53 protein-coding genes and 1 pseudogene (1 of these 54 running past the window's edge) are annotated in these 57671 nt (G+C 51.1%); 24 read left to right on the forward strand and 30 right to left on the reverse strand.

Annotation, left to right across the window (positions count from 1 at the left end; genetic code table 11):
• The 5 genes in view from SK53_RS19510 to acpT are tightly spaced (at most 2 nt apart) and all read left to right on the forward strand, a layout consistent with a single transcriptional unit that may run on beyond the window.
• On the forward strand, window positions 1-847 hold the 3' portion of the coding sequence (locus SK53_RS19510) for a beta-ketoacyl-[acyl-carrier-protein] synthase family protein (RefSeq protein WP_048209907.1). The gene continues 320 nt to the left of window position 1, outside the view; 847 of the gene's 1167 nt are visible here — the last part of the coding sequence; its start codon lies beyond the left edge, outside the window; it ends in the stop codon at window positions 845-847.
• Window positions 844-1320 carry a hotdog family protein gene (locus SK53_RS19515; RefSeq protein WP_080316483.1) on the forward strand — a complete coding sequence of 159 codons (477 nt, stop codon included), beginning with the start codon at window positions 844-846 and terminating at the stop codon, window positions 1318-1320. Before SK53_RS19510 ends, SK53_RS19515 begins: the two co-directional genes overlap by 4 nt.
• Window positions 1314-2045: a 3-ketoacyl-ACP reductase FabG2 gene (locus SK53_RS19520; protein ID WP_026094333.1), complete on the forward strand. Its 732-nt coding sequence runs from the start codon at window positions 1314-1316 to the stop codon at window positions 2043-2045. Before SK53_RS19515 ends, SK53_RS19520 begins: the two co-directional genes overlap by 7 nt.
• Window positions 2042-3271 (forward strand): beta-ketoacyl-ACP synthase, encoded by a 1230-nt coding sequence (locus SK53_RS19525; RefSeq protein WP_023314986.1) that lies wholly within the window; start codon window positions 2042-2044, stop codon window positions 3269-3271. Before SK53_RS19520 ends, SK53_RS19525 begins: the two co-directional genes overlap by 4 nt.
• A gap of 2 nt (window positions 3272-3273) precedes the next feature.
• Window positions 3274-3867 carry a 4'-phosphopantetheinyl transferase AcpT gene (gene acpT, locus SK53_RS19530; protein ID WP_003861235.1) on the forward strand — a complete coding sequence of 198 codons (594 nt, stop codon included), beginning with the start codon at window positions 3274-3276 and terminating at the stop codon, window positions 3865-3867.
• A 60-nt stretch (window positions 3868-3927) separates the two neighbouring features.
• Here the strand turns inward: acpT and SK53_RS19535 are convergent, their stop codons facing one another.
• Window positions 3928-4434, reverse strand: coding sequence for a phenolic acid decarboxylase (locus tag SK53_RS19535; RefSeq protein WP_003861232.1), 507 nt, complete (start codon window positions 4432-4434; stop codon window positions 3928-3930).
• A gap of 99 nt (window positions 4435-4533) precedes the next feature.
• Here SK53_RS19535 and SK53_RS19540 point away from each other — a divergent pair, with 99 nt between their 5' ends.
• The 4 genes and pseudogenes from SK53_RS19540 to SK53_RS24090 all read left to right on the forward strand — a co-directional run bounded on the left by SK53_RS19540 (window position 4534) and on the right by SK53_RS24090 (window position 7004).
• On the forward strand, window positions 4534-5415 hold the full coding sequence (locus SK53_RS19540) for a LysR family transcriptional regulator (RefSeq protein WP_047654397.1): 882 nt from the start codon (window positions 4534-4536) through the stop codon (window positions 5413-5415).
• A gap of 32 nt (window positions 5416-5447) precedes the next feature.
• Entirely contained in the window at window positions 5448-6242 is a 795-nt protein-coding gene (locus SK53_RS19545; protein ID WP_022651983.1) for an SDR family NAD(P)-dependent oxidoreductase, read from the forward strand.
• A gap of 115 nt (window positions 6243-6357) precedes the next feature.
• Window positions 6358-6957: pseudogene (locus SK53_RS19550) on the forward strand (HAD family hydrolase); the annotation flags it as partial.
• A complete protein-coding gene (locus SK53_RS24090) occupies window positions 6957-7004 on the forward strand; it encodes a hypothetical protein (RefSeq protein WP_223831791.1) in 48 nt (15 codons plus the stop codon). The pseudogene SK53_RS19550 and the gene SK53_RS24090, both read left to right, overlap by 1 nt.
• Window positions 7005-7071: 67 nt before the next feature.
• On the opposite strand, the gene SK53_RS19555 is transcribed toward SK53_RS24090, so the two are convergent.
• The 8 genes from SK53_RS19555 to pcoA all read right to left on the reverse strand — a co-directional run bounded on the left by SK53_RS19555 (window position 7072) and on the right by pcoA (window position 15376).
• Window positions 7072-8097 (reverse strand): TerC/Alx family metal homeostasis membrane protein, encoded by a 1026-nt coding sequence (locus tag SK53_RS19555; protein WP_015571505.1) that lies wholly within the window; start codon window positions 8095-8097, stop codon window positions 7072-7074.
• Window positions 8098-8524: 427 nt separating this feature from the next.
• Complete coding sequence (gene pcoE, locus SK53_RS19565; protein WP_000723069.1) at window positions 8525-8959, reverse strand: copper resistance system metallochaperone PcoE; 435 nt, start codon at window positions 8957-8959, stop codon at window positions 8525-8527.
• Between the two features lie 217 nt (window positions 8960-9176).
• Complete coding sequence (pcoS, locus tag SK53_RS19570) at window positions 9177-10577, reverse strand: copper resistance membrane spanning protein PcoS (protein ID WP_001211180.1); 1401 nt, start codon at window positions 10575-10577, stop codon at window positions 9177-9179.
• Window positions 10574-11254, reverse strand: a complete 681-nt coding sequence (gene pcoR / locus SK53_RS19575) for a copper response regulator transcription factor PcoR (RefSeq protein WP_001188930.1) — start codon at window positions 11252-11254, stop codon at window positions 10574-10576. Before pcoR ends, pcoS begins: the two co-directional genes overlap by 4 nt.
• 54 nt (window positions 11255-11308) lie before the next feature.
• Window positions 11309-12187 (reverse strand): copper resistance inner membrane protein PcoD, encoded by an 879-nt coding sequence (gene pcoD, locus SK53_RS19580; RefSeq protein WP_229692861.1) that lies wholly within the window; start codon window positions 12185-12187, stop codon window positions 11309-11311.
• Window positions 12188-12242: 55 nt separating this feature from the next.
• Window positions 12243-12623: a copper resistance system metallochaperone PcoC gene (pcoC, locus tag SK53_RS19585; protein ID WP_000025662.1), complete on the reverse strand. Its 381-nt coding sequence runs from the start codon at window positions 12621-12623 to the stop codon at window positions 12243-12245.
• Between the two features lie 39 nt (window positions 12624-12662).
• Window positions 12663-13553, reverse strand: coding sequence for a copper resistance outer membrane transporter PcoB (gene pcoB, locus SK53_RS19590; protein WP_001378118.1), 891 nt, complete (start codon window positions 13551-13553; stop codon window positions 12663-12665).
• Window positions 13554-13558: 5 nt separating this feature from the next.
• Window positions 13559-15376, reverse strand: a complete 1818-nt coding sequence (pcoA, locus tag SK53_RS19595; protein ID WP_000925240.1) for a multicopper oxidase PcoA — start codon at window positions 15374-15376, stop codon at window positions 13559-13561.
• 234 nt (window positions 15377-15610) lie between these two features.
• On the opposite strand from pcoA, the gene SK53_RS19600 reads away from it, so the two are divergent.
• Entirely contained in the window at window positions 15611-16060 is a 450-nt protein-coding gene (locus SK53_RS19600) for a copper resistance protein (protein WP_001023257.1), read from the forward strand.
• 288 nt (window positions 16061-16348) lie between these two features.
• Entirely contained in the window at window positions 16349-17086 is a 738-nt protein-coding gene (locus SK53_RS19605) for a peptidoglycan DD-metalloendopeptidase family protein (protein WP_023314989.1), read from the forward strand.
• A 33-nt stretch (window positions 17087-17119) separates the two neighbouring features.
• Here SK53_RS19605 and SK53_RS19610 read toward each other — a convergent pair whose 3' ends face one another.
• From SK53_RS19610 to silC, 7 genes are all read right to left on the reverse strand, one after another.
• Entirely contained in the window at window positions 17120-17317 is a 198-nt protein-coding gene (locus tag SK53_RS19610; RefSeq protein ID WP_000843494.1) for a DUF2933 domain-containing protein, read from the reverse strand.
• 40 nt (window positions 17318-17357) lie between these two features.
• On the reverse strand, window positions 17358-19805 hold the full coding sequence (silP, locus tag SK53_RS19615; protein WP_023314990.1) for an Ag(+)-translocating P-type ATPase SilP: 2448 nt from the start codon (window positions 19803-19805) through the stop codon (window positions 17358-17360).
• A gap of 126 nt (window positions 19806-19931) precedes the next feature.
• Window positions 19932-20372, reverse strand: coding sequence for a DUF411 domain-containing protein (locus SK53_RS19620; protein WP_000758225.1), 441 nt, complete (start codon window positions 20370-20372; stop codon window positions 19932-19934).
• An 86-nt stretch (window positions 20373-20458) separates the two neighbouring features.
• A complete protein-coding gene (silA, locus tag SK53_RS19625; RefSeq protein ID WP_000574029.1) occupies window positions 20459-23605 on the reverse strand; it encodes a Cu(+)/Ag(+) efflux RND transporter permease subunit SilA in 3147 nt (1048 codons plus the stop codon).
• Between the two features lie 10 nt (window positions 23606-23615).
• Window positions 23616-24908, reverse strand: a complete 1293-nt coding sequence (gene silB / locus SK53_RS19630) for a Cu(+)/Ag(+) efflux RND transporter periplasmic adaptor subunit SilB (RefSeq protein WP_000157620.1) — start codon at window positions 24906-24908, stop codon at window positions 23616-23618.
• Window positions 24909-25021: 113 nt separating this feature from the next.
• Window positions 25022-25375, reverse strand: coding sequence for a cation efflux system protein CusF (gene cusF, locus SK53_RS19635; RefSeq protein ID WP_001246155.1), 354 nt, complete (start codon window positions 25373-25375; stop codon window positions 25022-25024).
• Between the two features lie 27 nt (window positions 25376-25402).
• A complete protein-coding gene (gene silC, locus SK53_RS19640) occupies window positions 25403-26788 on the reverse strand; it encodes a Cu(+)/Ag(+) efflux RND transporter outer membrane channel SilC (RefSeq protein ID WP_048209908.1) in 1386 nt (461 codons plus the stop codon).
• Between the two features lie 189 nt (window positions 26789-26977).
• Here silC and silR point away from each other — a divergent pair, with 189 nt between their 5' ends.
• The 4 genes from silR to SK53_RS19665 all read left to right on the forward strand — a co-directional run bounded on the left by silR (window position 26978) and on the right by SK53_RS19665 (window position 30306).
• Window positions 26978-27658, forward strand: a complete 681-nt coding sequence (silR, locus tag SK53_RS19650; protein ID WP_000697968.1) for a copper/silver response regulator transcription factor SilR — start codon at window positions 26978-26980, stop codon at window positions 27656-27658.
• Complete coding sequence (gene silS, locus SK53_RS19655) at window positions 27651-29132, forward strand: copper/silver sensor histidine kinase SilS (RefSeq protein ID WP_000555736.1); 1482 nt, start codon at window positions 27651-27653, stop codon at window positions 29130-29132. Before silR ends, silS begins: the two co-directional genes overlap by 8 nt.
• 244 nt (window positions 29133-29376) lie before the next feature.
• Window positions 29377-29808 carry a silver-binding protein SilE gene (gene silE, locus SK53_RS19660; protein ID WP_000790485.1) on the forward strand — a complete coding sequence of 144 codons (432 nt, stop codon included), beginning with the start codon at window positions 29377-29379 and terminating at the stop codon, window positions 29806-29808.
• Window positions 29809-29955: 147 nt separating this feature from the next.
• The gene (locus tag SK53_RS19665; RefSeq protein WP_000647571.1) at window positions 29956-30306 is read left to right on the forward strand and encodes a CopM family metallochaperone; all 351 of its coding nucleotides are present in this window, start codon (window positions 29956-29958) and stop codon (window positions 30304-30306) included.
• A 168-nt stretch (window positions 30307-30474) separates the two neighbouring features.
• Here the strand turns inward: SK53_RS19665 and SK53_RS19670 are convergent, their stop codons facing one another.
• The 8 genes from SK53_RS19670 to SK53_RS19710 all read right to left on the reverse strand — a co-directional run bounded on the left by SK53_RS19670 (window position 30475) and on the right by SK53_RS19710 (window position 41797).
• Complete coding sequence (locus SK53_RS19670) at window positions 30475-32301, reverse strand: AAA family ATPase (RefSeq protein ID WP_001239419.1); 1827 nt, start codon at window positions 32299-32301, stop codon at window positions 30475-30477.
• A 563-nt stretch (window positions 32302-32864) separates the two neighbouring features.
• Window positions 32865-33164, reverse strand: coding sequence for a helix-turn-helix domain-containing protein (locus SK53_RS19680; protein WP_001097216.1), 300 nt, complete (start codon window positions 33162-33164; stop codon window positions 32865-32867).
• Between the two features lie 352 nt (window positions 33165-33516).
• Entirely contained in the window at window positions 33517-34443 is a 927-nt protein-coding gene (locus SK53_RS19685; RefSeq protein WP_000262423.1) for a hypothetical protein, read from the reverse strand.
• Between the two features lie 11 nt (window positions 34444-34454).
• Window positions 34455-36011 carry a TnsD family Tn7-like transposition protein gene (locus tag SK53_RS19690; RefSeq protein WP_001324699.1) on the reverse strand — a complete coding sequence of 519 codons (1557 nt, stop codon included), beginning with the start codon at window positions 36009-36011 and terminating at the stop codon, window positions 34455-34457.
• A gap of 40 nt (window positions 36012-36051) precedes the next feature.
• On the reverse strand, window positions 36052-37500 hold the full coding sequence (locus tag SK53_RS19695) for an ATP-binding protein (RefSeq protein ID WP_001049180.1): 1449 nt from the start codon (window positions 37498-37500) through the stop codon (window positions 36052-36054).
• Window positions 37500-39623, reverse strand: a complete 2124-nt coding sequence (locus tag SK53_RS19700; protein ID WP_048209909.1) for a Tn7 transposition protein B — start codon at window positions 39621-39623, stop codon at window positions 37500-37502. The genes SK53_RS19695 and SK53_RS19700 overlap by 1 nt, the downstream gene beginning before the upstream one ends.
• Window positions 39610-40452 (reverse strand): TnsA endonuclease N-terminal domain-containing protein, encoded by an 843-nt coding sequence (locus SK53_RS19705; protein ID WP_000090707.1) that lies wholly within the window; start codon window positions 40450-40452, stop codon window positions 39610-39612. Before SK53_RS19705 ends, SK53_RS19700 begins: the two co-directional genes overlap by 14 nt.
• Before the next feature lie 142 nt (window positions 40453-40594).
• Window positions 40595-41797, reverse strand: a complete 1203-nt coding sequence (locus SK53_RS19710; RefSeq protein WP_023304587.1) for a BaiN/RdsA family NAD(P)/FAD-dependent oxidoreductase — start codon at window positions 41795-41797, stop codon at window positions 40595-40597.
• 228 nt (window positions 41798-42025) lie between these two features.
• On the opposite strand from SK53_RS19710, the gene pitA reads away from it, so the two are divergent.
• On the forward strand, window positions 42026-43525 hold the full coding sequence (pitA, locus tag SK53_RS19715; RefSeq protein ID WP_003861225.1) for an inorganic phosphate transporter PitA: 1500 nt from the start codon (window positions 42026-42028) through the stop codon (window positions 43523-43525).
• Between the two features lie 54 nt (window positions 43526-43579).
• On the opposite strand, the gene uspB is transcribed toward pitA, so the two are convergent.
• The gene (gene uspB, locus SK53_RS19720; protein WP_003861224.1) at window positions 43580-43915 is read right to left on the reverse strand and encodes a universal stress protein UspB; all 336 of its coding nucleotides are present in this window, start codon (window positions 43913-43915) and stop codon (window positions 43580-43582) included.
• 283 nt (window positions 43916-44198) lie between these two features.
• On the opposite strand from uspB, the gene uspA reads away from it, so the two are divergent.
• Window positions 44199-44636: a universal stress protein UspA gene (gene uspA / locus SK53_RS19725; protein WP_003861223.1), complete on the forward strand. Its 438-nt coding sequence runs from the start codon at window positions 44199-44201 to the stop codon at window positions 44634-44636.
• Window positions 44637-44733: 97 nt separating this feature from the next.
• On the opposite strand, the gene rsmJ is transcribed toward uspA, so the two are convergent.
• Complete coding sequence (gene rsmJ, locus SK53_RS19730; RefSeq protein ID WP_045894754.1) at window positions 44734-45486, reverse strand: 16S rRNA (guanine(1516)-N(2))-methyltransferase RsmJ; 753 nt, start codon at window positions 45484-45486, stop codon at window positions 44734-44736.
• A 7-nt stretch (window positions 45487-45493) separates the two neighbouring features.
• Window positions 45494-47536: an oligopeptidase A gene (prlC, locus tag SK53_RS19735; RefSeq protein WP_045332580.1), complete on the reverse strand. Its 2043-nt coding sequence runs from the start codon at window positions 47534-47536 to the stop codon at window positions 45494-45496.
• 206 nt (window positions 47537-47742) lie between these two features.
• Here prlC and SK53_RS19740 point away from each other — a divergent pair, with 206 nt between their 5' ends.
• The 4 genes from SK53_RS19740 (at window position 47743) to SK53_RS19755 (ending at window position 52358) form a co-directional block, all read left to right on the forward strand.
• A complete protein-coding gene (locus SK53_RS19740; protein ID WP_047654401.1) occupies window positions 47743-48585 on the forward strand; it encodes a 23S rRNA (adenine(2030)-N(6))-methyltransferase RlmJ in 843 nt (280 codons plus the stop codon).
• Window positions 48586-48655: 70 nt separating this feature from the next.
• The gene (gorA, locus tag SK53_RS19745) at window positions 48656-50008 is read left to right on the forward strand and encodes a glutathione-disulfide reductase (RefSeq protein WP_003861215.1); all 1353 of its coding nucleotides are present in this window, start codon (window positions 48656-48658) and stop codon (window positions 50006-50008) included.
• Between the two features lie 171 nt (window positions 50009-50179).
• Complete coding sequence (locus SK53_RS19750; protein ID WP_003861213.1) at window positions 50180-50467, forward strand: hypothetical protein; 288 nt, start codon at window positions 50180-50182, stop codon at window positions 50465-50467.
• A 241-nt stretch (window positions 50468-50708) separates the two neighbouring features.
• Window positions 50709-52358, forward strand: coding sequence for an alpha,alpha-trehalase (locus SK53_RS19755; RefSeq protein WP_048209910.1), 1650 nt, complete (start codon window positions 50709-50711; stop codon window positions 52356-52358).
• Between the two features lie 47 nt (window positions 52359-52405).
• On the opposite strand, the gene SK53_RS19760 is transcribed toward SK53_RS19755, so the two are convergent.
• Window positions 52406-53992: an STY4199 family HEPN domain-containing protein gene (locus SK53_RS19760; RefSeq protein WP_048209911.1), complete on the reverse strand. Its 1587-nt coding sequence runs from the start codon at window positions 53990-53992 to the stop codon at window positions 52406-52408.
• A gap of 146 nt (window positions 53993-54138) precedes the next feature.
• On the opposite strand from SK53_RS19760, the gene SK53_RS19765 reads away from it, so the two are divergent.
• Both SK53_RS19765 and SK53_RS19770 read left to right on the forward strand, forming a co-directional pair.
• A complete protein-coding gene (locus tag SK53_RS19765) occupies window positions 54139-54672 on the forward strand; it encodes a GNAT family N-acetyltransferase (protein ID WP_048209912.1) in 534 nt (177 codons plus the stop codon).
• Window positions 54673-54749: 77 nt separating this feature from the next.
• A complete protein-coding gene (locus tag SK53_RS19770) occupies window positions 54750-55088 on the forward strand; it encodes a lysozyme (protein ID WP_003861206.1) in 339 nt (112 codons plus the stop codon).
• On the opposite strand, the gene SK53_RS19775 is transcribed toward SK53_RS19770, so the two are convergent.
• Together SK53_RS19775 and SK53_RS19780 are read right to left on the reverse strand one after the other, a co-directional pair.
• Window positions 55067-55669 carry a helix-turn-helix transcriptional regulator gene (locus SK53_RS19775; protein ID WP_003861204.1) on the reverse strand — a complete coding sequence of 201 codons (603 nt, stop codon included), beginning with the start codon at window positions 55667-55669 and terminating at the stop codon, window positions 55067-55069. The two genes, SK53_RS19770 and SK53_RS19775, sit on opposite strands and share 22 nt — an antisense overlap.
• Before the next feature lie 174 nt (window positions 55670-55843).
• Window positions 55844-56602: an SDR family NAD(P)-dependent oxidoreductase gene (locus tag SK53_RS19780; RefSeq protein WP_045332577.1), complete on the reverse strand. Its 759-nt coding sequence runs from the start codon at window positions 56600-56602 to the stop codon at window positions 55844-55846.
• A gap of 119 nt (window positions 56603-56721) precedes the next feature.
• Here SK53_RS19780 and SK53_RS19785 point away from each other — a divergent pair, with 119 nt between their 5' ends.
• Entirely contained in the window at window positions 56722-57621 is a 900-nt protein-coding gene (locus SK53_RS19785) for a LysR family transcriptional regulator (protein WP_048209913.1), read from the forward strand.
• Window positions 57622-57671: the final 50 nt, after the last annotated feature.

The following is a 57671-nucleotide window of genomic DNA, read 5'->3' on the forward strand; positions in this document are numbered from 1 at the left end:
CGAGGGTGATGAGTACGTGCGCCGCGCGCAGAACGGCGAGCGCAGCCCGCAGTGGCAATATCCGCAGCAGGAGCTGGGCGATCCGTCGCGCTTTCTCGCCAGCTGGCTTGCGCTGGACGGCCCGGCGTATACCATTTCGACCGCCTGCTCCTCCAGCGCGCGGGCGATCATCAGCGGTCGTCGCCTGATCGACGCCGGGCTGGTGGACGTCGCCATCGTCGGCGGGGCCGACAGCCTGAGCCGCATGCCGGTCAACGGCTTCAACAGCCTGGAGTCCTTCTCCCCGACCCTGTGCGAACCGTTTGGCCGCAACCGTCGGGGGATCACCATTGGCGAAGCGGCGGCACTGATGGTGCTGACCCGCGAGCCGGGCGAGGTTGCGCTGCTGGGCGCGGGGGAATCCAGCGATGCGTACCATATTTCCGCCCCACATCCGCAGGGCGAAGGGGCGATCCGCGCCATCAACCAGGCGCTGAACGAGGCGGGCATAACGGCGGCGGACGTCGGCTATATCAACCTGCACGGCACCGCCACGCCGCTGAACGATCGCATTGAGGCGCAGGTTATCCACGATCTCTTTGGCGACCGCGTGCCGTGCAGCTCCACGAAACATCTTACCGGCCACACGCTGGGCGCCGCGGGGATCACCGAGGCCGCCCTGAGCTGGCTGATCCTGACCCGAAGCCTGCCGCTGCCGCCGCAGGATTTTTCCCGCTACGCGCCGGACGACACCCTGCCCGCCTTCGGCCTACTGCACCAGAGCGCACCGCTGAATAAACCGGTGATCCTGTCAAACTCCTTCGCGTTTGGCGGCAACAACGCCAGCCTTCTGCTGGGGAGAGTATGATGCACTACTTACCTCCCGGGGATTATCTTCCTCACGACACGCCGATGCTGCTGCTTGAGAGCGTGGAAAGCGTCACCAATGACCGCGCCGTTTGCAGCGTGACGGTGAACGAACGGGGCGTTCTGGCCCCGTTCCTGGACGCGGACGGCAACCTGCCTGGCTGGTTTGCGCTGGAGCTGATGGCCCAGACCGTGGGCGTCTGGTCTGAATGGCACCGGATGCAAAAAGGGCTGCCGCACTGTGCGCTGGGCATGGTGCTGGGCGCGCGCGAGCTGGTGTGCGACGCAGGGCATTTTGCCGCAGGCAGCACGCTGACCATCACCATCGAACGTCTGATGCAGGATGAACGCTTTGGCAGCTTCGAGTGCACCATTCATGCGGATAGTGTCTCCCTCGCCACGGGCCGCGTGAACACCTTCCAGCCGAGCGAGGAAGAATTAACCACACTTTTCAACCAGGGAACACCATCATGAGATCCGTACTGGTCACTGGCGCCAGCAAAGGCATTGGCCGCGCTATCGCCCTTCAGCTTGCGGCGGACGGTTTCACCGTCGGCGTGCATTACCATCGTGATGAAGCGGGCGCGCAGGAGACGCTGGAAGCGATTGTCCAGGCAGGCGGCGCGGGCCGTTTACTCACCTTCGACGTGGGCAACCGCGAGCAGTGCCGCACGGTGCTGGAACAGGAGATCGCTGACCACGGCGCGTGGTATGGCGTGGTCAGTAACGCCGGTATTACCCGCGACGGCGCATTTCCTGCGCTCAGCGACGATGACTGGGACAGCGTGATCCACACCAATCTCGACAGTTTTTATAACGTCATTCATCCCTGCATTATGCCGATGATCGGCACCCGCAAGGGCGGGCGGATCATCACCCTGTCGTCGGTGTCAGGCATTATGGGCAACCGTGGGCAGGTGAACTACAGCGCGGCGAAAGCCGGGATCATCGGCGCCACCAAAGCGCTCGCCACCGAGCTGGCAAAACGCAAAATCACCGTCAACTGCATCGCGCCGGGGCTGATCGATACCGGCATGATCGAGATGGACGAAGCCGCACTGCACGCGGCGATGTCGATGATCCCGATGCAGCGTATGGGCCAGGCCGAGGAGGTCGCGGGGCTGGCGAGTTACCTGATGTCGGATAAAGCAGGCTATGTGACGCGTCAGGTGATTTCGATTAACGGAGGCATGCTATGACCCGCCGGGTAGTGATTACGGGCATGGGCGGCGTCACCGCGTTCGGCGAGGACTGGCCGACCATCTCGCGCCGTCTGCGCAAGTATGAAAATGCGGTGCGTACCATGACGGAGTGGCAGGCGTATGACGGCCTGCAAACCCTGCTCGCCGCGCCGATTGAAGACTTCACTCTCCCCGCTCACTATACCCGTAAGCGCATTCGCGCCATGGGCCGCGTGTCGCTGCTCTCTACCCGCGCCACCGAGCTGGCGCTGGAGCAGGCGGGACTAATCGACGACGCGGTGCTGACCAACGGTCAGACCGGCATCGCCTACGGCTCGTCGACCGGCAGCACCGGGCCGGTCAGCGAGTTTGCCTCTATGCTCACCGAAAAGCACACCCACAACATCACCGGCACCACTTATGTGCAGATGATGCCGCACACCACGGCGGTGAATACCGGGCTGTTCTTTGGCCTGCGCGGACGGGTGATCCCCACCTCGAGCGCCTGTACCTCTGGCAGCCAGGCGATTGGCTACGCCTGGGAAGCGATTCGTCACGGCTACCAGACGGTGATGGTGGCAGGCGGCGCGGAAGAGCTGTGCCCGTCGGAAGCGGCGGTTTTCGATACCCTGTTTGCCACCAGCCAGCGTAACGACGCGCCAAAAACCACGCCGTCGCCGTTTGACGTTCAGCGCGATGGCCTGGTGATTGGCGAAGGGGCGGGTACGCTGGTGCTGGAAGCGCTGGATCACGCCAGAGCGCGCGGAGCGACAATTTATGGCGAGATCGTGGGCTTTGCCACCAACTGCGATGCGGCGCACATCACCCAGCCCCAGCGTGAAACCATGCAGGTGTGTATGGAGCAGTCGCTGGCGATGGCGGGTCTTGGCCCTCAGGACATTGGCTACATTTCTGCCCACGGCACGGCAACCGATCGCGGGGATATCGCCGAGAGTCAGGCGACCGCCGCCATTTTCGGCGACAGCGTGCCCATCTCATCCTTAAAGAGTTATTTCGGTCATACCCTGGGTGCCTGCGGCGCGCTGGAAGCCTTGCTGAGTCTGCATATGATGCGGGAGGGCTGGTTCACGCCGACGCTCAATTTAAGACAACCGGATGAGCAATGCGGCGCTTTAGATTATATTATGGGGGAAACCCGCCCGATTGATTGCGAATTTATTCAGAGCAATAACTTTGCCTTTGGCGGCATCAATACCTCGATAATCATTAAACGCTGGGCGTAACTATGTACCAGTTTGTACTGGGAAAGATCTCCACCCTTAGCGCGGACCCGCTGGCGTCAACGCTCGCAGACATGGCACCTCAGGGTGCACGACACGCTTCCTGGCTTGCAGGCCGGACGCTGCTCGCCAGAACCTTATCCCCCTCGCCCCTTCCCGAGATAATTTACGGCGAGCAGGGAAAACCGGCCTTCGCTAACGGCCATCCGCTGTGGTTTAACCTGAGCCACAGCGGGGACGATATTGCCCTGCTGATGAGCGATGAAGGTGAAGTGGGCTGCGATATCGAAGTGATCCGCCCGCGGGAGAACTGGCAGGCGCTGGCAAATGCCGTTTTCAGCCTCACCGAACATGACGAGCTGGAACGTGAAGCGCCGGAAGAGCAGCTTTCCGCATTCTGGCGCATCTGGACACGCAAAGAGGCAATCGTCAAACAGCGTGGCGGCAGCGCGTGGCAGATAGTCAGCATTGACAGCACCGCCCAGTCGCTCCCGGTCAGTCAGCTACGCTTCGGCTCGCTGAGCCTGGCGGTCTGTACCCCTACGCCTTTCACCTTAACGGCGGAAGCGGTTACTTACTCCGGTATTCCTGCGGCATAAAAAACGGCCATGCCGGTTAAAACCAACATGGCCAATGTCCCGTTCACGTTGTTCTCGATCTTATTTTAAATTTTCCGGGAAGTTTGCAGGCAGCTCGCTGGCCGCGCAATTGATCACGCTATCGTCATTCGCACCGCAGTCACGCACGAAGGTGATGGTGGCAAATTCATCAATCACTTCGGTTGGATACGCTGGTCCGGCATCACGGTAGCTATTCATCAGCGGAATGTGATCGTTCTGGAAGCAGACGGTTTTTTCCGGATTATTCATGACCCAGCGCGGGAAGAAGATGGTGCCGTGGAACAGGCGGTCGCCCAGGTTCACGATCAAGCTCACGTCAGTACCGGTTGGCTCCGTCCAGGAAATTTTATAGATGCTCTCCCCAACACGGACGATGTAGGCCTGCTGATCTTTCACCCAACGGTTGCCAACCAGACCACTGTGAATACGGTAGTCCAGGGTGTTTTCGTTTTTAACGTAAATTTCGTAATTCCAGCCATTATCGTAGGTATATACAAGATGTTTGCCGACGAAGCCGCTTAAATCATGTTTATCGAAGGTGCTCATACGATGTCTCCTTTGTTTTGATGAGACGATCGTACCCCTTCAAAAAATGAATGAATAACGCTATGTTTGAATCAAATTCATCCAAAATTTAGATTAATTATGCACAAGACGACGCTCGAACAGTGGGCCTTGCTGGAGAGAGTCATCGAGGCTGGCAGCTTCGCTAAGGCGGCGGAAGAGACCTACCGCAGCCAGTCCTCGGTCAGCTATAACCTGTCGCTTTTGCAGGAGCGGCTGGGCGTGGCGCTCCTGATGACAGAGGGACGGCGTGCCGTGCTAACCCCGGCGGGTGAGCTGTTGCTGAATCAGGTTAAACCGCTGCTGAAAGCCTTCGCCTATGTTGAAACGCGCGCTGCGACCCTGCGCTGCGGGATGCGAACCCGTATCGACCTGATGGTAGACAGTATTTTTCCGCGTAGCCGGCTGTTCGCGATTTTGCGCCAGTTTCAGCAGCTGTACCCGCAAACGCAGGTGCGGCTTACCGAGGTTCTGGAAAACAGCCGCGCAGATGCGCTCAATGATGAAGCCGACGTGATGGTCTTAACCCGCCGCCAGGACATTACCGGCCTGGGCGAATGGCTGATGAATATCGATTTTGTTGCCGTCGCGCATCACGCGCACCCGCTGTTTTCGCTGGATACGCCGCTTAATGACGAGATGCTACGGCCGTGGCCGCGCATTCAGATCGCAGACAGCCAGCCCACCACTCACCCCACCGGGGAGTCGTGGACATTCTCCACTATCGATGCCGCGATCGAAGCGGTGATGTATCAGGTTGGATACGGCTGGTTACCGGAAGAACGCATTCAGACCCCGCTCCAGCAGGGCATCCTTAAAACGCTGCCGCTCAGCCACGGCGTACGTCGCGCCACGCCGCTGCACCTCATCGTCAAACGCTCCCTCAGCCCGCTGGACGAGCAGGTTGAGACGCTGTTGCGCCTTTTTAAGCAGGAGCCGTCATCGTCAACTGCTACGCTTTAAGTTTTGAACCATAAAACGACAAGGAGTGAACGATGAAAATCGATTTAACGGGGAAAGTAGCGCTGGTGACCGCGTCCACCGGCGGTATTGGGTTTGCCATCGCCCGCGGGCTGGCGGAGAGCGGTGCGGAAGTGATCGTAAACGGACGCAGCGTCGACTCGGTGAATAAAGGCATTCAGGCGCTACAGCAGGTGGTGCCTGGCGTACAGGTCCGTGCCGCCATCGCCGACCTGAGCTCGCAGGAGGGCGTTGACGAACTGCTCAGGGTCGCCACGCACGTCGATATTCTGGTGAATAACGCCGGGATCTATGGCCAGCAGGATTTTTATTCCACCGACGACGAGACCTGGGAACGCTACTGGCAAACCAACGTGATGTCCGGCGTGCGCCTCTCCCGTGCCCTATTGCCCGGCATGGTACAAAAGGGCTGGGGTCGGGTAGTGTTTATCTCGTCAGAATCGGCCTGCAATATTCCTGCGGATATGATCCACTATGGCGTGACAAAAACCGCCCAGCTCTCGCTGGCGCGCGGTCTGGCGAAGTTCGTGGCAGGCAGCGGCGTGACGGTGAACAGCGTACTGCCGGGCCCGACAATGTCGGACGGTTTTGCCGCGATGATGAAAGACGAAATCGAAAGAACCGGTAAATCGCTGGAGCAGCTGGCGAAAGCGTTCGTGATGGAGAATCGTCCCAGCTCGGTTATTCAGCGCGCCGCAACGGTAGAAGAAGTGGCGAATATGGTGGTGTATGTCTGTTCCATGCAGGCCTCCGCGACTTCCGGCGCGGCGCTGCGCGTTGACGGTGGCGTGGTGGATGACATAGTTTGACCCGTCAGGCCACAGGTTCAGGAAAAAATGCGGCCTGATATAAGGACTATGAAGGTAAAGCAGGTAAACTAGTGAACAGAATGTGTATTTCAGCTAAGACGTATTTATGACCAATATGATTGCCGACGAAGCCGTGGCGAAGTCCAGCGTGCTCTCTGTCTTTGACTTTGATGGTACGTTGACGCACCACGACAGTTTTATCCCGTTCCTGCGCTTTGCCTTTGGCAAGCGCTACTTTGCTGGCCGACTGGTGCGCATGGCCCTGCCTACGCTGCACTGTGTGCGCCGCAAGCTGACGCGAGATGAGCTGAAAGAGGTGTTGATCAAAACCTTCCTGACGGGGGTGGATGAACACTGGTTACGTCAGCAGGCGGAAGCCTTCTGTGAAAAATACTGGAACAAGCTGATGCGCCCGGAAGGTGTGCTGGCCGTCGCCAACGAGGTCAATTCCGGTGCGGAAGTGACGATTTGCTCTGCTTCCCCGGCGCTGGTATTGCAGCCGTGGGCCGATAAGCTCGGTATTAAGCTGATTGGCACGCAGCTGGAAGTGAAAGACGGCAAGCTGACCGGGCGGATCACCGGCCACAACTGCCGGTGTGCCCAGAAGGTGGCGAGGCTGGAGAAGGTGTATGGGGATTTGAACGCGTATCACCTGCGCGCCTGGGGCGACACGCGTGGCGACCACGAGTTGCTGGCGGCGGCGCAGGATCCACACTGGCGGCATTTTCATCATCCGAGCAAGCGCCGAAATTCACCAATTAAGGGTTAGGTGCGGCCCGGTGCCCTCACCCCGGCCCTCTCCCACAGGGAGAGGGAGAAAAGCGGTACATCAGGCCTCACGTTTTCCCGGGAACATCACGCTCGCAATAATCCCCAGCGCCAGTACCCCCAGCACCACAAACAGGCTTGCCGTGGCGCCGATGTTATAACCGTGATGCCAGAAGTGGTCGGTCGCATTCAGCCCCAGCTTGAACGCCACGAAGAACAGCAGTAACACCACCGCTTTCTCCAGATGCACCAGATACTGCTTCAGCGCTTCCAGCACAAAGTAGAGGGTACGCAGGCCGAGGATCGCGAACATCATTGCGCTGTAGATAATCAGCGGCTCACGGCTGACGGCAATGATTGCGGGTACGGAATCGAAGGCGAACATCACGTCGGACAGCTCCACCACCGCAACACAGAGCAGCAGCGGCGTCGCGTAGCGCTTCGCCTTCTTCACGCGGCCTACCATTACATCCTTGTTTTCAGGCTTCTCCAGTTCGGCATCCACCTCTTTCTGGGTCAGGATAAACGCATGGCTGCTGATTTTTGGCCACACCGGGTAGAAGCGTTTCACCAGGCGGTACGCCAGATGGTTGGAATAATCTTCTACTTCATCGCTCTCTTCATTGCGTTTCAGCATCATCACCGCCGTCCAGCCGACGACCAGCGCAAAAATGACCTCAACATACGGCCCCAGGCTCAGCAGGCTGGTGCCGATGGCAACAAAAATACCGCGGAACACAATCGCCCCGAGCACGCCCCAGTAGAGCACGCGGTGACGATATCTATCCGGCACGCCGAACCAGGCGAAGATCGCCATCATCACAAACAGGTTGTCGACGGAGAGCACCTCTTCCAGCGCATAGCCGGTCAGGAACAGACTGGCCATCTCCGCGCCGTGGTGCACGTATAAGAATCCGGCGAAGGCCATCGCCATCATGACCCAGAAGATGGACCACATAACCGCGCTTTTCAGCGAGATCGGTTTATCGTGACGGTGCATGAAGAGGTCGATAAACATCGCCCCAACGGCCATCACCACGAAGACAACAACGGTTTCCGTCGGGAAACCGAGATGAGCAGCAGACATAGACAACCCTTTTAAGAAGACAAAACACCATGCACACAATAAAAAGCGTGGGCCCGTTAAGGAGGCATCACGCTAAAAAATAAATATTAACCGTTCTTTTCAGCTGTGTAGAGACATTAAAGTTGTATCCTTTAACCTGAAAAAGACTTTAAAGTTGTAAAGTTTTAAAAAAACACATACAAAACATGATGCTAAGTGTGTATCACACGCTGTTCCAACATTATGCCTTGATGTTCTTGCAGGAACTGCAATTTACAGGAGGAAAAAGGTGTTTTTGTAGTTATCTGGCGTTACGTGACAGTGTTGGTCAGATACTTCCACCTCTTCAGAGTTAAAGTTTGATATATGGGAAAAAAAACGCTCCCGGACGGGAGCGTAAGCCAGTGACTTCGGCGTCAAATGAGGGTCTAACAAGTGGAGCTGCGGGTTAATTCTGGGTGATCTGACTGCGATGCTTATCAGCCTGCTGCTGGTGAACAACGGAAGACTGACCATTATTCGCCTTCTCATGTACAGCTGCGGCCTTCTCATGCTCGCTCATTTCAGAAAATGACTTTGCTGTTTCGTTGGTAGCTCCGGGTTTAGCTTTCATCATTTTTTTATGCATTTCAGCCATGTCCTGGTGGGCAGCAGAATTGCTGTTTTGCATCATGTCATGGGACATTGCGGCCTGATCGTGACTGCTCATATCCATCATTGTCATGCTGTCTCCCTGAATTGCACTTTTTTCAGCAGATGACTGCATCTGGTGGGCAGGTGCCTGTGCATTATTTACCTGGTCATGCATGTTCATTGTCTCTGCAGCCATGGCAGATGAAGCGGCAGCCATAATGGCAACAAATGATACGAGAATCTTTTTCATGGTTGGGTCTCCGGTGTTTACATACCCAAACAATCAATGGCTTATAACAGAGAAAGCAGTTGATCTCAGGGCGGGTTAATCATCACTCCAGGAACCAGGTGATTGTGTTATCACGCTGCTCCTGATTTATGAATAATTATAAAAAACCGCCTCTGTTTATCGCGTGACTGAATGATGACAATTTTGTCACCTTCCAGGTTTCTCCTGAACAACGGGATTAATCCATTAACAGGCGCACTTTGAACACAATTTCACGCCCCTGCTGTTCTGCTGACAGCTCGCCGCCGTGAGCATGAATGATCGACCTTGTAATTGATAATCCCAGCCCCGCGCCTTCCGTGTTGTAGAACCTTGATGAGTCTGCGCGATAGAACCGGTCAAACAAACGTTCCAGATTAGCGGGAACCTGGCCGGACATCGTATTCGTAATCATCACGTTCACACAGTCACTGTCACGCTCAAGGTGTATCGCTGTACAGGTGTTATCGGGAGAATACTTGATTGCATTGGAAAGCAGGTTACTGAAAGCACGTCGGAGCATATCGCTGTCTCCGGCAACAACGCCCTCTCCTTCAACCGTGATTGTCTTTCCTGTTTCGTCTGCCAGGGGCTCGAACAACTCACGTAATTCATTCAGTTCGGCTGCCAGATCCACATCATGTTTATCCAGCCGCAGCAGACCATGCTCTGAACGTGCCAGAAAAAGCATGTCACTGGTCATTCGTGACAACCTTTTCAGTTCTTCCAGGTTAGCGAATAAAATTTCGCGGTAATGCGAAACATCCCTTTCCTTAGCCAGTGCAAACTGCGTCTGCATCATCAGATTACTGACTGGTGTGCGCAGCTCATGCGCGATGTCAGACGAGAAATCTGACAGTTTCCGGAATGCCCCCTCCAGGCGATCAAACATATTATTGAACTCCTGCATGGTCTCAGAGATTTCCGGCGGAGCCAGATCGGGATTTAGACGCTGATCCAGGCTGTGTACGGTCATGGAGGAAGCCAGACTGGTCATTTCCCGTAGCGGTTTCAGACCAATACGTGTGGTCAGCCAGCCCAGAAAAACAGAAATAAAGACCAGACCGATATTGAACCAGAACAGCCAGGTACTGAGTTTGTCCATAAACAGGGTGTGATACCCAGTATCCGTGGCAACCGTAATGATGACATGTTTGCTTTTACCCTGTTCCGGCGTCACGGCAACCCGCCGCGAGATACTGCGGTACACGGTGTTATTTTCTTCCGTCTGGATCATATAGTCGAGAATATCACCCGACTTATTAAGCAGGACCGCTGGAACAACAGAATTTTTGGCATAGAGTTCAACAATTTTTTCATTTTCCATGTTTTTTATAGAAATGAATAAGCCATTGTGCCCCACCATCGCATCGTTTATTTTTTCTGATAATGACTTAATATCCGTTTTGTTCCTGAACGTCTCTGTTTTAAGAAACTCTTCGGTGAGCTGAAGTTTACCTGTCAGAAAATCGCGGTCCTGATTATCGAAATAGCCATTAAGGGTGCTAATCAGGATAAAACTTGATAACCACCATACCGTAAGCATCACCGCAGAAAAAATCAGGCTCAGGCGTGTGGTCAGGGAAATTTTGAACCTCACTCTTCTCTGATCTCCAGGACATATCCGGCACCGCGAACGGTATGGATCAGTTTTGGCTCAAAGTCATCATCAATTTTACTTCTCAGACGTCTCACGGCGACATCAATCACATTCGTATCACTGTCAAAATTCATGTTCCAGACCAGGGACGAGATAAGACTCCTGGGTAACACTTCTCCGGTGCGTTGCAGCAGCAACTCAAGCAGAACGTATTCTTTACCGGTGAGATGGATCTTCTTCCCCGAACGGATCACGGTCCGGCGCACCATATCAACGGTCATATCGGCGATGGTGCAGACTGTTGCGGCCTGCGAGCGTGCCCGGCGCAGTAGGGTTCTTACACGTGCAACCAGCTCCGTAAAATCAAAGGGCTTAATCAGGTAGTCATCTGCGCCAAGCTCCAGTCCTTTCACTTTGTCCCGCACGTTGTCCTTTGCGGTTAAAAACAGGACCGGTTCTTCGTGCCCGGACTCCCTCAGTGCGCTGATGATTTGCCACCCGTCGAGGAAAGGCAGCATCACGTCCAGTATTATCAAATCATACTGTCCCTTCGACGCGGCCCCGAGACCATCGCGGCCATTATTAAAGAGATCGGCCTGATAGCCTTCCTCAACCAGTCCCTGCTGCAGGTAACGACCTGTTTTTTGTTCGTCTTCAACGATTAAAATACGCTGCATGGTCAACTCGCTGATATGAAAGTAAAAATCTCACGCATGAGCTTTGGCTGTCCCCTAGCTGACCTGAGACGGAGCAAGCATTCCGAGCCACGCTACGGCGCCCAGAATGATAATCGCAACAACGAATTCTGTCAGGATGCTGTTTCGCATCAGGGCAACGCTGCGATCATAATTCCCTTCCCTGACCATAACTTCAAGCCGGGGACCCAGGTGAAACCGGTTTGCTGCAGCCAGAAGAAGCATCAGAACAAACAGAGCCGTCTTGGCAAGCAATATCCTCCCCCAGGAACTGTTGAATAAGGGAGTTAAGTTACCCTCAGCAATATACAGATAGTTGACCAGCGCACTCAGGATCAGGGCTACAACAATCACCGTTCCTGCCGTGGCAAATTTTGCCAGGGAGTCAGATATCACAATGACGCTCTGTGCATTATGCTCGTTTCTGCGCATCAGCAGGATAGCAAATGCAACCAGAGCACCTGTCCAGGCACCTGCAGCGCCGAGATGGGTCAGATCGCTCAGTAAATGGAGATAGTAATGCAGACCGTCATGCATAACGGCGTGTCCTCCCCAGGCAAGTGTAGCCAGCGCCACGCCCCCACTCATCGTCATCAGCAGGCAGGACAATACTCTCTTATTAGTGTAAAGGAACAAAGCACCGAGTGTGGTAAACAGGGCACAGAGCCTGACAATCCAGCTAATACCCACATCAGTTTCTTCTATCACCATCTCGATAACATGGATGGATAATTCTCTGAGGTCAGTTACTCCACTCATGGCATTAGATACCAGGAGCATATTAATGCCAGTAAGAATGATGCCTGTAACAACAGCAAAAGTTATAAACGACCTGAAATTAGTCAGGTTATAGGTTTCATGTCTGACACCGCTTATTCCATATATCTGAAAAAATGGCAATCCAAATATTACCATCAAATCCAGATAAAGAAGAAAACGAATAACAATCATAATCAGGTCGTTCATAATATTACTTCACTGTAAAGGTGTAATTACCGGTAATAGGGTGCGTATCTGAAGAAACCGCGCGCCAGTCAACACGATAAGTGCCAGCGGGTAAAGGCTCTCGCGGAATAATGACCATCGATTTAGGGTCAGCGCCTGGCGCCACTTTTGCCGCGACCGGCATCGGAGAATGTGATGACATGCCTTTCATACCCGTCATCGTTAATTTTGCACCTGAGAATTTCACGGTCAGATTTTCCGAGAAATTAAGCTGAATCTTTTCCGGGGCCGCTACGGCTGAATCAGCCTGTGGCACAGAGCTTTTTAATTCCGGATGGGCCATAGCAGAGAAAGCAACGCCCATAACGAGGCCACCTGTAAGAATGGCTTTATTTAAAATCGACATTTTATTTACCTGTTTAGTTGAGTGTTTTATATCAGTGCGTTAAAACCAGATTCTGGCTCCCGCCAGGAATACTACCTGATGGTCTTTCTCACCTTCTCTTTTCGCCATATCGGATGTTTTCCCGTAAAGTTGATTCCAGGAAACGCCTATATAGGGTGCAAACTCACGGCGTATTTCATAGCGCAGCCGGAGCCCCAGCTCTGTGTCAGTCAGTCCCCTGCCGCGACCCCGCGATTCATCATCCTGACTGTAGAAATTCACCTCATAGGATGGCTGGAGTATGAGCCGGTTAGTCAGTAAAACGTCGTATTCTCCTCCCAGACGAAGGGCTGCTTTTCCGCCATTACTGACAAAACCCGTAATTTCAGACTCAAAATTATAGAGTGCCAGCCCCTGAAAACCGACAGCAGCCCAGGTCCGGGCAGAAGCAGGTCTGAAATCCTGCCTGACACCCGCAACCAAATCCCACCATGGGCCAACCGCATGTCCCCAGAGTAACTGCGCTTCAGCCGCCTCCGTTTCCCCATTGCTTCGTTCACCTTCACTCTTTAGCCAAATCCGATCTGTGTCGCCTCCAATCCAGCTGTTAACACTCCAGCTGAAATTGTTGGTGTTATCCGACCGTTGCCATTCCAGTTGATCCAGCAGAACCAGATAATTAATCGCACTGTCGTGAATCGCATGCCCCTGTAAATTGCCGAATGCAGCCTTCCGGTCGGCATCGGTAACAGGCGGAATTGGCGTTCTGCTCTCAGTTACAATGGGCTCCATTGACGTCATCTCAGTGAAATTCTCATCTGCTGGCATCTGCATGGCAGACATGTCGTGCCCGGCGTGGGGATCTGCAGAGACGGAGCCCGCCGCAATAGAAAGCTGTGAGGTAAACAAACCGGCGACCAGAACAGGTATGGCCTTCAAATTTCTCTTCATTCGCATCATTCCTCCACCCGGACTTCACGAAACATTCCCATTTCCATGTGATAGAGCAAATGGCAGTGATACGCCCAGCGGCCAAGCGCATCTGCTGTCACTCTGTAACTGCGTTTTGTACCAGGGGGAACATCTATTGTGTGTTTACGAACCATGAAATTACCGTTTTCATCTTCCAGATCGCTCCACATACCATGCAGGTGAATGGGGTGAGTCATCATGGTATCGTTGATCAGCGTGATCCTGAGCCGCTCACCGTATTTCAGCAGCACCGGTGCGGCATCTGAAAACTTGATTCCGTTAAATGACCAGGCAAACTTTTCCATGTGGCCGGTTAAATGCAGTTCTATGGTACGGCCAGGTTCACGTCCGTCAGGATCCTCAAAGCGGCTTTTCAAATCCGCGTACGTGAGAACCTTTCTTCCGTTATTTCGAAGACCAATACCCGGATCATTTAACTTCGGAGAGACGCTCATCGCCTGCATATCAACCAGTGGGTTATCCGTTTCTGACGCAGGATGACTTTGCATACCCGGCATTCCGGCCATCCGGGAATGATCCATACCGGCCATGCTGCTGTGATCCATGGGCGCGGAGGATGTCCCGCTATCCGGAAGGTCAGCACCATCCATAGACATCATCTCTCCGCTGTTATCCATGCCTCCCATCTGGCTGTGGTCCATTCCTGCCATATCATGTCCCATTCCCCCCATACCCATATCTTCCATGGTCAACAGAGGACGGGGATCGAGGGGGGGAACGGCAGCACTTAACCCCTCTCTCGTGGCCAGTGTCCCTCGAGCGTAACCGGTCCTGTCCATGGATTGTGCGAAGATGGTATAGGCCTCACCCTGAGGCTCCACAATGACATCATAGGTTTCGGCAACGGCAATCCTGAATTCGTCAACGGTAACCGGGTTTACATACTGGCCATCTGCAGCCACGACCGTCATTTTCAGCCCGGGGATACGGATATCGAAATAGGTCATTGCCGAGCCGTTGATAAACCGTAAGCGTATCTTTTCACCGGGACGGAACAGTCCGGTCCAGTTTTTCAGCGGGGCCTGCCCGTTCATGAGATAGGTGTAGGTGTAGCCACTGACATCCGCGAGGTCAGTCGGATTCATTTTCATTTCAGCCCACATTTTCCGATCGGCAATGGTGGCTGACAGCCCCCTGGTATTCACGTCGCGGAAAAAAGAGCCAACGGTTGGTTTATTGAAATTGTAGTAATCCGACTGTTTTTTTAATTTTTTCAGCAGGCTGTGAGGATTTTCATCGGTCCAGTCAGACAACATGACCACATGCTCACGATCGTAAGTAAACGGTTCTGGCTCCCCGGCATCGATGATAATGGCACCGTATACCCCCTCCTGTTCCTGCAGACCGGAATGGCTGTGGTACCAGTAAGTCCCGTTCTGCTTAACCTTAAAGGTGTAAACGTAGGTATCATCAGGCTCTATGCCCATAAAACTCAGCCCCGGAACACCATCCATATTGGCCGGAAGAATAATGCCGTGCCAGTGAATGGACGTCTGTTCATTAAGACGGTTTTTGACCTTCAGGGTAATGGTGTCACCTTCTTTCCAGCGAAGAACGGGCCCCGGCAGGCCTCCATTGATTGTTTTGGCCTGACGCTCACTGCCCGTGATATTGACGGCCGTTTCACCAATGGTCAGGTCAAACTGAGTACCCTGCAGGGATGCGGCAACTGGCAGGCTCAGACTGGAACGCGCATTGAAACTCCATACGCCAAGACTTCCGGCTACGCCAGAGAGGGTTAACCCCTTCAGGAAAGTTCGTCGAGACGTTTTCAACAGCATGCGCATTCCCTTATTTAAAGTATGGTTACTGACAGAATTCGAGAACCGATTTAAATTAAATTACTGGTTCATCCACTTACAATGAAATGAATCTAGCACACCTTAAGAAACAAATTCATTACAATCGTGTAATGTACATAGCTGTATTACATTTACGTCATCTTCCCCACAGGTTGATTATTTTTATATATGATCATAAGGACATCTTTTATGTACCTCAGAAGGTAATTACACATGAATATATTAATCACGACCACTGCGTTTACAGCTTTATTTTGTGGGGCAGCTTTTGCTCAGTCCAGTGATATTGCCCATGAAGCACATCGATTTGTTAATAATGCCTCAGCCGTCAGTCATGTGAATTCCTCGACGCATGAAAACTTACCGGACAGGGTTAATAAAAACAACACGCCCTCATTCTCTGAAATGAATGAACATGAAAGGGCCATTGTTGCTCATTCATTTATGAACAACAGCGCGTCCTATGCGCATCAGAAAATGATTGAGGAACATAAAAAAATGCTGTCCGGCAGTGATGCAAATTCAAAGACCTCGTCTTCTTCTTTTAACGAACTGAATGCCGGAGAAAAAGCCGCTCTCGTGCATGAGCAGGTCAATAATGCCGGTGCGGAAGCACATCAGACGCAGGCAAGAAAGCTTCGCGGGCTGTATTCGACCAGGTAACTGCAGGCGGGTTAGTGCTTAGCGTCAGGTGCGCAGCAGGGCTTTACTGACGGGTTACGTAGCAGGACATGAGCCCCATATTGCTCTGCCGTAACCTGTTTCAGTCCCGTTAATCATCACCGTCGGGCTGGTCATACAGTTCCCAGAGCTTCAGGAGCAAACGGGAAACAAGATATGTTACAAAAATGACGACCATCAACGGTGCTCCCGATTAACTGACAGATGACACGCCTCCTGAAAACCCCTAGCATACGCCGCAGTGTTCATGCTAACGGCGAATTCCAGTAAATGTATTCTACCGATGTCGTAAAAGAAAATGCCTACCTTTCAGCCACCCGCTCGGGGCTGGAATCGAACGAGATCGCTACTCTTCAGCGCTCCTTGCCTTCCCGGTTTAATCTGCGGCATTTGAAAAAAAATGAATCATTAAAACTCGTACTGCAAAAGAAAGCGGGAAAATCACGTGTCGTGGCCTATAAATTTACGTCCGGTTCATTTAATTACACGGCGTATCGTATATCAGATAAAAAGTTCTATAACCTTTCCGATACTTCCGGGAAAGGCAGTCTCGATTATCCGTTACCGGCCACAGCAAGACTCAGTTCGCCTTTCAATCCTGCAAGACTTAACCCGGTATCGGGAAAAGTGAGTCCCCATAATGGCATTGATTATTCCATGCCCATGAACACGAAAATAGTCAGCGTCATCGACGGAAAAATCACCCGGGCCGAACACAACAGTACCATGGGATATTTTGTTGAAGTAACGGGAAAAGCCGGTGTTAAAACTCGCTATCTCCACCTCAATAAAATACTCGTTACTAAAGGGGCCAGGGTTACACGGGGAGGTGCTATTGCGTTATCCGGTAACAGCGGACGTTCATCCGGTCCTCATCTGCATTACGAGCTGGTCATCAATAACAACCCTGTTAACTCTCTGGCGTTCCGGGCAGCGGCACCCGCTGATAACAAACTCGAACAGCATGCCTTTGCGCATGCCAGAGACTACGAACGATACCTGGACTGATAACGGGACCGCGACGCGGCCCCGTCTGCCGGATTAATTTTTTTTATCGTTTTCACTTCCGTGATGTTGATGATCTCCATGCCCTCCGTGGCCGTGGAAAAGATGCATTAGCGGGCAGACCAGCAATAACAGATATGGCCAGTAACCTGCCACATGTGACCAGTGTTCGCGCAGGAGGGCAAATGCCGCGATCGCGGCGACAGCAATAAGCGCATAGGTGGTACTTTTCATACTGGACTCCTTCTGTTCGTAACTGACCCTTCACTCAGTGTTATTTCCCGAGCCTGACACTTTTCAGACGCAACGCATTCACAATGACGCTGACGGAGGAAAGAGCCATGGCCGCCGCCGCAATAACTGGCGACAGCAGTATTCCATACACAGGATAAAGCAGACCTGCAGCCACAGGCACGCCAAGTGCGTTGTAGATAAATGCAAAAAACAGATTCTGACGGATATTTTTCATGGTGATCTCTGACAGATGACGGGCCCTGTTCAGTATCATCAAGTCGCCTTTGAGAAGGGTGACTCCGGCACTTTCAATTGCCACATCTGTACCCGTTCCCATGGCTATACCCACGTCAGCCGCTGCCAGCGCCGGGGCATCATTCACACCGTCTCCGGCCATCGCAACCACATGGCCAGACTCTTTCAGTCGGGTTATCACTGCTTTTTTGCCATCCGGCAGAATTCCGGCTTCAACCTCATCTATTCCCAGTTTCCGTGCGACTGCTTCAGCAGTAAGCTGGTTATCCCCGGTGAGCATAACGATGCGGATCCCCGCCTGACGCAAAGCTTTAAGCGCATCCGGCGTGGTTGTTTTCACGGGATCCGAGATAGCTATCAGGCCTGCAAGGTCCCCGTCTGTGGCCACATAGATAACGGTAGCGCCTTCCATCCGCAACGTATCCGCAACGGCCTTTTGATTATCAATAACTATACTGTTTTCCTGCATAGCCAGTTCATTACCAATAACAACCCGTTGACCTTCGACATCGCCTGAGACACCTTTACCCGACGGTGCATCGAAATGAGTGACTGCGGGTATTGCGATCCCCTTTTCCTGTGCTGCTTTAACTACTGCCATACCCAGCGGATGCTGCGAGCCTTTTTCCACTGCGGCTGTTACACGCAAAAGAGATGTTTCCCCACCCGGATTGAGACTGATAATCCCTGTCACCGTAGGCGAACCTTCCGTGAGCGTGCCTGTTTTGTCGACAACCAGCGTGTCCACTTTTTCAAGACGCTCAAGGGCTTCGGCATTCCTGATTAACACCCCGGCCTGGGCTCCTTTGCCCACCCCCACCATTATCGACATCGGCGTGGCCAGCCCCAGCGCGCAGGGACAGGCAATAATCAGGACCGACACAGCCGCAATGAGACCGTGCGCCATCCTGGGCTCGGGCCCCCAGACAGACCAGATCACGAAAGCAACAACCGCGATAAGTATCACCAGAGGAACAAACCAGCCTGAAACGCTGTCAGCCATTCTCTGGATGGGGGCACGCGAACGCTGTGCATCAGCGACCATCTGAACAATTCGTGAGAGCATTGTTTCATCACCGACTTTCTCTGCACGGATGATGAGACTCCCTGTCTGATTAATGGTCCCCCCGATGACAGGGTCACCCTCCGTTTTGGTAACCGGCATAGATTCCCCGGTCACCATCGATTCATCAACGGTTGTTTTGCCTTCGATCACGATACCGTCGACCGGAATACTCTCTCCAGATCTGATGCGGAGCTTATCGCCAGGCAGGACATCTTCCGCATTAATATCCGTTTCATGACCGTCATGATCCAGCCGTCTGGCGGTTTTGGGGGCAAGGTTCAGAAGCGCAGTAATGGCGCCTGAGGTTTGTTCCCGTGCCCGCAGCTCAAGAACCTGTCCCAGCAGAACAAGCACCGTAATAACTGCTGCGGCTTCAAAATAAACGGCCACCAGGCCATCCATGTTTCTGAACGATGCAGGAAACCAGGAGGGGAAGACGGTTGCAATGACGCTGTAAACCCAGGCTACGCCGGTCCCCATTGCAACAAGGGTAAACATATTCAGGGAGCGGTTACGTAACGACATTCCGGCCCGGGCGAAGAATGGCCAGCCACACCACAACACGACAGGGGAGGCCAGAAGCAGCTGCAGCCATGTGTTGTACTGTGGCGGTACTGTATTCCTCAACTCGGGAAACAGATGAGATCCCATTTCGAGTACCAGAACCGGAAACGCCAGCAACAACCCCAGCCAGAAGCGTCTTGTCATGTCGTGAAGTTCATCACTCGGCCCCGTGGATGCCGTAGCTACGAGCGGCTCCAGTGCCATTCCACAGACAGGACAGCTTCCGGGACCACTGCGGCGTATCTCCGGGTGCATCGGACATGTCCACACACCTTCAGAATTCTCTTTTTCCGCCTGGTGGTGAGGCTGTTTTATCTGATCAGGGCTGACTTCGTGATGATCGTGGTGATGGTGATGGGAATGTTCACTGGCATCTTCGGTAAGATAACGATCGGGATGGGCTTTAAATTTACTCTCACAGCTGGCGGAGCAGAAATAAAGTTGATGGTCCTGGTATCGAATGCTGCTGTGCGCCCTGTCGGGCAGGATGGCCATCCCGCACACGGGATCTCTCACCTTATGCAATACGTGGCCCTCGTCCGGGGATAATGTCTGCTCAGAAGCAGTCTGGTTGTTGTGTTGCACTGCATTGTCATTTTTCACAGTAACTCTCCTTATGCATACCGAAGCATCTTCTGTCTTCAGGGTATGTCATGGATGCGATTACCACGAATATCGCCGGCACAGGAGTGCCTGCTACCGGCGTCCCGTTATCAGCCGTTCCGCTGACTATTCGATTCGCTGGAAGACTTTTTTACTTCCATCCGGTGAGAATGCGATAACATCGTAAGCCTCTTTTCGGGCTCCCATCTCCATTCCAGGACTTCCTGCTGGCATACCGGGGGTGGCGAGACCGTATATACCTGAACCAGACTGCATTGCCTTATGTATCGTTGTCGCAGGCACATGGCCTTCAATGATCAAATTACCGGCAACCGCGGAATGACAACTTCGCAGTCCTGCAGGAATAGCATGCTTTTCTTTCAGGGCTGACAGCGCCTGATCATTCATGACGTGAGTTCGTACTTCAAACCCGTCTTTTTCCATCGCCTTGCCCCACAGGGAACAACAGCCACAGTTTTCAGATTTGTACATATCAATCACTTTTTCACTCGCCATCGCGGGCAGTGAAAGGCCGAGAGCCAGCGCCATCAGAACCACTTTTTTCATACTCACCTCTGTATATTATCGATTTAAACCCTGACGTCAGGGTGAATCAGTAAAGAAGGACACCCACAGGGGGTGCCCTTTCAGGTTCAGGACACGCTTTTTTTATGTCTGCGCAGCCAGATTAATTTGTAGGCGGCAGGAATAATGAACAGGGACAGCAGCGGAGCCGTGATCATCCCACCAATCATGGGTGCCGCGATACGGCTCATGACTTCTGAACCTGCACCGGTTCCCCAGAGTATTGGCAGCAGACCCGCAATGATCACCGCCACGGTCATGGCTTTCGGCCGGACACGCAGTACGGCACCATGATAGAGGGCTTCATCAAGGCCTTCCGGTGTGAACGTCTCTTTACGGGACAATTCCGGGTGCGCTTCAATGGCATGACGCAGATACATCAGCATGACCACGCCAAACTCTGCTGCCACCCCGGCCAGAGCGATAAACCCCGTTCCGGTTGCGACAGACATATGGAAGCCCTGCCAGTACAGGAACCATATCCCGCCAACCAGGGCGAACGGCAGGCTCATCAGGATCAGCAGGGCTTCATCAACCCGGCGGAATGCCAGATACAACAGGATGAAGATGATCATCACCGTCATCGGCACCATCAGCTTCAGTTTCTTGTTGGCATGCTCAAGCAGTTCAAACTGTCCGGAGAATGACACGCTGGTACCCGGTCTCAGTTTCACTTTCTGACTGATCGCCGTTTTAATGTCATTAACCACCGACACCATATCCCTGCCGCGCGCGTCAATGTAAATCCAGCTGGCTGGACGGGCATTTTCCGTTTTCAGCATAGTCGGCCCGGAAACGACCTTAATATCCGCAACATCGCCCAGCGTGATCTGCTGCTTCATCGGGGTCAGGATCGGCATCTGTTTCAGGGCCTGCGGGCTGTTCCGGTAATCCTGCGGATAGCGGATATTAATCGGGTACCGGGCCACGCCTTCAACCGTTTCCCCTACCGTCGCGCCGCCGATGGCTGATGAGATGAACAGCTGCACATCGCCCACCGTCATTCCGTAGCGGGAGGCTTTTTCCCGGTTGATATCCACATCAATGTAGCGCCCGCCTTCCAGTCGCTCTGCGAGAGCAGACACTACGCCGGGTACGGTTTTGGCGACCGCTTCGATACTCTGCGCCGTTGCATCGATATCGGACAGAACCGTTCCGGACACCTTGATACCTATCGGGCTTTTGATCCCGGTTGAGAGCATATCAATACGGTTACGGATTGGCGGCACCCAGAGGTTTGCCAGCCCCGGTAAACGGACGGTCCTGTCGAGTTCTTCAATAATCTTGTCAATCGTCATGCCTGGACGCCACTGATCCTCAGGTTTGAGCTGGATCGTGGTTTCAACCATTTCGAGCGGTGCGGAATCCGTGGCGGTCTCTGCTTTACCGGTCTTGCCAAATACAGAGGCCACTTCAGGAACGCTTTTGATTAACTTGTCCGTCGTCTGCAGGAGCGCTGCAGCTTCAGCCGGAGAGACACCCGGCAGGGTCGACGGCATATACAACAGGTCGCCCTCGTTAATCTTCGGCAGAAACTCACCGCCCACCTGGCTCAGCGGCCAGATAACGGTGAAAATGGACAAGGCCGCAACCAGCAGGGTTGTTTTTGGCCAGTGGAGAACCCGCAACAGCAATGGATGATACGCTTTGATCAGTACCCGGTTCAGGGGGTTACTGGTCTCTGCAGGAATTTTCCCCCGGATCCAGAATCCCATCAGAATCGGAATGACGATGATGGCCAGCGCGGCCGCGCCCGCCATGGAGTACGTTTTCGTGAATGCCAGCGGGCCAAACAGACGTCCTTCCTGACCTTCCAGGGTAAAGATAGGAATAAAGGACAGGGTGATGATCAGCAGGCTGATAAACAGTGCGGGTCCCACTTCAACGGAGGCATCGGTAATCACCTTCCAGCGGGTGGCGTTGTCAATCTGCTCACCCGGATGCTGATGATCCCACTCCTCAAGCCGCTTATGCGCATTCTCAATCATCACAATGGCGGCATCCACCATCGCACCGACGGCAATCGCTATCCCTCCCAGCGACATGATATTGGCGTTCAGTCCCTGGAAGTGCATGACGATAAAGGCGATACACAGACCAAGCGGCAGAGAGATAATCGCCACCAGGGCAGAACGTACGTGCCACAGGAACAGGGCACAGACGATGGCCACCACGATAAACTCTTCCAGAAGTTTGGAACTGAGGTTATCAATCGCCCGGTCGATGAGCTGGCTGCGATCGTAGGTGGTCACGATTTCAACGCCTTCCGGCAGGCTGGCCTTCAGCGTCTCAAGTTTATCCCTCACTGCCGTGATAACGTCGCGTGCATTTTTACCCGACCGCAGGATCACCACGCCGCCAGCGACTTCGCCCTGGCCGTTCAGCTCGGCAATACCACGCCGCATTTCAGGCCCGGTCTGCACGCGGGCAACATCCCGCAGATAAACCGGCACGCCGTTCTCGCCTGTTTTCAGGACGATGTTATTAAAATCATCAATGCTCTGAAGATAACCGCTGGCACGGACCATATACTCAGCTTCGGCCATTTCAACGGATGAGCCACCGGCCTCCTGGTTAGACGATTCAAGGGCCTGTTTCACTTCGGGCAGGCTGATACCATACTGAGACAATTTTACCGGATTGACCTGAATCTGGTACTGTTTCACCACGCCGCCAACCGAAGCGACCTCAGCCACGTTCGGGATGGTTTTCAGCTCAAATTTCAGGAACCAGTCCTGCAGAGAACGCAGTTCTGAAAGGTCGTGTTTTCCGCTGCGATCGACAAGGGCATATTCAAATATCCAGCCCACCCCCGTGGCGTCCGGACCGATTTCAGAACTCACACCGGCGGGCAGTTTTCCCTGTACCTGGTTCAGGTACTCCAGCACGCGGGAACGGGCCCAGTACAGATCGGTGCCGTCTTCAAAAATGACATACACATACGAATCACCGAACTGTGAAAAACCACGCACGGTTTTTGCGCCAGGCACGGACAGCATGGTGGTGGTAAGTGGATAGGTGACCTGGTTTTCTACAATCTGCGGGGCCTGGCCGGGATAGCTGGTTTTGATAATGACCTGCACATCTGACAGGTCAGGCAAGGCATCGACAGGCGTGTTAATAATCGTCCATGTGCCCCAGATGCTGAGAAACAGGGCCCCCATCATGACCAGGAAACGGTTGGCGACAGAGCGCCGGATAATCCATTCAATCATCGTCGTCTCCTCAGTGCCCTGAATGCATATTTACAGGCTGGTCAGACATTGCTGGCATACTGCTTTCTGTTTTTTCAGGGTGGCGCATACGTTCCAGTGCGCCCGTAATATTGGCTTCAGAGTCAATGAGGAACAGGCCACTGACCACCACGGTATCGCCTTCATTCAGGCCGGAGCCGATGCCGGACTGTTGCTGTGACTCATGCAGAACGTGGATCTGTTTCGGCACAAACTTGCCTTCATCATCAACAGTAATCACGCGCTGTTCTTTGCCGGTATCGATAACGGCCTGGCTTGGTATCAGCAGCATCTCCTGGCTTCTGGTATTCAGTTTCAGATAGGCATTCATGCCCGGCTTGAGAAACTCATCCTTATTAGAAACCTGGAGACGGACCTGAAGCGTACGGGTTGTCTGATCCACGCTGGGAAGAATATTCCATTTTTCGACATGGAATGTTTTATCCGGATAAGCCGGTACCGAAATTTCAAACTGCGACGTATCTTTCAGCAGATAGGCGATAGATTCTGGCACTGCAGCGCTGATCCAGACCGGGTCCATTCCCTGAATCTGAGCCACCACCTTATCTTTCGAAATATTCATGCCGGTGCGCAGGTCAAATGCAGTAATGACACCATCAATAGGTGCTTTAATGGTAAAACGGGTCTGAATGCTCCGGGTAGAACGCAGTCTCTGAATATCCTCTTCCGGCATACCTGCCAGGCGAAGCCGTTCCAGAACGCCTTTAATTTGCGTGGAAGTACCACCGGTGCTGGATAACAGAAGGAATTCACTCTGTGCTTCCACCCAGTCCGGAATGGTAATATCGATAAGTGGCGTCCCCTTCTTCACATGATCGCCAATCGTCATGGGGTAGACTTTTTCGACAAACCCGTCAGAACGCGCCTGCACAATAACAAACTGATACTCGTTATAGCTGACATTAGCCGGGATTGTCTGAGAATAATTCAGCATTCCTCGCGTGACTTTTTGCGTTTTTAATCCCAGATTCTGAACCTGGGTTGGGTCGATACGGATCCCGCCACTGCTTTTATCGCCACTGTCATCAGCATATTTTGGCACCAGGTCCATATCCATAAAGGGCGATTTTCCGGGTTTATCAAATTTGGTATCCGGTTTCATTGGGTCATACCAGAAAAGCACCTTTCGTTCCGGTGCCTTTTGTTCTGTTTTTTCTGTCTTTTGTGCTGAGTTTACATACTGCCAGGCAGTAACCGATATCAGCCCCCCTGCTATGAGGCTGCTGATAATTATTGCAGCATATTTTATCTTTAAAGAAGCCATACAATTTTCCGCTAAAAAATCAAAACACCTGGCATATGCGCCTGACGGTTAACTCACACATATACCTATGTGAATGTACAGGCGCACAGGATGTAATCGCTCCGGACAGCCAATCAGGACTGCGTCACGTTAATGCTTTTGAGTAAGGAGATATTGCCCTGCTGAATAAACGAGAAATCGACATGGTTGCCTGTTTTCAGGGCATTAATAGCATCGTCTGCATTAACAAAAGTAAAGCGCATGGTCATTGCAGGCCAGCCCACCGCTGGAATTGCTTCATGCGAAATGGTGATTTTCTTAGTATTCATATCAATGTCTTTAACGACACCGGTGCCCTTGATAACTTGCTGTACCGAAGCATCACTGGCAGTATTCATATCGCCATGCTGATGTGTTTCAGCATGAAGACCGGCAGAAAACATGACAGAGAAGGCACCAAATAAAACGGCTTTAAGTGAATTACGCATTTTAATTTCCTGATTAATTAAATAAATTTACTCTACCCAACCGCCACCCAGCGCGGTAAACAGATTAATTTCGTTAACCTGCCGGGAATAGGTAAGATCGAGAATGGTTTGCTGGGTAGCGAAGAGGGAACGTTCTGCATCCAGCACTTCGATGTAACTGACAGCACCACTTGCATACAATCCTCTGGCACGCTGGAGAGTTATCTGAAGTGAATCAAGATAACGCTGCTGTGACTCAAGTTGCTGGCTAAGGCTGTCGCGCAGCGCAAGCGTGTCGGAAACATCCTTAAAGGCTGACTGAATTTTTTGTTCGTAATTAACCACCGACTGTTGCTGGCGAATTTCAGCCAGCTTCAGATTGGCTTTATTCCTGCCAGCATTAAATATAGGAATTTCAATTTTAGGGATAAAATTCCACATTCCACTTCCTGACGTAAACAGGCTGGACAGCTCCGTACTGCTTGCGGAAAGACCACTGGTCAGGGTAATTGAGGGGAAAAAGGCCGCTCGCGCTGCGCCAATATTGGCTTCAGCCGCTTTCAGCTGATATTCCGCTTCCATAATATCCGGTCGCTGCAGCAAAATTTGTGAAGACAGATTTGGTGGCAATTTTACTGGGGCTATCTCCCCGCCTTTCATCCCTTTTTCTGACGGAAGTGCGCGGTACGTTCCCAGCACCAGTTGCAGGGCATTGTTTGCCTGAGCCAGATCGCCTTCTCGTTTGGCTATTTCGGCGCGGGTACTTTCGATTTGTCCTCGCGCCTGTTCAAGTGCCAGAACGTTCGTACTCCCGGTCACGAGCTGCTGCTCAACGAAAGCATAGGACTGTTGATAATTTTTCAGCGTTTCCCGCGCAATACGAAGTTGTTCGTACGCCAGTTGCTGGCTGAAATAGCTTTGTGAAACGTTGGATACCAGCAGGATGTGTACGGCCCGACGGGCTTCTTCGCTGGCAAAGTAGTTCTGGCGATCAGCATCACTCATGTTCTTAAGTTTGCCGAAAAAATCGAGCTCATAGCTGAGCTCCAGTCTCGCGTCGTACTCCTGTGTGGTCGGCTTGTCACCTTTCAGACCACCGCTGTATGTTATCCCGGATGAGGCATTCAGCTGGGGATAACGATCTGCATCCGTGACGTTGAACTGGGCTCGGGCCTCTTCAACCTTCAGGGCAGCCATTCTCAAATCACGGTTATTAGTCAGAGCTTCACCGATCAACCGGGTAACCTGGGGATCGACAAAAAAGTTACGCCAGCCCGTATCCTGATAGCCATTTACCGCTGGCGTCAGGCTGTTATGGGACAGTGAAAACTGCTGGGGTACCGGTGCTGCGGGCCGCTGATATTCAGGCGCAAGCGACACGCAGCCTGCCAGGATGAATATCGTGCTAATGCTGAGTAATTTTAATTTGAACATAACGCTTCTCGTCCAGGCAGACCTGGTAAATGGTTCAAATGAAGTCCAGAGTATTGATAGGGGTACTTTACCTAACGCTCTCTGTTTGCCGGGTGACAGGATAATGACAATGTTGTCATTTTTGCTGTAATCCGTTGATAACGATCGTGGGCGCAATAGAATGACATTAGCAGCCAGCCGGGGAGCAAGATGAAAATATTGATCGTCGAAGACGAAATTAAAACAGGTGAATATCTCAGCAAAGGGCTTACAGAGGCAGGGTTCGTAGTGGATCACGCTGATAATGGTCTTACCGGATATCATCTCGCCATGACAGCCGAGTATGATTTAGTCATTCTGGATATCATGCTACCTGATGTGAACGGCTGGGATATCATCCGCATGCTGCGCACTGCCGGAAAGGGTATGCCGGTCTTACTGCTGACAGCCCTCGGCACGATCGAACATAGGGTCAAAGGACTGGAACTGGGTGCGGACGATTATCTGGTTAAACCCTTTGCGTTTGCCGAACTGCTCGCCCGGGTGAGAACCCTTCTGAGGCGGGGAAACACGATGATCACGGAAAGCCAGTTTAAGGTGGCTGACCTCTCGATTGATCTCGTATCCAGAAAAGTCAGTCGCGCCGGAAACCGCATTGTGCTCACCAGTAAAGAGTTCAGCCTGCTGGAATTCTTCATTCGCCATCAGGGAGAGGTTCTTCCCCGCTCCCTGATTGCCTCTCAGGTCTGGGACATGAATTTTGACAGCGACACTAATGCGATCGATGTCGCAGTAAAGCGACTCCGCGCTAAAATAGACAACGATTACGAGACAAAGCTGATCCAGACAGTCCGGGGCGTGGGCTACATGCTGGAGGTCCCGGATGCATAGCAAACCTTCCAGACGCCCTTTCTCACTCGCTCTGCGGCTGACCTTTTTTATCAGCCTGTCCACGATACTGGCTTTTATCGCATTCACCTGGTTTATGCTGCATTCTGTTGAAAATCATTTTGCCGAGCAGGATGTCAGCGATCTTCAACAAATCAGCACCACACTGAACCGTATACTGCAGTCCCCGGTGGATCCGGATGATAAAAAAATAAGCAAAATAAAGGAATCAATTGCCAGCTACCGCAACGTTGCCCTTTTGCTCCTCAATCCCAGGGGGGAAGTGCTCTTTAGCTCAGCTCAGGGGGCGGCACTACGCCCGGCAGTGAATTCAGCAGATTTTAGCGAGCACAGCCGCGCACGGGATGTCTTTCTCTGGACGGTGGAGGATCCTGCGGGACCGATGGATACCGGGTCCGAAATGAAGATGGAAACATACAGGATTATCGCCTCCTCTGGTCAGGCGATATTTCAGGGCAAACAGCAGAACTATGTCATGCTGACTGGCCTATCCATTAATTTCCATCTCCATTACCTCGATGCGCTGAAAAAGAACCTGATTGCGATTGCCGTCGTGATAAGCCTGTTGATTGTTCTGATCATTCGAATCGCTGTCCGTCAGGGGCACCTGCCCCTTCGTAATGTCAGCAATGCCATTAAAAACATCACCTCCGAGAATCTTGATGCGCGACTGGAACCGACACGCGTTCCCATTGAGCTGGAGCAACTGGTTATCTCGTTCAATCATATGATTGGAAAGATTGAGGATGTCTTTACCCGCCAGGCCAATTTCTCTGCCGATATCGCGCATGAGATCAGAACGCCCATCACCAATCTGGTGACGCAGACTGAAATCGCACTGAGTCAGGATCGAACACAGAGGGAACTTGAGGATGTCCTCTATTCCAGTCTTGAAGAGTATAACCGGATGACCAAAATGGTCAGCGATATGCTGTTCCTGGCACAGGCAGATAATAATCAGCTGATACCTGACAGGGTCATGTTTGACCTCAGAGCGGAAGTCATGAAAGTCTTCGAGTTTTTCGAAGCCTGGGCCGAAGAACGCAATATCACGCTCAAATTTAACGGGATGCCCTGCCTGGTTGAGGGAGATCCACAAATGTTCAGAAGGGCGATCAATAATCTGTTATCCAATGCCCTGCGTTATACCCCGGAGGGACAGGCAATCACCGTCTCAATAAGAGAGCAGGAGAGCTTTTTTGACCTTGTGATTGAAAATCCGGGGAAACCAATCCCTGAAGAGCATTTATCAAGGTTGTTTGACCGTTTTTATCGGGTGGATCCGTCCAGACAACGAAAAGGAGAAGGCAGCGGCATCGGCCTTGCGATTGTGAAGTCAATCGTGGAAGCACATCACGGAAGAGTGCAGGTGGAATCGGACGTACACTCAACGCGTTTTATCTTATCCGTGCCCAGACTGGAGAAAATGATTCCGGACACCCAGTGCTGGGAATAAAGATTTAAATGACAAAGATGTCATTAGCCTGTCATGCAGCAAACAGAAGCCATTCGATATAATTAGTGCAACTTATCAGGAAGGCTGGATTGCTTTATCAATATCCGGCGTCAGTGGACGCCAGGAAATGAATATCCAGTCCCCTCCCGGAGAAATAAACACTTCCGAACCTGTTTCAGTTATGGAACTGAAAACACCGGTTGTACTCCCCCGGACATCACTAATTAAGAAATGGAGAGTTATCATGAAAAATATCGTATTAGCATCCTTGCTGGGCTTTGGCTTAATTTCTTCGGCCTGGGCCACTGAAACCGTGAATATCCATGAGCGGGTCAACAATGCACAGGCACCTGCTCACCAGATGCAGTCTGCTGCGGCTCCTGTCGGGATCCAGGGGACTGCACCTCGTATGGCCGGTATGGACCAGCATGAACAGGCCATTATTGCTCATGAAACCATGACGAACGGGTCGGCGGATGCGCACCAGAAAATGGTGGAAAGTCATCAGAGGATGATGGGAAGTCAGACCGTTTCCCCTACCGGGCCGTCGAAGTCATTAGCGGCAATGAATGAGCATGAAAGAGCTGCAGTTGCCCATGAATTTATGAATAACGGTCAGTCTGGCCCACATCAGGCCATGGCCGAAGCGCATCGTCGCATGCTCAGTGCAGGCTGACGGCGAGGGAAGTATCTGTGCTGTCCTTATTTCCTTGATAGATTTTTCCGTAACCGGATATATGGCAACATCTTTGCCCCCTACAGGGGGCATTTTTATCAGATTCTGCTACAGTTAACGGGCATCAACGCTAAAAGGATATTTTTTATGAAAGCCAGAAACACTTTATTTGCAGTATTAATGTTATCCCTGCCAGCGATTTCAGCAGAACATTCAGAAATGAAAATGACTGATATGTCTACCTCGGCTTCGTCACAGGAATATATGGCTGGCATGAAAGACATGCATGACAAAATGATGGCTGCCGTAAATGAGTCCGATCCCGACAAGGCTTTTGCGAAAGGCATGGTAGCGCACCATGAAGGGGCAATAGCAATGGCTGAGACCGAGCTCAAATACGGAAAAGATCCGAAAATGAGAAAGCTCGCGCAGGACATCATTAAAGCTCAAAAAGGTGAAATTGAGCAGATGAATAAATGGCTTGATAGTCAAAAGTAAACATTGTAGAAATGTCACGACAAGCGTGATTTTACATCGTTCCTGGGCGCGGGAGTCGGTTAATCTTTATATAATTCAAACCCGATTAATTTCGGGTTTTTACTACTCTGTACTCCGGTCCTTTGTTGAGGACCGGAATATATGCACCTGAGATGCTTATTTAATACATTATCTCGTCATGGATACAATGTCGCTCAGGATCTCAACCAGCTCGCTTCTCTCCTGCGTTCCGTCATGATAGGTTGATCTTGAGATGATTCTTTCTGATGTCATCTGAGGCCAGAATTTATCTAGTACATTATCGGGTTTCATTCCCACAGCCCGGCCGATTATTTTTTTAGCGTCACAGGTGTCCGTAAACGTGACGGCTACACCAGTAATTTCCTCGATAAGATCCGGGCACAGATAGTTTTCTATCTCACGTTTGCGCGTAGCGAAAAATACCTTACCGGCCTCCTCTACTTCTTTTTTACGCTTCTGGATGGACAGAACCTGTGCAGGGTCTCCCCCAATATCGGAGTCCAGAAATACGCACCAGGGAAGCCCCAGATCTTTGGCCAGATTCAATGTAACCCAGTGTTTGACGCTACCACACCCTCCTATGAGGACTGGCACTATTTTCACGTCCTCCAGAGAGGCTGGCAGCGCACCTGACTGTTTTAATGAACTGGCCGCATGCCTCAGGAAAGTAACATCCGACTTTCCCTCTACCAGAACAATCCCCTGCGCCCTTTCCATACCGGTCTCTGGCAGCACCCCCAGGCTTTCAGTGGCTTCCTTCAGCACTGCGTCATCCGGCATTTTTACTACGGGTTCACCCGCCTCATTTCGGGTAACATAACGTACGCCTTCGACAGGGATTAATCCGGCCAGCGCCGGGACATGGGTGGTGACGATAATCTGACGGTGCGGCTGGCCTGCCAGTGCCAGTAACGCTTTCATCAGCATCATCTGATAGTTCGGATGCTGTGACGTTTCAGGCTCCTCTATGGCATAAATCACATTTCTGGGCGTCCCCGCGACATTCTTTTCAGCCTCAGCCCGAAAAAAATTCAACAGGATAAGCCTCCTTATCCCGCTGCCGCGCTTATTGATGGGGATGCCATTTTCCCCGTCCAGGGTGAAATTGAAGGTCCACTTGGGTTTCTCCTTAAATCGTGGAGTCAGTTCACTGGCGAGTTCGGGGGCCATTTCACGTAATTTATCCAGCGTTCTCTGTGCGACATCCAGGACGCTGTCCTGAATCTCATTTTCCAGCGCTGTAATTTTGTCCTGCAGCGCAGCCTGAGCGTCTTTTACGGCCTGCTGTAAGGGGTTTTTAGCTTCGGAATCCCCGTCGCTGCTTTCCCTGTCGGCTTTGAAAATCGCATACGTGGGCAGCAAATCGAGGATCTTACCCCATAATGATTTTGTGTCGGTTCCGAACTCTTTATCGACATCCAGCATAATTTCCGAACAGGTATAGGGGGCTGCGGCTTCCCTGATGGCCTGACGCCATAACGATGCAGTGCGTTTATCCGCCACATTTTTTTCAACTTCTTTTCCCACCGCCTTGAGCTCAGAAATTTTCATGCCCAGTAAATTTCTCAGGGGCTCCTCATCCGGGTGGATGCAGCGGATGCAGGTCTGCTCCGGTTTTCCTGAGGTCGTTGCTTTAAACGTTTTGACGATTTCAAAATTGCCGTCCTCATTCAGCAGATGTTCTGAGGCGAGCGTGGTCTGCACCCTGTCGTCGATCATGATAAAATCGGGCAGGTCATCAAATTCACAGGCTATTTCAAAACGGCCGTCCCCTTCTCTTAGGCTGAAACAGTTCATGTCATTCTTGTCAGCCTTCATTCCTTCTGTTTCAAAAAAAATAGCCAGCGCTTCCAGAAGCGTTGATTTCCCAAAGTCATTACGACCGACAATACCCGTCATGCTTTCATCAATAATGATTTCAGTAGAGTTTCTGTAGCCTCTGAAGTTTTTCAGTTTTAATTTTCTGAGCCGCATATGAAGTCCTGTGTGTAAGAAAGCGTTTTGCTGCAACCTGAATACAAAATATATTTTCAAATGCCTGCCAACAAGCAGGGATAACCGTTATTCAGAATATCTTAACGACATTTCGGGATTATGATCTGGTCGCGCTTTCAGAACTTTACTGCCCCTCAAAACACCGGAAACTAACTTGTGGTTGGTTACATGGCAAAGTTAAAACTCCAGAATCACGGGTAATGATTTCAATGCTTATTATATTTTTTGGAATTGACTCATGAGCTTTATAATTTAAATGATAATAATAACCATTCTTTTATGCGTAATATTTGCTACTGACACTGATGAATTTAAAAGAAGATAGATTTTCATTTACGGATTATTTCCTAAATTCATCGATAATGTGATCGACATAAAATTTTCACTGAAGAATGAAGAGATAATTTAAGGCCGAGCGAAATAGCTCAAAATGGTGTATTTAACATAACAGAAGAAATGAAAGGCTCTATCGCAACCTGATACTTCAGGCCGCTAAGGGGTTAATCTTGTTGAAGAAAAATTAGACCGGGAAGCGCCAGGCGTCACCATTTCTCCCGCCTGGCTGGAAGTGAAGAATAATTGTGCATAGCTCCGTATTCGGGCTTTGCATCTGACAATGGTTCCCTGGATGAAAGTACGATCTCCACTCCAAGGACGCTGAACACCCTAAACAAACGCTCAAAACCCGCACTTGCAGGGTTGGCCTCTAGTCGGGCATAAGTTTGCTGTGTTATACCCAAACGTTCAGAAACATCTTTTTGCGTCAGTCCATTGGCTTTGCGAAAGCCGATTAAAACAGGACGTAACTGATTCAAAGTCTTCAAAGCGTATTGAGTGTTCATAAGTGACCTTCCGTATCGACGAGTTAACAAGCATAACGCAGGGATTTACAGCATATAGGCTGTAATGCTCATTAACAGACTATAGGCTGTAATACGAATCCTGCCAAGATGCGGCATCTTTCAAATACAAGGCCGTATTGGGTAAGCAGTACACCGTTATATAGCACCCCTTGCCCCTTTGCTGGAGAGGGACCCACGTGATCGCAGGTCTTTTAGACGTTGTTGCTAACCGGCATCATACACAGGTGGTAACCCCCAGGGAAACTCTATGAGTGATAATTTATTCCTGCCCCAGTCAAAATATAAAACCTTATCTAACTAGCTTTCTTAGTATTTTATAAATGAAGTGAAATTAGCGAAGAAGTTTTACATTGTAAAGTGAGCAAAAATATTTACCATTCAACTGGCAAAATTTACAATCTGCAGCCCTTAGCCTGAGAAAATGCACATTAACAGAATAATCATCAAGTCCGATAGAGGCATAACTTACGTCCTCAAAAATATCAGAAATAAATGAGTTGAAATTACAAAAATTAACTTCACTTAACATCTTGAACACCGCAGAAATATATCTATCATGCATTATCTTGACTTCGATAACCTTAGATAAACTTGAATGCGACTTACATTTGAAGAGATCAAAGAGAAAGTAAATCAGCATATTTTTATTGTCCGAAATCCATTTTAAAATTTTATTACGTGCACATGGTAATATATACACTGGATTTTTGAAAGGGTTTGAAACGTCAACCACAAGGGAACAATAACCATGAGGATTTATTCCACTTATAATTAAGTCACTAAGTCCTTTCACTGCATTCAAATAGTTATCAAAACAAACCTCATATAAACTGGTACTATGAACTGCACATTTAGATTCAAACAACCATCTATGACGCAGATAACCAATGCCTTTAGAGTGTATATCTTCAACAATACATTTGTGACAGTAACGAATGTTTGAGATGTTTACCAATGGATATGAATTAGTTATGTGAAAATTTTTCCGACAGGCATCTTCAACAGCGTTAAAATACCCGTAAACACCAGAAGATAACGACACTATATTGGAAGTTAGTATATAACCATTTCTAGTGGCAAGAATGTCATATATATCCTGCAAGCTATGCAATTTGTACATATCAATCAGTTCGAAACGAGGAAAGGCATCGTACCTTAGTGCGCCATGCTTTGATATTATGTTCCTGCAATTGGATAAGTTATACATTATCTGTGAACGCAGAAGAAAACTGTGCCACAATTCATTTTCGTAAACCATATAACTCCCTCTTATTTAATTAGTTCCATTTTTCTGAGAAGTATCATTGTCATTGGTAGTTTATCTCTGTATTTCAAAAGCCAGCCATGCCCTCCCAGTAAAGCATCTAGACTTGTAAGTGACATCGAGTACTGCCCCTGAGATAAAACATCATTTATTAATGATGATGAGATAATATCTCTCTCGCTCCAGTCTACTCTTTTATTTTTATAGCATCGTATTGTTTTAGGAAGACAGGAATTAAGCCAGTCACATTCATGTTTATTTAGCCAATAGAAACTTGCATAACAACTTTCTTTGACTAACTTTCGTGTTATAGAAACGGATTGATTATGTATAAATCTTAATATTTTCTGCTTATGACGCCGTCTTAAAGAATCTTTTTTACATTTTTTACGCCATGAGCATAAACCGTAACAAGATGAAATTACAGAGGATACAGCTCCTTCCGATAATGAGTTTTTCTCAGCTATGGATGCCAGACTAAACCCCCTTACAGCCATAGACTTGATAAGCAATTCAGTGAATATATTAATTTTTGTGTTTCGCTTAAACGCCCTCAGGTATTTTTTATAAATAAGTGTTTTAATGTAACATCTGCTGCGACTAAATTCCTTCCCAAGGTTGCTAACACTAGTATTATTTTCAACTATATGAAAACTGTATTTCTTATGACTTTTAAAGATTTCTTTCTTTTTATTAGTACGACTTCCTGCATACGTTGGCCAGCAAGTATTTAACAAACAATAACAAAGCAAAAGATGCTTTGTGGGATGCTGACAACATTTGTCTTTGAGTATAGGCTCCCAGTAATGATAATCAGTTAGGGATGTTGGTATAAGTCCCGATGAACCCTCCCCAAATAACTGGCACTTAGCATAAACATGTGCGTAGAATACATTTTTCTTTAAATTTCCATCCAATGATAATAAATTCAACTTTTTAAGTACATCCATGTAATTGGGGTGTGTAATATCTTTTCTTCTGATTATATTTAGGGACTCATAACAAAACTTAGCAAAATCGAAGTCTATCTCATTGCTAAGTTGTTCTGTATACGAAACAGGAGGCATCAGTCCAATACGTATGTGCGGTGAAGAAGGGACATGGATGCTTTCAAGCGCTACCGGATGCCGATGGCAGGTTGTAACCCCATGAAGCTGATGCGCCAGATGCCAATAAGTAACACCATAATGAAAAGTATCTTCACGAGCGCAAACCGGGCAAAACTTCAATAGTGTGCGCTGCCCTAGTGAAAAATTACTAAGGCGGCACAATCGATTAAGCCTGGCAGGGGTCGTGTTGAAATCCATAATTTCATTACGACTGATTGGTAGTGCCCAGGCAAAAAGAGGGAGTAAAGTCTGTTCATGCCAGAGCTGATCTGCACTTTCGGATGTATGAAGAGAAATAGCCTTTAATCCTGAATTGAGAATTGGATGGACGTTCATATCAGGTTTGTTGAAAATGATCGTTAACAGAGAAGATGGGGACATACCGTACACGGTAGTTGTCCGACAAAACCGGCTGAACAAGGATTCATCAGGCAAAACAGGCAACATTCTCATTTCCCACACCTCTCTTTGACCGTTACGAACTGTTACCTCATTACAATTTATTAAGTGGATCTATATTTATAAGCCCGCAACGCTGAAGAGCATCGTAGGTATTTTTCTTTTCAGCTGTTCTGTTGATAACAAGATCGTGGTCAAGAGACAGTATTTTCTCGTCGAAATTGCGCAAAACCTCGTCTATTTTTCCTACGAATTCCTTGTGCTGTGGCCTGTCTATATCCCCAGGGATCAAAGACTTTAGGGACTTCTCTGCCATGATTTTAGCCGAAGCATCACCCTCATTAGATGCAGAGAGCCATTTAGCTTCCTCATCTTCAGTCGCGGCCCCCGGGAGTGGAGTATCCTTATATTCCTCCGTATGACTCACGAGTACCGGTACAGAGGCCGACAAGACTGCGCCAGTGATGATTTCATTGCCGCTACCGATAACCTTTAATTGTGCCCCCCGATAAATCATCTGAGCCAATCCAATATTGCCTTTAGATAAAATGAATAATTTTTCGTTTAACTCATCATTTAATGGAGTTTCAACATTTGTCCATTGTAATGGCCATAAATAATGAATAAACGATTGCCAGTCTTGTGAATCGTATCTAACATTCTTAATTTTCATGTAACCACCAGACTCTGCCCGCCTGGCAATTCTCATTTTCTTTGTCAGCGTCTCGTCAAAAGGATGATTTCCACAAAAAACCATAGATACCCCCATGGAATCTACAATTTCATGTAAAAAATCAATCAACTTACTCTCACCCCCGGTTCTTGAAAATTTAAGCCTCTGCATTTCATCAATAACAAGGATACCCAAAAATGATGATTTAATTCTTTGTGCAATCTGGCGAGCCAGAGCACCATTTCTAATCTCAGGTGTAGTTCGTTCAATACCAATTGCATCATCTAATTTTTGTAAAATCTCTTCACAAAGGTCTCTCACACTTGAATTGTATGGACAATTAATCTTTACCCATACAATTTGCTTACTGAAGCCGGGAAAAACTCCTTTATAGCTGCTGTGTTCTATAATCTGAGGGAAATGATCCATGACTTGCTCAATCATGGTAGTTTTTCCAGAACCACTCATTCCAACTATCGTAATAGTTTCAGCCTGGGATTTAAAATATCCACTTTCTGGCTCAATATCAGGACGCTCATTTCCATAGTAATGAAGATATTGAATTGTTCCGCTTTTTAAAGGATTACGAGCTGCATAGCTTTCCCTAAGTGCCCGTAAGATCATCTTATAAGCCTGGATAAGATTGGTTTGAGGGCAACGGAATTTCTTTATACGTTCGACATACTGCTCTCTAACATTCGCCGGGGCAGTCCAGCGGATTTTTTCGTCAATTTCGGGGAAATAACTCATTTCCAGAAGTACTTCATCTTCCGTAAGCGCTTCAGGAAGTGCTTCAATTAAGGGATTGCCACGATACTCAGGTAACTCCTGTTCTTTATATATCGCTGAAACGCGCCGTATAAGATTCATTATTCTGCGTCCTCAGTCTTCTTCTTACCTTTTAACCATCTTTGTTTCTCCTCCCGGCCAGGCAAAAGCAGAACATTACTGGATGAAGGAAGTAGGGGTTCAGATCTTCCATTAGCAACATGAGTTCGCCCTAATGAATCAAGTTCATTTTTCCTGTTCTTTTTAATATCTTTACCATGTACCCGGCGAGATTCGTATATTTCATTTAATCTTTCGTTACCTTTCCTGTTAAATTCATCTTTATTATTGATATTGCTGAGCGAATCCAGAGTAAATAAATTAATTTCTTTTTGAGTATCTACCCAATCAGCCATTACATCTGTATCAAGATGAGCTTTCCCTTTAAATACATCTCTTTTCTTAAGTAGGTAATGTTTTTTGAAAATGCTATTTTTGTCAAATCTTACATATATATAATCTACGCAATTGTCATCTATTCTTGCTTCACAAGTGGTTCTTCCAAATACTCTGACACCTGATGCAATTTCAGGATCACATTCATAAAAAAGATTATTGTACTGAATCCCACCGGCGGTAATGTTAGCGTTCACAGGGATTAACAATCGTGCGATCACTTCGTCGGCCCCAACGGCTCTTGCGCTGAATCTCCCGTGCTTTAAGCTTATCATCCAACTATTTTTTGGTGATATTACGAGATCATTTTCAATCAGTAAGGGATTGATATAAGCCAGTTCCTCATACGTTCTCTGATTATGTGCAAGTATCTCCCGAATCAGTAAAGACGTGACCTCCTGAATCGTTAAACAAGCCCTGGATTGCGGTGTTGGCTCTCCTTTAACAATCTTTCCCCTTCGTGTTGTTCCAATAAGCCTATGAATAACCTCATCATTCAGAATGCCGAAACAGCGTTCAACAATGCTTTTTCTGTCGCCTCTACCGACTGGCGCAAACTCAAGTTTTGTCAGGGGGGTCATCTCTTCCTGAGGTTTAAGACCAATCATCTCCCCGTTGTCACACATCAATGTTAATGGAATGTGAGAACAAGGCCAATCATCATCAGTAATAGAGATTCCAAATAATCTACAATATTCTTTTTTTGGCATAAAGCAATCTGCTAACGCTTGTCGGGCGGCTCGCCATGAAGCATGGTATAAAGAAACATGAAGGCCAACAATCATTCTTGTTGCACGATCCACCACTGTATAAATAGTAGGACGCCCAATGACTTTTCGTCTGTTTAAACTCGAAATAAGATGTACATCAGCGACAGTTGAGTCTATTTCGAAAACATCACCCGGCAAAACAGTTGTATTAGCCACACTACCTAAAAGCGCCCGCATTTTGAGGTCTATTTCTTTTTTCGTGTTCTTCTTATTTATCGAGAAATCTTTAGTGAAGAGTTTTTTATTCCAGTATGAAAATTGTTTTAAAGAAGGAACATATGGAGCTCTATTTTCTAGGTTTGCTGTTTTAATTTCATCCCTAAAATACAAATCAATATGTCTCTCTAATGTTTTCTTTATCGTATCTCCGTTAACTTTATAATGATACGTAATGAGAGATTTTCTAATATTATTTATATCTCTTTCATTAAGAATGAAAACACGTGATCGTTCATTAGGTAATGCTCTGTTTTTTTTGGAATTCCCAAGTTTAATTTCATGTTTGATTCTACTTTTCCCAGCGGCGCCACAGTTCGAGAATGCGGGTAGCAATGCATAAATATCCTGCCCATGTCGCCAATACAACGCCAGAAGCGTTCTGATAGTATATTGTGATATTTTTTTATTTCTTGAGTAATCCATTAAAAGGTGCGACTTTTTATGTAATGCATAGTCGAACAGAAACATTCTGTCATCTACAAGATCTTTAATGATATTGTAATTTTCATCTCGCCTTCCTCTGTCTTTATCTGTTAATTCTTTCTCATCTACTAACATATATGAAGGATATATATAATCTTTACAAGTTATGCTATTTGATTCAATATAATATTTAAACATTGAAAATGAGAAAGGGATTGGCTTACCCGTTCTTTCTGATTTTATTTTAAACAAAATTAACAAATCGACCTTTCTGTCAAAATCCAAAACACGGTAAAGTCCCTCTGCAAGCAAATCAGTGCCTTGAGAGAGCCAGACTGAATTCCTAATAATATCCATTTGCGTTCAGTCCTATATAGTGGTCATTGGAAATTATCTTTATCAGACCGGTTTCGAGTATTGGATATGATAAATCAACATTTATCATTTTTAATCCAATCATTGCCTGCAATAACATCATCGCTTCTTGTGCATCTACCCCAAAGATTGATGAAATCATTGCACGTAGTCCTACTATGGGATAAACATCTGGTTTAAGCTTCCATAGGATTTTATCAAGAGGATATTTATCATAAAATTCAGAACCATCTCTTAATACAGAAGTAGCCCAGCAAATGTTTTTACCGACGACGTTATTGAGTTCCGAGCCAACATAAATTTGAAACTCAACATCAATCAACTGCCAAAACATCCTCTCTATTTCAAGTTTTTGGGCTTCGCGTTCAGGTATGCTCTCGTTATGTTTTACTGCTATAGCTTTGTATCGAAGTCCGCCTTCAGGAGTTCTCAAGGTCAGTAAAAAATCGGTTGTCATAACATTCAGAACTTCGACAGGTACTCCTCTTACTCCCCTCACCATAGGATGTTGAAAATGTAGATGATTTGCTATTTGTTGGGTAAGCCGGAGAGGAAAGAGTGGGAATTGTTCCCGGATATCAATCACCGAGTCATTAAACTCAGCCAGATAGAAAAAGTTACTTTCGACAGAAGAAAGGAGATGATGGTTTCGAAACGTCTTAAGGCCAAAGACTATCGAACGGTTTCCACGGGATTTAACGTCCTGAGCTCTAAGCCAAGGCTGATAACTTTGGCCATAGCCCACTCCTATGCCGTCACCTAGCGCATTTTCATAATCCAAATAGGATTTGAGACGCCTACCCCTAGCCATGATCGTACCCTAAAAACGACATTGATACGTACCTATATGTGCATTTTATAGTCTCCAACCCTATAACCACACATTCAGTAAGTATACAACATTAGCGTCGTTTTTTGAGAATGGTTACAACTTTAGTGCTTTGTGTACAACTTTATTGTCCTCGGACATCAGCCAGCGCTTGCGCGCATGCCCAGGCACTGGCCCACGCCCACTGGAAGTTATACCCGCCGAGCCAGCCGGTCACGTCCATCACTTCACCAATGAAATAAAGACCCGGCACGTTGCGGGCTTCCATCGTGCGGGATGAGAGTTCGTTTGTATCCACGCCGCCCAGCGTCACTTCCGCCGTGCGGTAGCCTTCGGTGCCGTTTGGCTGTACGCGCCAGTTCGTCAGCGTCTCCACCAGCGTTTCCTGCTCGCGGCTGTTGAGCTGCTTGAGCGCAACATCCGGAATTTGCCCTAACACCTGCAAGCACTCCACGAGACGCTTCGGCAACTGCATCGCCAGGGTATTTTTCAGGCTTTGATTCGGGTGCGCGGCGCGTTGCTCGTTGAGGAAGGCGTCCAGATCGCAGTCCGGCACCAGGTTTACGGAGACAAACTCCCCCGGCTGCCAGTAGCTGGAGATCTGCAATACCGCCGGCCCCGAGAGTCCACGATGGGTAAAGAGCAGGTTTTCGCGGAACACCGTGCCGTCTTCGGCCGTAATGACCGACGGTACAGACACGCCGGAGAGTGTCTGAAGCTGCTCCAGCAGCGGCTTATGCAGCGTGAACGGTACCAGCCCGGCGCGGGTGGGCAGTACCTTCAGGCCAAACTGCTCGGCAATTTTATAGCCGAACGGTGAGGCGCCCAGCCCCGGCATCGAGAGGCCGCCGCTGGCGATCACCAGGTTATCGGCGCTGACGGTCTCACCGTTGAGTTGCAGCGTGTAGCCCTGCTCGTCGCGGGCGACGTCCAGCACTTCGGTGCGCAGGCGCATTACTACGCCGCCTTTCTCGCACTCGGCCACCAGCATATCGACAATTTGCTGCGCGGAGTCGTCGCAGAACAGCTGTCCCAGCGTCTTCTCATGCCACGCGATACCGTGTTTACCCACCAGTTCGATAAAATCCCACTGGGTATAGCGCGCCAGCGCAGATTTGCAAAAATGGCGGTTCTGGCTCAAATAGGCCGCAGGCTCGACATAAAGATTAGTAAAGTTGCAGCGCCCGCCGCCAGACATCAGGATCTTGCGGCCAGGCTTTTTTCCGTTATCCAGCAGCAGCACGCGACGACCCGCTTGTCCGGCCATCGCCGCACAAAACATACCCGCCGCACCGGCGCCAATTACTACGGCATCAAACCTTTCCACGTCAAAATCCTCTTCGTTAACTGCCGCGGATTGTAAAGTTTCCTCAGTGGTCGCACCAGCGTAAAAAGATATTACAAAGCCATTTCATTGATATTTAAAGATTATCCTTTAAGGCACATTTCTCAAATCAGGTGGTATGTCAAAAAAAGTCTATATTTCACTTTGCCCGTTGCGCATTTGTCCTGGATAATGCGCCGCGTTCATGTCCTCAAAATGGCGTAACGTCCTATGCTACATTTGTTTGCCGGCCTGGATTTACATACCGGGCTTTTATTATTGCTTGCTCTGGTTTTTGTGCTGTTTTACGAAGCGATCAACGGCTTCCACGACACTGCAAACGCAGTAGCAACGGTTATCTACACTCGCGCAATGCGATCGCAGCTTGCGGTTGTTATGGCGGCGGTATTTAACTTTTTTGGTGTCCTCCTGGGCGGACTGAGCGTTGCGTATGCCATTGTGCATATGCTGCCAACGGATCTGCTGCTTAACGTGAGTTCCGGTCATGGCCTGGCCATGGTGTTCTCTATGCTGCTTGCTGCGATTATCTGGAACCTCGGTACCTGGTATTTCGGCCTGCCGGCATCCAGCTCTCACACCCTCATCGGCGCGATTATCGGTATCGGGTTAACCAATGCCCTGATGACCGGGACCTCCGTCGTTGATGCGCTGAATATCCCGAAAGTTCTCGGCATTTTCGGCTCTCTGATCATCTCCCCTATCGTCGGTCTGGTGGTGGCGGGTGGCTTGATTTTCATCCTGCGTCGCTACTGGAGCAACACGAAAAAACGTGCGCGTATCCACCTGACGCCAGCAGAGCGTGAGAAGAAAGACGGCAAGAAAAAGCCGCCGTTCTGGACGCGTATCGCGCTGATCATTTCCGCTATCGGCGTCGCCTTCTCTCATGGCGCGAACGATGGTCAGAAAGGTATCGGCCTGGTGATGCTGGTTCTGATTGGCGTCGCACCGGCGGGCTTCGTGGTTAACATGAACGCCTCCGGTTACGAAATCACCCGTACCCGTGATGCGGTAAACAACGTTGAGACTTACTTCCAGCAGCATCCTGATTTGCTGAAGAAAGCGACCGGCGTGGACCAGCTGATTCCTTCTCCGGAGTCAGGCGCAACGACGGCACCGGGCGAGTTCCATTGCCATCCGGCAAACGCGATTAACGCGCTGGAACGTGCGAAAGGCATGCTGGCCGATATCGAAAGCTATGACAAACTGGCTGTTGAACAGCGTGGTCAGCTGCGTCGCATCATGCTCTGTATCTCCGACGTGACCGATAAAGTCGCGAAGCTGCCAGAGGTTAATGCTGACGACCAACGTCTGCTGAAGAAACTGAAAGGCGATATGCTCAATACCATTGAGTACGCGCCAATCTGGATCATCATGGCGGTCGCGCTGGCGCTGGGTATCGGTACGATGATTGGCTGGCGTCGTGTGGCGACCACCATCGGCGAGAAGATCGGTAAGAAAGGCATGACCTATGCGCAGGGTATGTCCGCGCAGATGACGGCAGCGGTATCTATCGGTCTGGCGAGTTACACCGGTATGCCAGTCTCCACCACCCACGTACTCTCTTCGTCCGTGGCAGGTACCATGATTGTTGACGGCGGCGGTTTGCAGCGTAAAACCGTGACCAACATCCTGATGGCCTGGGTGTTCACCCTCCCGGCGTCCATCCTGCTGTCTGGCGGTCTGTACTGGATTTCGCTGAAGCTGATTTAATCGGCTGAAGGCGACAAAAAAGCGGGTCAGGAAACTGGCCCGCTTTTTTTATGCTCAGTGCCAAATCATCAGCGCAATCATACTCACCACAACCAGACCACAGAGGGCGCTGGTCAAAATGAACTGACGACGCAGGCGCTCGCAGCGACGGATAAACTCTTCATCGTGGTGATCGCGGTAGCGTTGGTAGTAGATATACCCCACCAGACGCATCTGCTTGCTGGGCTGTCCGTGCGAGGTGAAGAACCCTCCACCGTCCACATACTGATAAAGCAACGGATCGCAACCACGAAGTACCACTAACAGCGCACGTAACGATGAGAAGTAGCGCGCCATATTCACTATGCAAACCACGCATAACGCCCAAAACAATGCGACGGTGCTAATCATACATCCTCCCCGGCGTCCGCCCACGAAGCAAGGCTCCTGAGCTACCGCACCCCAATGCCCTGACAGACAGTTCAGTGAAAGAATGACCAAAAGTCGATCCGGTTCGCGTTTTAATATCCGAACGGCTCATTAAATAGTGTAGGAGATCCGTTAATTTTTTTGCCACAAGGTTAATCGTTATCAACACCAAAGCTTGAAAAATATGTTTAACTGGGCCGTAATGAAAGCATCAGACGACGGCTTTCCCATTTAGTCATCGATAACTTAAGGAAGGAGTAACACTATGGCTTACAAACACATTCTTATCGCGGTAGACCTCTCCCCGGAGAGTAAAGTGCTGGTTGATAAAGCAGTATCCATGGCACGTCCCTACAACGCGAAAGTTTCGCTGATTCACGTTGATGTGAATTACTCCGACCTCTACACCGGTCTGATCGACGTGAATCTCGGCGATATGCAGAAACGCATCTCCGAAGAGACTCACCACGCGCTGAGCGAGCTTTCTACCAACGCGGGCTATCCGATCACTGAAACCTTAAGCGGTAGCGGCGATCTGGGCCAGGTGCTGGTTGATGCGATTAAGAAATACGATATGGACCTGGTGGTATGTGGTCACCATCAGGACTTCTGGAGCAAACTGATGTCTTCCGCGCGCCAGCTGATTAACACCGTTCACGTGGATATGCTGATTGTTCCACTGCGTGACGAAGAAGACGAGTAAGTGCGTTAAATTCCCCTCACCCTAACCCTCTCCCAAAGGGAGAGGGAATAGATCGAGGATGTAGGCCGGGTAAGGCGAAGCCGCCACCCGGCTTTTTCTATTCCGGCGTACCCGAATAAATATCAAACCGGTGCCCTTTCGTGGTCACCGCGTTAGTGGTCGCAACGTCCGCCAGCGGCGGCGCATAGTCCGGCCGCTTCACCACCACACGCTTCGTCGCCAGCTGACGAGCCGGTTCCAGCAGGCCATCGGCATCTAAATCTGGCCCCACCAGCGACTGAAACACCCGCATCTCTTTCTTCACCAGCGCGCTTTTCTGCTTATGCGGGAACATGGGGTCGAGATAAACCACCTGCGGGCGCGGGGTGATGTCGGTGAGCGCCGTCAGGCTGGAGGCATGAATAAGTTGTAAACGTTCCTGTAACCACGGGCCGATTTCCGGGTCCTCATAGCCCCGCGTCAGCCCGTCGTCGAGCAGCGCGGCGACAACCGGATTACGCTCCAGCATCCGCACCCGGCAGCCCACCGAGGCCAGCACAAACGCATCGCGCCCCAGCCCCGCCGTGGCGTCCACCACGTCCGGAAGATAGCTCCCTTTAATGCCAACCGCCTTGGCCACCGCTTCGCCGCGACCGCCGCCGAACTTACGCCGGTGCGCCATCGCGCCGCCGACAAAATCGACAAAAATCCCGCCAAGCTTTGGCTCATCGCGCTTGCGCAGCTCCAGATGTTCCGGCGTCATCACCAGCGCCATCAGGTTGTCTTCATCATGTTCCAGCACCCAGCGGGCCGCCAGAACAGATAAGGCGCCGTCCCCGGCGCCTGTTTCATCTACTAAGCAGATCTTCACGTAGCAATCAGCCTTTGATTCCGTAATGCTCCAGCATCGCATCCAGCTGCGGCTCGCGGCCACGGAAGCGTTTGAACAGCTCCATAGGCTCTTCTGAACCGCCGCGGGTCAGGATGTTGTCGAGGAACGACTGACCGGTTTCGCGGTTGAAAATCCCCTCTTCTTCGAAGCGCGAGAAGGCATCCGCCGCCAGCACGTCGGCCCACAGGTAGCTGTAGTAGCCTGCGGCGTACCCGCCTGCGAAGATATGGCTGAACGCGTGCGGGAAACGTCCCCAGGTTGGCCCTGGAATAACGGCAACCTGCTTTTTAATCTCAGCCAGGGTTTCGAGGATTTTCGCCCCCTGCTCCGGGCTGAACTCGGCGTGCAGGCGGAAGTCGAACAGGCCGAACTCCAGCTGGCGCAGGATAAACATCGCCGCCTGGTAGTTTTTCGCTGCCAGCATTTTATCCAGCAGTTCTTTCGGCAGCGGTTCACCCGTTTCGTAATGACCGGAGATAAACGCCAGCGCGTCCGGCTCCCAGCACCAGTTTTCCATAAACTGGCTAGGCAGCTCGACCGCATCCCATGGCACACCGCTGATACCGGCGACGCCAGCGGTTTCGATGCGGGTCAGCATGTGGTGCAGGCCGTGACCGAACTCGTGGAACAGGGTGATCACTTCATCGTGGGTAAACAGCGCAGGTTTGCCGCTCACCGGACGGTTGAAGTTACAGGTCAGGTAGGCGACCGGTTTTTGCAGGGAACCATCCGCTTTACGCATCTGGCCCACGCAGTCGTCCATCCACGCCCCGCCGCGCTTGTTCTCACGCGCGTAGAGATCGAGGTAGAAGCTGCCGCGCAGTTCGTTTTTCTCGTCATACAGCTCAAAGAAGCGCACGTCCGGATGCCAGACGTCGATGTCGGTACGCTCTTTCGCGGTAATGCCGTAGATGCGTTTCACCACCTCGAACAGGCCGTTAACGGCTTTGTTTTCCGGGAAGTACGGACGCAGTTGTTCGTCGCTGATGCTGTAGAGATGCTGTTTCTGTTTTTCGCTGTAGTACGCGATATCCCACGGCTGAAGCTCGTCCACGCCGAACTCCGCTTTCGCAAAGGCGCGCAGCTGAGCCAGTTCTTTTTCACCCTGAGGACGGGCGCGTTTCGCCAGATCGGTCAGGAAGTCGAGCACCTGCTGTGGGTTCTCGGCCATTTTGGTGGCGAGGGATTTATCCGCGTAGCTGTCGAAGCCCAGCAGCTGTGCCAGCTCGTGGCGCAGGGCGAGGATTTCCGCCATGACCGGGCTGTTGTCCCATTTACCCGCGTTCGGGCCCTGATCGGAGGCGCGGGTGCTGTAGGCGCGGTACATCTCTTCGCGCAGGGCCTGGTTGTCACAGTAGGTCATCACCGGCAGATAGCTTGGGATATCCAGCGTTAACAGGAAGCCTTCCTGCTCTTTCGCTTCGGCCTGGGCTTTTGCCGCCGCCAGCGCGCTTTCCGGCATGCCCGCCAGTTCAGATTCATCGGTAATCAGCTTCGTCCAGCCCATGGTGGCGTCGAGGACGTTGTTGCTGTACTGATTACCCAGCTCGGACAGGCGCGCAGCGATTTCACCATAGCGAACCTGTTTTTCTTTTGGCAGGCCAATCCCGGACAGTTCGAAATCACGCAGGGCGTTATCGACCGATTTTTTCTGCGCCGTGTTCAGTTCGGCATAGTGGTCGCCGTCGCGCAGGTCGCGGTAGGCTTTGTAGAGCCCCTCATGCTGGCCGACCCAGGTGCTGTACTCAGAGAGCAGCGGCAGGGTTTGCTCGTAGGCTTCGCGCAGCTCCGGGCTGTTTTTTACCGAGTTCAGGTGGCTCACCGGGGAGAAGATGCGCCCCAGCACGTCGTCCACTTCGGCCAGCGGCTGACACAGATTTTCCCAGGTGTACGGCCCGCCCTGCGCGACCACGTTTTCTACCGCCGCGCGGCAGTTGTCCAGCGATTGCGTAACCGCTGGAACCACATGCTCGGGGAGGATTTTAGAAAACGGTGGCAACGAAAAAGGCGTCAGTAATGGATTGGTCATAAACGCTGTCCTGTTGAAATAGGTGAATGAAGCGCGCATCCGGCGCTGTGCATATTGTTCAGTAATGGGGTTAAGTGTAGAGGATTTCAATGCCAGACGTGGGGGAAAAGAGCCCGGTGGCGCTGCGCTTACCGGGCCTGCGGGTAATCTGTGCCGTTCTGCTGTAAACTGTGGCAAATCGTCAATTCAGCGGAATATCATTACCCATGCTCAGTTATCGCCACAGCTTCCACGCAGGCAACCACGCCGACGTCCTCAAACACACCGTTCAGAGCCTGATCATCGAATCGCTTAAAGAAAAGGATAAACCGTTCCTTTATCTGGACACCCACGCGGGCGCGGGCCGTTATCAGCTGAGCGGCGAGCATGCCGAGCGTACCGGTGAATATCTGGAAGGGATTGAGCGTATCTGGCAGCAGGACGATCTGCCTGCCGAGCTGGAGCCGTACATTGGCGTGGTGAATCACTTTAACCGCAACGGCCAGTTGCGTTACTACCCTGGCTCCCCGCTGATTGCCCGCCAGCTGCTGCGCGAGCAGGACAGCATCCAGTTAACCGAGCTGCACCCGAGCGACTTCCCGCTGCTGCGTTCTGAGTTTCAGAAAGATAACCGCGCCCGCGTAGACAAAGCCGATGGTTACCAGCAGCTGAAAGCCAAACTGCCGCCGGTTTCCCGTCGCGGCCTGGTGCTGATCGACCCACCGTACGAAATCAAAACCGACTATCAGGCGGTGGTGACCGGCATTAACGAAGGTTACAAACGCTTTGCGACCGGCACCTATGCTCTGTGGTATCCGGTAGTGCTGCGCGCGCAAATTAAACGCATGATCAAAGACCTCGAAGCGACGGGCATTCGCAAAATCCTGCAAATTGAGCTGGCGGTGCGCCCTGACAGCGACCAGCGCGGCATGACCGCGTCTGGCATGATCGTCATTAACCCGCCGTGGAAGCTCGAAGCACAGATGAACAACGTGCTGCCGTGGCTGCACAAAACGCTGGTGCCAGCCGGTACGGGTCACGCCACCGTGAGCTGGATCGTGCCGGAGTAATCGCAGCCATCGGTGGAAACTATTGATTTCAGGTATACAATCGCGGCAATTCACGATTAAGGACAACGCTATGACTAAGCATTATGACTACATCGCAATCGGCGGCGGCAGCGGCGGCATCGCCTCCATCAACCGTGCAGCCATGTACGGCCAGAAGTGTGCGCTGATTGAAGCCAAAGAACTCGGCGGCACCTGCGTGAACGTGGGTTGTGTACCGAAGAAAGTGATGTGGCATGCCGCGCAAATCCGTGAAGCTATCCATATGTATGGCCCGGACTACGGCTTTGACACCACCATCAACCACTTCGACTGGGATAAACTGATCGCCAGCCGTACCGCCTACATCGACCGTATTCACACCTCATACGATAACGTGCTGGGCAAGAATAACGTCGACGTGATCCGCGGCTTTGCCCGTTTCGTGGATGCGAAGACGATCGAAGTGAACGGCGAGACGATCACCGCCGATCACATCCTGATCGCCACCGGCGGCCGTCCGAGCCACCCGCACATTCCGGGCGCGGAATACGGTATCGACTCCGACGGGTTCTTCGAGCTGCCTGCTCTGCCAGAACGCGTTGCCATTGTGGGCGCAGGTTACATCGCGGTTGAACTGGCCGGCGTGATTAACGGCCTGGGGGCGGAAGCGCACCTGTTCGTGCGTAAACACGCGCCGCTGCGCAGCTTTGACCCGCTGATCGTCGACACGCTGGTCGAGGTGATGAACGCCGAAGGCCCAACCCTGCACACCAACGCCGTGCCAAAAGCGGTGGTGAAAAATGCGGACGGTAGCCTGACGCTGGAGCTGGAAGATGGCCGCAGCCAGACCGTTGACTGCCTGATCTGGGCGATTGGCCGTGAACCGGCCACCGACAACTTCAACCTGGCCGCAACCGGGGTGAAAACCAATGAAAAAGGCTACATTGTCGTTGATAAATTCCAGAACACCAGCGTACCGGGCATTTATGCCGTCGGTGATAACACCGGTGCCGTAGAGCTGACGCCGGTTGCCGTGGCGGCGGGGCGTCGTCTTTCCGAGCGTCTGTTTAACAACAAGCCGGACGAACATCTGGATTACAGCAACATTCCGACCGTGGTCTTCAGCCACCCGCCAATCGGTACCGTCGGCTTAACCGAGCCGCAGGCGCGTGAGCAGTACGGCGATGATCAGGTGAAAGTGTATAAATCGGCGTTTACCGCGATGTATACCGCGGTCACCTCGCACCGTCAGCCGTGCCGCATGAAGCTGGTCTGCGTGGGCCCGGAAGAGAAGATCGTCGGCATCCACGGCATTGGCTTCGGCATGGACGAGATCCTGCAAGGCTTCGCGGTGGCGCTGAAGATGGGCGCAACGAAGAAAGACTTCGATAACACCGTGGCAATCCACCCGACTGCGGCGGAAGAATTTGTGACCATGCGCTGATCGGTCTGATCCGCAACAAAACCGGCCAACTGGCCGGTTTTTTTATGCCCTGGGCAGGTAAACCTAACGGGTGCACAAACGGTAACAAAATAACCCGCTACCCGCGGTGGAATTAACTAATCTTAGAAAGCGCTACGCGTTCGCCTGTTACTACGGAAAAAGATTAGAGATATGAAAATGCACGTAAAGATCACCGCAAAATTGATGGCCAAAATGCACCTTGTTCTCGCGCTGGTATGGGCGATACTGACTATTCCTACCCTGCTGTGGTGGAAAAACAGCATTCTGTGGGTGTCGTTAATGAGCATTTACGCCATCGTGATTTCCCATCTGGCTGCGTACAGCGCCGCCCATGCAGAAAAAGCGGCCAGCAAGGCGATGGATAAAAGCGAAGGCGCCAGCCAGAAAGCCAATCAAACCGCCAACAGCCTTCAAGGCAATGCGCGTCAGGCACATTAATCCCTGCGTATATGCAGAATACCGAATGCTCTGAATTTTATTCCTGCTCTGTTTCCAAAGATTCTGATTTAATGATTTCATAATCAAAGGGATATATGATTTTCAGCGTGTTTAAATCCATTTTGAAAGCGTGATCTACCGCACACTTCGCACCGCATTAACCGAAGCGAATGTCTACGCTTAAAAGATAGCCGGGAAAAACCCGTATTTGTTACGACAAAAACCGGAGGTCCTGAACACCATGTTCAACCAGAAACTACAGACTGCCGAGGATCTCGAGTTCGATATTGCAGAAGAGCTGCGCTATGAAACCGATCCCTGTGAGTTAAAACTGGATGAGATGATCGAGGCAGAGCCGGAACCGGAAATGATTGAAGGGCTGCCGGCGTCCGATGCCCTTACGCCCGCTGACCGCTACCTTGAACTGTTTGAACACGTCCAGTCGTCGCGGCTGTTTGCGGACAGCAAAACCTTTCCCGACTGCGCGCCGAAGATGGATCCGCTGGATATTTTGATCCGCTATCGCAAGGTGCGTCGCCACCGTGATTTTGACCTGGCGCGCTTTGTGGAGAATCACTTCTGGCTACCGGAGGACTACAGCAAAGAGTACGTCTCTGATCCCGGCCTGTCCCTGAAAGAACATATCGATAATCTGTGGCCGGTGCTGACGCGCGAGCCGCAGGATCACATCCCGTGGTCGTCGCTGCTGGCGCTGCCGCAGGCCTATATTGTGCCCGGCGGGCGATTCAGCGAGACCTACTACTGGGACTCTTACTTCTCCATGCTGGGGCTGGCAGAAAGCGGTCGTAACGATCTGCTGAAATGTATGGCCGATAACTTCGCCTGGCTGATTGAGCGCTACGGCCATATCCCGAACGGCAACCGCACCTACTATCTCAGCCGCTCCCAGCCGCCCGTTTTTGCCCTGATGGTGGAGCTGTTTGAAGAGGACGGCGTGCGCGGGGCGAAGCGCTATCTTGAGCACCTCAAGATGGAGTACGCCTTCTGGATGGACGGGGCGGAATCGCTGCTGCTCAATCAGGCCTATCGCAGTGCGGTTCGTATGCCGGATGGCTCATTGCTCAACCGTTACTGGGACGATCGCGATACGCCGCGGGATGAATCGTGGATTGAGGACGTTGAAACTGCCCGTCATTCTGGTCGTCCGCCGAACGAGGTGTACCGTGACCTGCGTGCCGGGGCAGCCTCAGGATGGGATTACTCATCCCGCTGGCTGCGCGATCCTGCGCGGCTGGCCAGCATCCGCACAACACAATTTATCCCCATCGATTTGAACGCATTCCTGTTCAAACTGGAGAGCGCTATCGCCAACATCTCCGCGTCGAAAGGGGATAAAGAGACGGCTGATCTGTTCCGCCAGAAAGCCAGCGACCGGCGCGCGGCGGTAAACCGCTATCTGTGGGACGAAGAGAACGGCTGTTATCGTGATTACGACTGGCGGCGTGAAGCCCTGGCGCTGTTCTCTGCGGCCAGCATTGTGCCGCTGTATGTGGGCATGGCGACGCATGAGCAGGCTGAACGGCTGTCCGATGCCGTTAAAGCCCGTCTGCTCACGCCGGGCGGTATTCTCGCCACCGAATATGAAACCGGGGAGCAGTGGGATAAGCCGAACGGCTGGGCGCCGCTCCAGTGGATGGCGATCCAGGGGTTCAAGCAGTACGGCAACGACTCGCTGGGAGATGAGATCGCCTGGAGCTGGCTGCACACGGTGAACCATTACTACAAAACCCATCATAAGCTGATTGAGAAGTACCACATCGCCAGCAGCACGCCACGCGAAGGTGGCGGGGGGGAGTATCCGTTGCAGGATGGCTTCGGCTGGACGAATGGCGTGGTGCGGCGGTTGATTGGGTTATATGGTGAACCTTGAGCCTTGCCCCTTACCCTAACCCTCTCCCCTGAGGGGAGAGGGAAAAGTTAACGAATCACCTCATAAATGGCAGTCTGGATGGACTGCCATTTTTTTGTGCTGGCATCGGGCTGCGTCTTCGCGCGGCGCGTTGCCATATCGGCGTCGTGCTGCTGGCGTTTCACCACCGCAGGGACGGTACAGAATGCTTTCAGGTACTGCTTACGCATAGGCGTCAGCGATTCCCCGTTCGCCATCGCATGGCTAAGCGTATTAATAAAGCGTCGGCAGGGCTTTTGCTCTGTCATTTGCAGGCGGTAGCGCAACATTACTTCCAGCACATCGTCGTAGCCTGCCGACAACGCCTCCTCCGTCCATGACATTTTCCAGTCCATCCCGCCCTGCAAAAACAGGAGCGCCACCCGGGTATCGTTGCGGCTAATCGCTGAACGGAAGTTGTTTTCATCCCAGGTGACACCCATCCGCGTCAGCGTTTCTCGCGAGGAAGGCGTTTCGCGCATCTCCTGCACCGGTGCGGGAGATGCCGTACTGGCCACAGCCGGCTGCGGTTTACTGTTGTTCACCAGCCAGAATCCCCCCACGACAATCGCGATAACCATCACGCCAACCGCTCCCCACAGCACGCCGGAAATCAGCTGTTCGCGCTGCTCTGGCGTACGCGTGGCACGCTGAGTCGGTTTTTCTATACTGTCGCGCACTTCAAAAAGATCGCCGCCTGTGGTGCGGTCCCTTTTTTGCGCCTTTTCCCAGAACGCGTGCAGCTCGCTTTCGTCCACCGCCATCAGCGCCGCCGGGTTAACGCGTGTCCGCCCTTCCTCAAACGCGCGCTGAACGGAGCGGGTGATCTGCGTGTAATAGCAGTCGAGCAGCTGGATTTGCGCTCCGCTTAACGGCTGCTGCACGGTGATGCTGTTGCGGATTTGTCGAATATCTTCGAGGAAGGTTTGCAGGGTTTTGCGGGGCTCTACCAGCAGCGTCAGCATGTCCGGGGCGTTAAACAGCGGCGCGTAGTAGCGGCTAAATTCTTTTTTATCCACCAGCAGTTGGGCCAGTTCGCTGAACAACATGCCGCTCAGAACATCATTAATCTCACCGTTTTTCAGCCAGCGACGCACGCGTTCAGCGTTAAACAAGGTCTTAAGATGATTATTCAGCCGCACCGGATCAGGCCACGCCTGCTGTATCAGCCCTCTAATCATCAGCTCAATGGCACGCACCTGTTTCTGCGCCTGAAGCTGGCTCTCCTTCTCTGGCATCCTCCCGGTTTCGTAGGTCAGGAGGGGCTGTTGCAGACGCAGATATTCAAGGGAGGTGACGAAGCGCATCGCCGCAATCAGCTGGTTTTCGCTGACATCCTGCCCGCTTTCATACTGGGGAACGCGCTGCTGAAGCAAGCGTAATTGCAGCGTAAAGGCTGTCATTTCCGCATCATTCAGGTTCAGCTTCCTGGCTACAGCGCCCCACCCGCCCAGCCCCAGGCGGGCGCTATCCAGTTGCTCCAGAAACCAGCGTGGATCTTTTCCTTCAGAAACATGTACATTCAACAGAAGTAAAATTTCAACAGACGCCTGACGGATCGCCGCCAGACAGTGTTCAAACTGTTCGCGGGTATGATGCGATGAGCTAATCATCATTGTTTTCCTTGAGAGACAATGAGTACCGCTAAAGCGGCATTAAAAGTCGTTTTTCTTTTTATTTATATGAGGTTAAACATACCTGACTTTCTGTTGAAATAAAGTGACAACCTTATAATCATTTGCAATGTCTCCGGAGTATCGTCATGCCCGCCTTAACCACCGCGCGTCTCACCTGCTCGCCGCTGCAAGAGCAAGACTGGCCCTTTTTTCTGTCGCTACAGCAAAATCCTGAGGTAATGCGTTTTGTCGCCCCTGCGCGTAGCGAGGCGGACATTCGGGAAGCCTTTGAGTCTCGTCTGTTGCCGTGGACGCCGGGCAGTTCGCACTGGCTCTGCCTTATAGTGCGTGAGACGGCCAGCCAGACGCCGCTGGGCGTAACCGGATATGTGCACCGGGAAGCAGATTGTGCAGAAGTCGGTTTTCTCTTTGCGCCTTCTGCGCAAGGGAAAGGTTACGGCTTTGAATCTCTGCGGGCTGTGTGTGATTTTGCGCTGACTCAGGGCAATATCCGTCGGCTCACCGCGACCGTGACGGCGGGAAATATCGCCTCCAGGCGACTGCTGGAAAAAACAGGTTTTCAGCTGGAAGGTGAGTTGCGCGAGAGTTATTTCCTTTCAGGGCAATGGCATAACGACTGGCTATTCGGTTTACTGAAAAAGGAATTCCCGTTCAGTTAAACCTGATCAACAGCCATTTGGCGGATATTTCCCCGGCGGCGTTTCCTCTATAGTCGCGTCATTAAGAGGAAACGCTTATGACGGGTTATGCAATGCAGATATCTTCTGCTGCAATCGCATTAATTAAAAAACAACAGGGTCTTTCCCTGGAGAAATACCGTGACGAAAAGGGAATATGGGTTATTGGTTATGGTCACGTAATTCGCCAGTGGGAAAAATTTAACGGTCTCATCACGCCGACTGAGGCGGAGAATTTGCTTTGTAATGATATTCAATTATGTGAGGCGCTGCTGCGGGAAATGAACAAACGCCCATTAACCCAACAGCAGCATGACGCACTGATATTAACCCTCTTCAGTTTTGGGGAAGAGTCCCCTCTGCCAGAGAAGATCCTTCAGGCCGTCGCCCGGGTGTAGTACATCGCGGCTTGCGTCCGGTTTTTGACATCAAGACGCCGGAAAAGCGTCTCAAGATGGGCTTTTACCGTTGCCGCACTGATATTGAGATTACGTCCAATCTCTTTATTGGACTCTCCGGCCGCCAGTAACTTCAATACCTCACGCTGGCGCTCGCTTAACACTGCCAGTTCATCCTGAGAGGTGTGCTGCTTCAGCCACTCGCCGGGAAAACAGACCATTCCTCGCGATACAGAATCCAGCACTGCGGAAAAGCGTTCGGGATTCGCATTGCGGGGAATTATCGCCACCACGTTGCGCTGAAACATTTGCTCAACCCAACGCCGCTCTTTTTTCGTTAACACCAACACCACGCGCGACGTTGGAAAGCGATCCATAATCTCTTCCAGTAAAGCCACACCATTATCACGAATTAAATACCCATCTATCATGACGATAGCGGAGGGTGACGCGGATAATTGCGCCCATAATTCATCAGTCTGACGAGTTCCTGTCATATCTATTTTCGGAATTAACTTCTGCAAACTGTACATCGCTCCATGAATAAATAATGACTGCCTGTCAAACATGATTACTCGCATCGTTTTACTCCTCTGAGAATAGCGAAGGGGGATTCTACAGAGGCATTTTTTAAGAAAAAACTCAATGAATGGAGAGGTTACAAATCACCCAGCTCTCTTTATATCTTCCAGCATTTAGACATACCTGTTTTAAGGATTTCCTTAAGAGGGTTCCTTCCCCCTTAAGACTGAACATTACAGAAACATACCGCCTGAAACTTCAATACGTTGCGCATTCATCCAGCCCAGTTTGTCACTGAGCAACGCCGCAATGGCGTCACCAATATCATCGGGCAGGCCCACGCGTCCCAGCGCTGTCTGCGAGGCCAGCAGCTGGTTAAGCTCCGCATTATCCCGCACTCGCCCGCCCCCAAAGTCGGTTTCAATCGCGCCGGGCGCGATGATATTGACGGAAATTCCGCGCGCGCCAAGCTCTTTTGCCTGATAGCGGGTCAGCACCTCCATCGCCCCTTTCATTGCCGCGTAGGTTCCTGAACCGGGCTGAGTAAAACGGGCCAGTCCGCTGGAGACGTTCAGGATCCGCCCTCCGTCTTTTATGAGCGGCAGCAGCTGTTGCGTGAGGAAAAACGGTCCTTTGAAGTGAATGTTCAGCGCATCATCAAACTGCGCCTCAGTCGTCTCGGTATAGGGTGCATATAACCCTGTACCTGCGTTGTTCACTAAATAGTCAAAGGTGTCACGTTGCCAGACGTGTTTAAGGGTATCTTTCACCTTTTGAGCAAAGCGCGAAAAGCTTGCCGTATCGCCGACGTTGAGCTGCAATGCTGCCGCTTTTACGCCTTTTCCCTCGATTTCGCGCACAACTTCCTGCGCCTCCTGCTGGCTGTTGTTCCAGGTGAGGATAATGCCTGTCCCTTCCGCGGCCAGCTTCAAAACGGCATTTTTACCCAGGCCGCGGCTACCGCCCGTCACTAAAGCAATACGTTCACTCATAATTCACCTCGTTTCGGCTGTGATGAAGATTGAGAAAGAGCTTATTAGATGGTAGAAAATCAATAAATAGTGCCGTGAGCGCTTCACTGTTTCATTCTTAACAACAATGACCAACATCTATGGATAAAATACACGCAATGCAGCTTTTCCTTCGGGTCGCGGAACTGGAGAGTTTTTCCCGCGCGGCGGAGACGTTAAGCCTGCCGAAGGGGAGCGTATCGCGACAGATCCAGGCACTGGAAAACGCGCTGGGCACGCAGCTGCTGCACCGCACTACCCGCCGCGTCAGCCTGACGCAGGACGGCATGGTTTATTACGAGCGCGCCAAAGATCTGCTGATGAATCTGGACGAACTGGACGGCATGTTCCTGCACGACCCTTCAACCATCAGTGGTCGGCTACGTGTGGATATGCCCGTTGCCATTGCGCGAAATGTCGTCATTCCGAAACTGCCTGCATTTTTACAACAGTTTCCCGGCATTGAACTGGAGCTGAGTAGCAGCGATCGTATGGTCGATGTCATCCGCGAAGGATTTGACTGCGTGGTTCGCGTGGGAAACTTAAAGGACTCCGGGCTTATCGCCCGCCCGCTTGGGAAACTCTCGGTGATTAACTGCGCCAGCCCGGATTATCTGACGCGATTCAGCTACCCTGAGACGCTGGACGATTTGGCTTCGCATGCCCTCATTCACTACTCCGCCACGCTGGGCACCCGTCCGCAGGGTTTTGAATATTACAACGGCAGCGCGACCCGGTGGGTAAAAACGGGGGGCGTATTGACGGTTAACAGCACAGAAACCTACCAGGCCGCCTGTATCGCCGGGCTTGGGATTATTCAGGTCCCGCGCGTCGGGGTGCGTGATGCCCTGCGCACGAAAAAACTCGTTGAGATCCTGCCGCAATATCGGGCTGAACCAATGCCCGTCTCCCTCATTTATCCCCACCGCCGTAACCTCTCCCGTCGGGTGCATGTGTTTATGGAGTGGCTTACCGAACTCACAAAAGGTTACGTGGACTAGTCGCAAGCTATAATTCAGTAACATCCAGCTCAACGAAAAGGAAAATGCGC

The organism is Enterobacter sp. MGH119 (genome assembly GCF_001037675.1).
GTDB classification, from domain to species: domain Bacteria; phylum Pseudomonadota; class Gammaproteobacteria; order Enterobacterales; family Enterobacteriaceae; genus Enterobacter; species Enterobacter hormaechei_C.

What these genes read in the sequence shown, in the direction of transcription:
- pitA (WP_003861225.1), top strand. Translation starts at nt 42,026, where the DNA reads ATGCTACATTTGTTTGCCGGCCTGGATTTACATACCGGGCTTTTATTA.
- SK53_RS19620 (WP_000758225.1), bottom strand. Translation starts at nt 20,372, where the DNA reads ATGAAAAAAGTGGTTCTGATGGCGCTGGCTCTCGGCCTTTCACTGCCC.
- silR (WP_000697968.1), top strand. Translation starts at nt 26,978, where the DNA reads ATGAAAATATTGATCGTCGAAGACGAAATTAAAACAGGTGAATATCTC.
- silA (WP_000574029.1), bottom strand. Translation starts at nt 23,605, where the DNA reads ATGATTGAATGGATTATCCGGCGCTCTGTCGCCAACCGTTTCCTGGTC.
- SK53_RS19690 (WP_001324699.1), bottom strand. Translation starts at nt 36,011, where the DNA reads ATGAGAATGTTGCCTGTTTTGCCTGATGAATCCTTGTTCAGCCGGTTT.
- SK53_RS19600 (WP_001023257.1), top strand. Translation starts at nt 15,611, where the DNA reads ATGAATATATTAATCACGACCACTGCGTTTACAGCTTTATTTTGTGGG.
- SK53_RS19780 (WP_045332577.1), bottom strand. Translation starts at nt 56,602, where the DNA reads ATGAGTGAACGTATTGCTTTAGTGACGGGCGGTAGCCGCGGCCTGGGT.
- uspA (WP_003861223.1), top strand. Translation starts at nt 44,199, where the DNA reads ATGGCTTACAAACACATTCTTATCGCGGTAGACCTCTCCCCGGAGAGT.
- SK53_RS19775 (WP_003861204.1), bottom strand. Translation starts at nt 55,669, where the DNA reads ATGCGAGTAATCATGTTTGACAGGCAGTCATTATTTATTCATGGAGCG.
- silC (WP_048209908.1), bottom strand. Translation starts at nt 26,788, where the DNA reads ATGTTCAAATTAAAATTACTCAGCATTAGCACGATATTCATCCTGGCA.
- cusF (WP_001246155.1), bottom strand. Translation starts at nt 25,375, where the DNA reads ATGCGTAATTCACTTAAAGCCGTTTTATTTGGTGCCTTCTCTGTCATG.
- pcoA (WP_000925240.1), bottom strand. Translation starts at nt 15,376, where the DNA reads ATGCTGTTGAAAACGTCTCGACGAACTTTCCTGAAGGGGTTAACCCTC.
- gorA (WP_003861215.1), top strand. Translation starts at nt 48,656, where the DNA reads ATGACTAAGCATTATGACTACATCGCAATCGGCGGCGGCAGCGGCGGC.
- pcoR (WP_001188930.1), bottom strand. Translation starts at nt 11,254, where the DNA reads ATGCAGCGTATTTTAATCGTTGAAGACGAACAAAAAACAGGTCGTTAC.
- SK53_RS19750 (WP_003861213.1), top strand. Translation starts at nt 50,180, where the DNA reads ATGAAAATGCACGTAAAGATCACCGCAAAATTGATGGCCAAAATGCAC.
- acpT (WP_003861235.1), top strand. Translation starts at nt 3,274, where the DNA reads ATGTACCAGTTTGTACTGGGAAAGATCTCCACCCTTAGCGCGGACCCG.
- SK53_RS19540 (WP_047654397.1), top strand. Translation starts at nt 4,534, where the DNA reads ATGCACAAGACGACGCTCGAACAGTGGGCCTTGCTGGAGAGAGTCATC.
- SK53_RS19740 (WP_047654401.1), top strand. Translation starts at nt 47,743, where the DNA reads ATGCTCAGTTATCGCCACAGCTTCCACGCAGGCAACCACGCCGACGTC.
- prlC (WP_045332580.1), bottom strand. Translation starts at nt 47,536, where the DNA reads ATGACCAATCCATTACTGACGCCTTTTTCGTTGCCACCGTTTTCTAAA.
- SK53_RS19525 (WP_023314986.1), top strand. Translation starts at nt 2,042, where the DNA reads ATGACCCGCCGGGTAGTGATTACGGGCATGGGCGGCGTCACCGCGTTC.
- pcoD (WP_229692861.1), bottom strand. Translation starts at nt 12,187, where the DNA reads ATGGTAATATTTGGATTGCCATTTTTTCAGATATATGGAATAAGCGGT.
- pcoE (WP_000723069.1), bottom strand. Translation starts at nt 8,959, where the DNA reads ATGAAAAAGATTCTCGTATCATTTGTTGCCATTATGGCTGCCGCTTCA.
- SK53_RS19705 (WP_000090707.1), bottom strand. Translation starts at nt 40,452, where the DNA reads ATGGCTAGGGGTAGGCGTCTCAAATCCTATTTGGATTATGAAAATGCG.
- SK53_RS19765 (WP_048209912.1), top strand. Translation starts at nt 54,139, where the DNA reads ATGCCCGCCTTAACCACCGCGCGTCTCACCTGCTCGCCGCTGCAAGAG.
- SK53_RS19755 (WP_048209910.1), top strand. Translation starts at nt 50,709, where the DNA reads ATGTTCAACCAGAAACTACAGACTGCCGAGGATCTCGAGTTCGATATT.
- SK53_RS19545 (WP_022651983.1), top strand. Translation starts at nt 5,448, where the DNA reads ATGAAAATCGATTTAACGGGGAAAGTAGCGCTGGTGACCGCGTCCACC.
- SK53_RS19695 (WP_001049180.1), bottom strand. Translation starts at nt 37,500, where the DNA reads ATGAATCTTATACGGCGCGTTTCAGCGATATATAAAGAACAGGAGTTA.
- SK53_RS19685 (WP_000262423.1), bottom strand. Translation starts at nt 34,443, where the DNA reads ATGGTTTACGAAAATGAATTGTGGCACAGTTTTCTTCTGCGTTCACAG.
- SK53_RS19555 (WP_015571505.1), bottom strand. Translation starts at nt 8,097, where the DNA reads ATGTCTGCTGCTCATCTCGGTTTCCCGACGGAAACCGTTGTTGTCTTC.
- silE (WP_000790485.1), top strand. Translation starts at nt 29,377, where the DNA reads ATGAAAAATATCGTATTAGCATCCTTGCTGGGCTTTGGCTTAATTTCT.
- SK53_RS19760 (WP_048209911.1), bottom strand. Translation starts at nt 53,992, where the DNA reads ATGATGATTAGCTCATCGCATCATACCCGCGAACAGTTTGAACACTGT.
- pcoB (WP_001378118.1), bottom strand. Translation starts at nt 13,553, where the DNA reads ATGAAGAGAAATTTGAAGGCCATACCTGTTCTGGTCGCCGGTTTGTTT.
- uspB (WP_003861224.1), bottom strand. Translation starts at nt 43,915, where the DNA reads ATGATTAGCACCGTCGCATTGTTTTGGGCGTTATGCGTGGTTTGCATA.
- SK53_RS19515 (WP_080316483.1), top strand. Translation starts at nt 844, where the DNA reads ATGATGCACTACTTACCTCCCGGGGATTATCTTCCTCACGACACGCCG.
- SK53_RS19700 (WP_048209909.1), bottom strand. Translation starts at nt 39,623, where the DNA reads ATGGATATTATTAGGAATTCAGTCTGGCTCTCTCAAGGCACTGATTTG.
- silB (WP_000157620.1), bottom strand. Translation starts at nt 24,908, where the DNA reads ATGGCTTCTTTAAAGATAAAATATGCTGCAATAATTATCAGCAGCCTC.
- SK53_RS19670 (WP_001239419.1), bottom strand. Translation starts at nt 32,301, where the DNA reads ATGCGGCTCAGAAAATTAAAACTGAAAAACTTCAGAGGCTACAGAAAC.
- SK53_RS19535 (WP_003861232.1), bottom strand. Translation starts at nt 4,434, where the DNA reads ATGAGCACCTTCGATAAACATGATTTAAGCGGCTTCGTCGGCAAACAT.
- SK53_RS19785 (WP_048209913.1), top strand. Translation starts at nt 56,722, where the DNA reads ATGGATAAAATACACGCAATGCAGCTTTTCCTTCGGGTCGCGGAACTG.
- silS (WP_000555736.1), top strand. Translation starts at nt 27,651, where the DNA reads ATGCATAGCAAACCTTCCAGACGCCCTTTCTCACTCGCTCTGCGGCTG.
- SK53_RS19770 (WP_003861206.1), top strand. Translation starts at nt 54,750, where the DNA reads ATGACGGGTTATGCAATGCAGATATCTTCTGCTGCAATCGCATTAATT.
- SK53_RS19665 (WP_000647571.1), top strand. Translation starts at nt 29,956, where the DNA reads ATGAAAGCCAGAAACACTTTATTTGCAGTATTAATGTTATCCCTGCCA.
- SK53_RS19605 (WP_023314989.1), top strand. Translation starts at nt 16,349, where the DNA reads ATGTATTCTACCGATGTCGTAAAAGAAAATGCCTACCTTTCAGCCACC.
- SK53_RS19610 (WP_000843494.1), bottom strand. Translation starts at nt 17,317, where the DNA reads ATGAAAAGTACCACCTATGCGCTTATTGCTGTCGCCGCGATCGCGGCA.
- SK53_RS19680 (WP_001097216.1), bottom strand. Translation starts at nt 33,164, where the DNA reads ATGAACACTCAATACGCTTTGAAGACTTTGAATCAGTTACGTCCTGTT.
- pcoC (WP_000025662.1), bottom strand. Translation starts at nt 12,623, where the DNA reads ATGTCGATTTTAAATAAAGCCATTCTTACAGGTGGCCTCGTTATGGGC.